General features: G+C 37.8%; 49 protein-coding genes and 1 pseudogene (1 of these 50 only partly in view). 8 read left to right on the top strand and 42 right to left on the bottom strand.

From position 1 onward, the window contains the following. On the bottom strand, positions 1–359 hold the 5' portion of the coding sequence (locus LV83_RS18225; protein ID WP_158530622.1) for an ImmA/IrrE family metallo-endopeptidase. Its footprint begins 139 nt before the window's first position; the window shows 359 of its 498 coding nt (coding positions 1–359); its start codon is at positions 357–359; its stop codon lies beyond the left edge, outside the window. Between LV83_RS18225 and LV83_RS21315 the strand changes: the two genes are divergently transcribed. The 4 genes and pseudogenes from LV83_RS21315 (at position 342) to LV83_RS18210 (ending at position 5486) form a co-directional block, all read left to right on the top strand. Next, the gene (locus tag LV83_RS21315; protein WP_146613754.1) at positions 342–653 is read left to right on the top strand and encodes a hypothetical protein; all 312 of its coding nucleotides are present in this window, start codon (positions 342–344) and stop codon (positions 651–653) included. The genes LV83_RS18225 and LV83_RS21315 overlap by 18 nt on opposite strands. A 144-nt stretch (positions 654–797) precedes the next feature. Then, positions 798–995, top strand: a pseudogene (locus tag LV83_RS21835) (IS256 family transposase); the annotation flags it as partial. Between the two features lie 1281 nt (positions 996–2276). Then, entirely contained in the window at positions 2277–3257 is a 981-nt protein-coding gene (locus tag LV83_RS18215) for a polysaccharide deacetylase family protein (RefSeq protein ID WP_111612999.1), read from the top strand. A gap of 1041 nt (positions 3258–4298) precedes the next feature. Beyond that, the gene (locus tag LV83_RS18210; RefSeq protein ID WP_111612998.1) at positions 4299–5486 is read left to right on the top strand and encodes a glycosyltransferase; all 1188 of its coding nucleotides are present in this window, start codon (positions 4299–4301) and stop codon (positions 5484–5486) included. A 151-nt stretch (positions 5487–5637) separates the two neighbouring features. Here LV83_RS18210 and LV83_RS18205 read toward each other — a convergent pair whose 3' ends face one another. The 25 genes from LV83_RS18205 to LV83_RS18085 form a co-directional block, all read right to left on the bottom strand. After that, complete coding sequence (locus LV83_RS18205; protein ID WP_111612997.1) at positions 5638–6018, bottom strand: four helix bundle protein; 381 nt, start codon at positions 6016–6018, stop codon at positions 5638–5640. 343 nt (positions 6019–6361) lie between these two features. Further along, positions 6362–7594, bottom strand: coding sequence for a hypothetical protein (locus LV83_RS18200; RefSeq protein ID WP_170124585.1), 1233 nt, complete (start codon positions 7592–7594; stop codon positions 6362–6364). A gap of 183 nt (positions 7595–7777) precedes the next feature. Continuing rightward, entirely contained in the window at positions 7778–8851 is a 1074-nt protein-coding gene (locus LV83_RS18195; protein ID WP_111612996.1) for a glycosyltransferase, read from the bottom strand. Beyond that, a complete protein-coding gene (locus tag LV83_RS18190) occupies positions 8848–10476 on the bottom strand; it encodes a glucosamine inositolphosphorylceramide transferase family protein (protein WP_146613752.1) in 1629 nt (542 codons plus the stop codon). Before LV83_RS18190 ends, LV83_RS18195 begins: the two co-directional genes overlap by 4 nt. Positions 10477–10581: 105 nt before the next feature. After that, positions 10582–11694 carry a glycosyltransferase gene (locus LV83_RS18185; protein ID WP_111612994.1) on the bottom strand — a complete coding sequence of 371 codons (1113 nt, stop codon included), beginning with the start codon at positions 11692–11694 and terminating at the stop codon, positions 10582–10584. After that, on the bottom strand, positions 11687–12574 hold the full coding sequence (locus tag LV83_RS18180) for a glycosyltransferase (protein WP_111612993.1): 888 nt from the start codon (positions 12572–12574) through the stop codon (positions 11687–11689). Before LV83_RS18180 ends, LV83_RS18185 begins: the two co-directional genes overlap by 8 nt. Next, positions 12571–13428 (bottom strand): glycosyltransferase family 2 protein, encoded by an 858-nt coding sequence (locus tag LV83_RS18175; protein ID WP_111612992.1) that lies wholly within the window; start codon positions 13426–13428, stop codon positions 12571–12573. Before LV83_RS18175 ends, LV83_RS18180 begins: the two co-directional genes overlap by 4 nt. Further along, positions 13425–14312 carry a glycosyltransferase family 2 protein gene (locus LV83_RS18170; RefSeq protein WP_262510744.1) on the bottom strand — a complete coding sequence of 296 codons (888 nt, stop codon included), beginning with the start codon at positions 14310–14312 and terminating at the stop codon, positions 13425–13427. Before LV83_RS18170 ends, LV83_RS18175 begins: the two co-directional genes overlap by 4 nt. A 20-nt stretch (positions 14313–14332) precedes the next feature. Beyond that, positions 14333–15340, bottom strand: coding sequence for a glycosyltransferase family 2 protein (locus LV83_RS18165; RefSeq protein ID WP_111612990.1), 1008 nt, complete (start codon positions 15338–15340; stop codon positions 14333–14335). Then, a complete protein-coding gene (locus tag LV83_RS18160; RefSeq protein WP_111612989.1) occupies positions 15327–16148 on the bottom strand; it encodes an FkbM family methyltransferase in 822 nt (273 codons plus the stop codon). Before LV83_RS18160 ends, LV83_RS18165 begins: the two co-directional genes overlap by 14 nt. Further along, positions 16145–16921: a glycosyltransferase gene (locus LV83_RS18155; RefSeq protein ID WP_111612988.1), complete on the bottom strand. Its 777-nt coding sequence runs from the start codon at positions 16919–16921 to the stop codon at positions 16145–16147. Before LV83_RS18155 ends, LV83_RS18160 begins: the two co-directional genes overlap by 4 nt. After that, entirely contained in the window at positions 16918–17721 is an 804-nt protein-coding gene (locus LV83_RS18150; RefSeq protein WP_111612987.1) for a class I SAM-dependent methyltransferase, read from the bottom strand. Before LV83_RS18150 ends, LV83_RS18155 begins: the two co-directional genes overlap by 4 nt. 3 nt (positions 17722–17724) lie before the next feature. Beyond that, positions 17725–18975: an ABC transporter ATP-binding protein gene (locus tag LV83_RS21665; RefSeq protein ID WP_245947094.1), complete on the bottom strand. Its 1251-nt coding sequence runs from the start codon at positions 18973–18975 to the stop codon at positions 17725–17727. Continuing rightward, positions 18972–19994, bottom strand: a complete 1023-nt coding sequence (locus LV83_RS18140; protein ID WP_111612986.1) for a hypothetical protein — start codon at positions 19992–19994, stop codon at positions 18972–18974. The genes LV83_RS21665 and LV83_RS18140 overlap by 4 nt, the downstream gene beginning before the upstream one ends. After that, the gene (locus tag LV83_RS18135) at positions 19987–20817 is read right to left on the bottom strand and encodes a beta-1,6-N-acetylglucosaminyltransferase (protein ID WP_111612985.1); all 831 of its coding nucleotides are present in this window, start codon (positions 20815–20817) and stop codon (positions 19987–19989) included. The genes LV83_RS18140 and LV83_RS18135 overlap by 8 nt, the downstream gene beginning before the upstream one ends. Position 20818: 1 nt before the next feature. Next, the gene (locus LV83_RS18130) at positions 20819–21520 is read right to left on the bottom strand and encodes a class I SAM-dependent methyltransferase (RefSeq protein ID WP_111612984.1); all 702 of its coding nucleotides are present in this window, start codon (positions 21518–21520) and stop codon (positions 20819–20821) included. Positions 21521–21559: 39 nt separating this feature from the next. Further along, entirely contained in the window at positions 21560–22864 is a 1305-nt protein-coding gene (locus LV83_RS18125) for a DUF6056 family protein (protein ID WP_111612983.1), read from the bottom strand. A gap of 58 nt (positions 22865–22922) precedes the next feature. Continuing rightward, positions 22923–23636, bottom strand: coding sequence for an FkbM family methyltransferase (locus LV83_RS18120; RefSeq protein WP_146613751.1), 714 nt, complete (start codon positions 23634–23636; stop codon positions 22923–22925). A gap of 109 nt (positions 23637–23745) precedes the next feature. Then, positions 23746–25482, bottom strand: coding sequence for a hypothetical protein (locus LV83_RS18115; protein ID WP_111612981.1), 1737 nt, complete (start codon positions 25480–25482; stop codon positions 23746–23748). A gap of 54 nt (positions 25483–25536) precedes the next feature. After that, positions 25537–26427, bottom strand: coding sequence for an NAD-dependent epimerase/dehydratase family protein (locus LV83_RS18110; protein WP_111612980.1), 891 nt, complete (start codon positions 26425–26427; stop codon positions 25537–25539). Beyond that, a complete protein-coding gene (locus tag LV83_RS18105; protein WP_111612979.1) occupies positions 26424–27425 on the bottom strand; it encodes a glycosyltransferase in 1002 nt (333 codons plus the stop codon). The genes LV83_RS18110 and LV83_RS18105 overlap by 4 nt, the downstream gene beginning before the upstream one ends. A 7-nt stretch (positions 27426–27432) precedes the next feature. Then, complete coding sequence (locus tag LV83_RS18100) at positions 27433–28122, bottom strand: class I SAM-dependent methyltransferase (RefSeq protein WP_158530619.1); 690 nt, start codon at positions 28120–28122, stop codon at positions 27433–27435. 428 nt (positions 28123–28550) lie between these two features. After that, a complete protein-coding gene (rffA, locus tag LV83_RS18095; RefSeq protein ID WP_111612977.1) occupies positions 28551–29717 on the bottom strand; it encodes a dTDP-4-amino-4,6-dideoxygalactose transaminase in 1167 nt (388 codons plus the stop codon). Continuing rightward, positions 29714–30622 carry a glycosyltransferase family 2 protein gene (locus tag LV83_RS18090; RefSeq protein ID WP_111612976.1) on the bottom strand — a complete coding sequence of 303 codons (909 nt, stop codon included), beginning with the start codon at positions 30620–30622 and terminating at the stop codon, positions 29714–29716. Before LV83_RS18090 ends, rffA (LV83_RS18095) begins: the two co-directional genes overlap by 4 nt. Before the next feature lie 109 nt (positions 30623–30731). Further along, positions 30732–31835 carry a DegT/DnrJ/EryC1/StrS family aminotransferase gene (locus LV83_RS18085; protein ID WP_111612975.1) on the bottom strand — a complete coding sequence of 368 codons (1104 nt, stop codon included), beginning with the start codon at positions 31833–31835 and terminating at the stop codon, positions 30732–30734. 701 nt (positions 31836–32536) lie between these two features. On the opposite strand from LV83_RS18085, the gene LV83_RS18080 reads away from it, so the two are divergent. After that, positions 32537–34198 carry an FAD-dependent oxidoreductase gene (locus tag LV83_RS18080; RefSeq protein ID WP_111612974.1) on the top strand — a complete coding sequence of 554 codons (1662 nt, stop codon included), beginning with the start codon at positions 32537–32539 and terminating at the stop codon, positions 34196–34198. Positions 34199–34500: 302 nt separating this feature from the next. Here the strand turns inward: LV83_RS18080 and LV83_RS18075 are convergent, their stop codons facing one another. The 5 genes from LV83_RS18075 to LV83_RS18055 all read right to left on the bottom strand — a co-directional run bounded on the left by LV83_RS18075 (position 34501) and on the right by LV83_RS18055 (position 37868). Next, the gene (locus LV83_RS18075; RefSeq protein WP_111612973.1) at positions 34501–35196 is read right to left on the bottom strand and encodes a hypothetical protein; all 696 of its coding nucleotides are present in this window, start codon (positions 35194–35196) and stop codon (positions 34501–34503) included. A 12-nt stretch (positions 35197–35208) separates the two neighbouring features. After that, positions 35209–35919 carry a thioredoxin family protein gene (locus LV83_RS18070; protein ID WP_111612972.1) on the bottom strand — a complete coding sequence of 237 codons (711 nt, stop codon included), beginning with the start codon at positions 35917–35919 and terminating at the stop codon, positions 35209–35211. 18 nt (positions 35920–35937) lie between these two features. Further along, a complete protein-coding gene (locus LV83_RS18065; protein WP_111612971.1) occupies positions 35938–36204 on the bottom strand; it encodes a hypothetical protein in 267 nt (88 codons plus the stop codon). A gap of 97 nt (positions 36205–36301) precedes the next feature. Next, positions 36302–37039, bottom strand: a complete 738-nt coding sequence (locus LV83_RS18060) for a LytR/AlgR family response regulator transcription factor (protein ID WP_111612970.1) — start codon at positions 37037–37039, stop codon at positions 36302–36304. Position 37040: 1 nt separating this feature from the next. Beyond that, positions 37041–37868, bottom strand: a complete 828-nt coding sequence (locus tag LV83_RS18055; RefSeq protein ID WP_158530618.1) for a sensor histidine kinase — start codon at positions 37866–37868, stop codon at positions 37041–37043. Between the two features lie 981 nt (positions 37869–38849). On the opposite strand from LV83_RS18055, the gene LV83_RS18050 reads away from it, so the two are divergent. Continuing rightward, positions 38850–41381, top strand: a complete 2532-nt coding sequence (locus tag LV83_RS18050; RefSeq protein ID WP_111612968.1) for a coiled-coil domain-containing protein — start codon at positions 38850–38852, stop codon at positions 41379–41381. 553 nt (positions 41382–41934) lie between these two features. Here the strand turns inward: LV83_RS18050 and rffA (LV83_RS21660) are convergent. Beyond that, a complete protein-coding gene (gene rffA / locus LV83_RS21660; protein WP_245947098.1) occupies positions 41935–43254 on the bottom strand; it encodes a dTDP-4-amino-4,6-dideoxygalactose transaminase in 1320 nt (439 codons plus the stop codon). Positions 43255–43484: 230 nt separating this feature from the next. Here rffA (LV83_RS21660) and LV83_RS18035 point away from each other — a divergent pair, with 230 nt between their 5' ends. Then, positions 43485–43853 (top strand): four helix bundle protein, encoded by a 369-nt coding sequence (locus tag LV83_RS18035; RefSeq protein WP_111612966.1) that lies wholly within the window; start codon positions 43485–43487, stop codon positions 43851–43853. A gap of 93 nt (positions 43854–43946) precedes the next feature. Here LV83_RS18035 and LV83_RS18030 read toward each other — a convergent pair whose 3' ends face one another. The 7 genes from LV83_RS18030 to LV83_RS18000 all read right to left on the bottom strand — a co-directional run bounded on the left by LV83_RS18030 (position 43947) and on the right by LV83_RS18000 (position 50240). After that, positions 43947–44864 carry a glycosyltransferase family 2 protein gene (locus LV83_RS18030; RefSeq protein WP_111612965.1) on the bottom strand — a complete coding sequence of 306 codons (918 nt, stop codon included), beginning with the start codon at positions 44862–44864 and terminating at the stop codon, positions 43947–43949. Positions 44865–45043: 179 nt separating this feature from the next. Continuing rightward, on the bottom strand, positions 45044–45844 hold the full coding sequence (locus LV83_RS18025) for an FkbM family methyltransferase (RefSeq protein ID WP_111612964.1): 801 nt from the start codon (positions 45842–45844) through the stop codon (positions 45044–45046). A 735-nt stretch (positions 45845–46579) separates the two neighbouring features. Beyond that, positions 46580–46864, bottom strand: coding sequence for a GIY-YIG nuclease family protein (locus tag LV83_RS18020; RefSeq protein WP_317046700.1), 285 nt, complete (start codon positions 46862–46864; stop codon positions 46580–46582). Positions 46865–47316: 452 nt separating this feature from the next. After that, positions 47317–47703: a GNAT family N-acetyltransferase gene (locus tag LV83_RS21430; protein WP_158530617.1), complete on the bottom strand. Its 387-nt coding sequence runs from the start codon at positions 47701–47703 to the stop codon at positions 47317–47319. 635 nt (positions 47704–48338) lie between these two features. After that, positions 48339–49160, bottom strand: a complete 822-nt coding sequence (locus LV83_RS18010; RefSeq protein WP_111612961.1) for an ABC transporter permease — start codon at positions 49158–49160, stop codon at positions 48339–48341. Between the two features lie 90 nt (positions 49161–49250). Then, positions 49251–49757 (bottom strand): helix-turn-helix domain-containing protein, encoded by a 507-nt coding sequence (locus LV83_RS18005; RefSeq protein WP_111612960.1) that lies wholly within the window; start codon positions 49755–49757, stop codon positions 49251–49253. A 129-nt stretch (positions 49758–49886) separates the two neighbouring features. Beyond that, on the bottom strand, positions 49887–50240 hold the full coding sequence (locus LV83_RS18000) for a four helix bundle protein (protein ID WP_111612959.1): 354 nt from the start codon (positions 50238–50240) through the stop codon (positions 49887–49889). Between the two features lie 1352 nt (positions 50241–51592). Between LV83_RS18000 and LV83_RS17990 the strand changes: the two genes are divergently transcribed. After that, complete coding sequence (locus LV83_RS17990; RefSeq protein WP_111612957.1) at positions 51593–52960, top strand: hypothetical protein; 1368 nt, start codon at positions 51593–51595, stop codon at positions 52958–52960. On the opposite strand, the gene LV83_RS17985 is transcribed toward LV83_RS17990, so the two are convergent. Genes LV83_RS17985 through LV83_RS17975 form a run of 3 tightly spaced genes read right to left on the bottom strand, consistent with a single transcriptional unit; the run spans position 52921 to position 57087 of the window. Continuing rightward, positions 52921–54090, bottom strand: coding sequence for a hypothetical protein (locus tag LV83_RS17985; protein ID WP_111612956.1), 1170 nt, complete (start codon positions 54088–54090; stop codon positions 52921–52923). The two genes, LV83_RS17990 and LV83_RS17985, sit on opposite strands and share 40 nt — an antisense overlap. Position 54091: 1 nt before the next feature. Continuing rightward, positions 54092–55567: a hypothetical protein gene (locus LV83_RS17980; RefSeq protein WP_146613749.1), complete on the bottom strand. Its 1476-nt coding sequence runs from the start codon at positions 55565–55567 to the stop codon at positions 54092–54094. Further along, positions 55555–57087 carry a hypothetical protein gene (locus LV83_RS17975; RefSeq protein WP_111612954.1) on the bottom strand — a complete coding sequence of 511 codons (1533 nt, stop codon included), beginning with the start codon at positions 57085–57087 and terminating at the stop codon, positions 55555–55557. The genes LV83_RS17980 and LV83_RS17975 overlap by 13 nt, the downstream gene beginning before the upstream one ends. Positions 57088–57671: the final 584 nt, after the last annotated feature.

Genomic DNA, 57671 nt, shown 5'->3' with positions numbered 1-57671 from the left:
TTCTTAGAGTAATATTCACCAGCCACTGTATCATCTGGCACCTTTGCTTTACCATGCTTCAACCATTTATAAGGAAAATCATGGCTATACCAATACCACTTAATTCTGCCTTTCAAAGAAAGAACCACCATAATAGGATGATTTCCAATATCAGCAAATCTAATAGCTGTAGCTGTTACACTTGTTTGATACTTTTTTGCTAATTCTTGAACAAGTTCAAATTTAAATTTCCTCTTAAAAACGTCAGCTTTAAAACGGCACTCTGGTAGTAGTAAACAGGATGCAAAATAATCTGCTTCTCTTTCCGCATAATTTTTTGATATAAATCCTGTAAAAGATGAATGACTGCAAAAGAGCACAAAATCGCTCCGCCAATATTTTCCGACACCCCTCCCGACTTCCAAGTAACCATTATAAAATATTCGGATACAGAATTAGAAAAGCATGGCCTAAAGGAAGCACTAAGAAAAATAGTTCTCCATGTACAAGAATTTAGATCAATCACAAATGCCGAAGTCCAGAAACTAAATAACGTCAGCAAAGCAACTGCAACCAGATACTTATCAGAACTTGAAGACGAGTATTTAGAGAAAACGGGAACTACAGGGGTGGGAACTCAATATAGGTTGAAAGGGCTCACTAATGGCTCATAACCTCCTCATTCTTCTGGCTACAGATGGCAAAAACATGCTCAGAGCCTCACATAGCACGGTTTTCTTTCCATTTTAAAGGGCTCATAATGGGCTCAAAAAATAAATTAGAAAGACTGTAATCTAAACTCTGTCTAAGACTAAGACTATATCAAACCGATAAGAAAAAAGATCTATACCAACAATGTCGTAGAAGAGTACCATAGACAGATTAGAAAAATGACCAAGACCAAATGGGCTTTTTCAATCGATAAGGCACTTCTGAAACTAGTTTATCTGGCCACCAGAAGGATCTTCAAAAATCCGCTTAACAATAATAGCCAGACATGCATTATCAGGATTTAACCAAGTGTTTTACAAAGAGTACAATTCAAAACGATGTATCAGCACCAAACAGTTTATTTCTGGAGACAGCTTAGAAATAAAGTAAAGAAGCACTTGTAAATCAAACTTTAACCTATATTTTAGCGTTGAACAATAATGACAAACCTAACGACACTATGAAAAATGATCACATTGCAGGGTAATTACCCAGCACCCATTGGAATAGTAAATGAATAATTTAATAAAAAAGCGCCCGATGGCGCTTTTTTGCATTTTAAGAAGTCGTTGAATAAGGAGATGACAGGAGGGCAAATGGTGTGAGGGTGAATTATTATTCGGCCTTAAAGGAATAAATGAAAGTTGGCAGGCTGCTGTTATCTGTTGATCCGAAAGTAGTTACTTTACCAAAGTTGGTTCAAGGGTAGGTTCAGAACTTTGAATTGATAGTAATGAAGAATGTAGAATATCGAATGTTGAATAATGAAGTTGGGGGCAGTTCACCAGGGATATAGTAGACTTTGGGTGTTGGGAAGGGCGTCTAATAGTAGTACAGGTAGCCTGAAAGGCCAGAATATTCTAGCGATGGGTGGAGCCCATCGCAAAATATGATATCCATGATTTCAAGCCCTGAAAGGGTGAAATAGAAAATATTCTTATAGCCATTTGTGGACCCAAGAACAGTGGGAGCCCTTATAGGAATCGGGAGTTGTAGGTTATTTCGAAAAATATAATGACTAAGGGAAGCTTGGGTGAAATGAAATGTGCCGTTCGTGGAGACACGAACGGCGGCGCGTGCACGATGGAAAGAGGAAGGAGTCGGTTGTCGTTCGATTGAAAATCCTATGGTTTGAGATTCGACATTACATATGTCGAATAGCAGAATAAAGCCTGCCGTAGGTAGGCAAGATGGGTAGCCTAGGGTAAGGAGGAACGACGCAACCCTGGGCAAAAAAACATCCGTATTTAATCAGCGCTGGCCCATGAGCATCATTCGGAGACGAAGGCGAGGTGCCAGCAAGATGGAAATGGATAGTTGGGTAGAATTTAAAATGAAGGAATTGAAAATTTAAAATTGGGGGAAGTTGTCCGGTGGCCGGTGTTGGATGTTAGAGGATTGGAAGAAGGGAAGTTGGAGGTTTGATGTCGAGAAGTTCGAATGTTGAATAATGAAGGATGAATAATGAAGTTAGGCACAGCCTCAATTTCATCAAGAGAATCCTTCCTAGTATATTGGTGGGATCAATTTTCCCAACAAGAAAATCAATCCCTTAACCATTCAATTTTTCATTTTAAAACAAAAGCATGAATTCCGGCATATTCTGCATATCCCTAGACTTCGAACTTCTTTGGGGGATTTTTGATAAGGTTGGGACAAAGTATAACCCAAAATATTTCGAGCATACCCGAAATCTTGTTCCTGATATGCTTCAGGTATTTGCCAAAAATCGGGTACAGGCCACCTGGGCAACGGTGGGGATGTTATTTGCCGAAAATGAGGAGGAATGGCTGGCTTACTCCCCTATTCAAAAGCCGTCCTATAGGGAGCCCAAGCTTTCAGCTTATGAGTTTGCCGATAAGATGGGTTTGAACCCTGCCGTGCATTTTGCGCCAGAATTGATCAAGCAAATCATAGAGACCCCAGGACAGGAACTCGGCTCTCATACTTTTGCACATTATTACACCTTGATGAGAGGTCAAAGCCCGGAGCAATTCAGGCAGGACCTTCAGGCAACTCAAAAAATCTCTCAGGATAAGTTTGGTATTACCTTGAAGTCCTTGGTATTTCCTAGAAATCATATCAACGAATTATACTTGCCTATTTGCCTGGAAGAAGGCTATACTCAAGCCAGAAGTAATCCTAAAAGCTGGTTTTGGCAGGAAACCCAACACGAGGATCTAAGCAAAAAATGGTTTCGATCTGCTGACTGTTTTATTCCCATCGGAAAAAACACTTCATTTTCTAAAGATGAAATGAAAGTCTATCCCAATGAACCCCTTTTAATTCCAGCCTCCAGAATCTTAAGGCCTATTTCCAAAAACAATCAGGTTTTTAACTCAGTCAGGTTAGCACGGGTAAAATCTGAGATGAGTTATGCCGCTAAAAACAAGGAAATCTATCATCTCTGGTGGCATCCACATAATTTTGCCAATGATCCTATACAATCCATGATTGAACTGGAAGAATTACTAGTGCATTTTCAGTTTTTAAAAGCTGAGTATGGGATGGAGAGTATGAATATGGAGGGGATTGGGCAATTGAAAATGAAGGAATTGAGAATTTAAAATGGAAGAATTTAAAATTTAAAATTGGCGGAAAGTTGTCCGGTGACCGATGTTGGAGGTTGTTAGGTGTCCCGATAGGGATCGGGAGTTGCCCCGATAGGAATCGGGAGGTGTTGGTTGGTGTTAAGTTCGAATGATGAATAAAGAAGTTGGGGGCAGTCAGGAGACTGCATTAATGCGGATCCAAGTCGGAGTGAAAACCCCAGCGGGGTGGTAGATTTGTAGCCCAGGGTTTCAACCCTGGGATCAAAAAGTGGAGTTATTCACCAGCGCTGGCCCGCAATCGTCTTTCGGAGATATTGCGTTTTGCCAGCAAGATGGAAACGAATAGTTGGGGGGAATTTAAAATGGAGGAATTGAGAATTTAAAATGGTGGAATTGAAAATTTAAAATGGAGGAATTTAAAATTTAAAATTGGGAGAAAGTTGTCCGGTGACCGATGTTGGAGGTTGTTAGTTGTTGGTTGCCACTATAGGGATCGGGAGGTGTTGGTTGGTGTTAAGTTCGAATGATGATTGAAGAAGTTGGGGGCAGTCAGGAGACTGCATTAATGCGGATCCAAGTCGGAGTGAAAACCCCAGCGGGGTGGTAGATTATATAGCGGCGGGTTTTAACCCGGTGCTTAAGGATATAATTGTTCACCAGCGCTGGCCCGCGATCATCATTCGGAGATATTGCGTTTTGCCAGCAAGATGGAAACGGAGAAAATTAAGAATTTAAAATGGAGGAATTGAGAATTTAAAATGGAGGAATTTAAAATTTAAAATTTGGGGAAGTTGGCCAGTGTTGGTTGCCCCGATAGAATCGGGAGGTGTTGGAAGTTTGGAAGTTGAATTTAGAATGATGAATGATGAATAATGAAGTGGAGGCAGGGCAAGTGAAGGAAAACGGGTAATCCACCAACTCCCTTTGATGACTGATTTATTTCCAAGCAAAATACAAGGCCAAGGGGGAGTTTGATTACGGTGAAATGAGCCATTCGTGGAGACACGAATGGGGGCATGGAGAGAATGGTGAATTTAAAATGCTGAATGTTGAATAATGAATAATGAAGTGGAGGCAGGGCAAGTGAACTATACAGGTAAAAAAATCAAGGTATTACACCTGATCAAGAGTTTGGGCAGAGGGGGAGCTGAGAAATTAATTCCTGAAACGGCTTTGGTTCATGATCAGAATAAATTCAATTTCCATTGTCTTTACTTCTACCATCAGGAAAATAATATCATCGACGAATTAGAGAATGCAGGCATTCAGGTTCACCTGATTCCCTCTGGAAACTTAGGGTTATTTTTTCAGGTGCAAAGAGTTCGGAATTTTATTATTGAACATCAATTCGATATTATCCATGCGCATTTGCCTTGGGCTGGAATTATGGCAAGATCCGTGGGCAATACGCTTAAAATTCCCATAGTCTATACAGAGCATAATACTTGGGAGCGATACAATAAACTTTCTTATTGGGGAAATAGGATCAGTTTTAAACGACAGGATGTGGCTATAGCGGTATCCAATGAGGTGGCCCTTTCTATGCGTCTAAACTCCATTTGGGATCCTTATCAAAGAGGGGGAAGAATGAATCTGAAGGTGATTCAGAACGGGGTGAATACGGAGATGTTTGTAAGGATGTCCGATGTCCGATGTCCGATGCCTGAATTATCAATTCCTAAGGATGCTAAGATTATTGGTATTGTGGCTGTGTTTAGGGATCAGAAGCGGCTTTGGCTTTGGGTAGAAGTGGCGGTAAGGATTCTGGAGGAATGCCCAGAGGCACATTTTTTACTGGTGGGAGATGGAGAATGGAGGGAGCGTATAGAGGAGCAAATTAAAAAATCAGGGAAAGAAGCACATTTCCATTTGGTTGGGGTGCAAAAAGAAGTTATCCCCTATCTATCCATCATGGATATTTATATGAGCAGTTCTGAGTTTGAGGGATTACCTATAGCCATGCTGGAAGCTATGTCCTGCGAAGTACCGGTAGTAGCCACCAGAGCCGGTGGAATCGGGGAAGTGATTCAACATGGAGTGCAGGGCTACCTTACCGAAATAGAAGATTGGGCGAAAATGGCAAGCTATGCTGTGGAACTCATTCGAAATCCTGTGCTTCAAAATCAAATGGCTAAAGCCGCCAGAGACAGGGTGATAAAAGACTTTAGTATGAAGAGGATGGTTGGTGAGTTGGAGGAGGTTTATTTATCCGTTAATCGTTTTAAAAGGGGATTGGGGGAATAGGGATTTGGGATTTGAGAATAGGAAACAGGGATTAGGGATTTGGGGAATGGAGATTAGAGTTTGGGGAATAGGGATTAGGGATTGGGAAATAGGGATTAGGGATTGGGGGATTGGGAAATAGGGGTTAGGGATTGGGGCTGTTCAGAAGTGCTTATTGTTTTGGTGGTAATTTATTTTTTTCAGTAAGGTATCGAATGTATCCATTCAGAATTTTTAGAGCTGTAAAACAGTCTTCCCGAATTGAAAGATACAAATCCATTGAAATGTATTTACAGTCATTTGCTTCTATCAAATGATCAAGAATTTCTCCTAAAGAGCCTCTAGAATTAAAGAAGAATTTTCGACTGTCTAAGAAGTGATAGCGTCCCCAGCCTTCAGCTATATTTGCAGTCGAGGACCTTGCTGCCCTCAATATCTGGGATTTTAATTCATATTTCTCTTTATCTGGAATTAGGTTAAGTACTTCATTCCTAATTCTATTTTTTAAAAAATTAGCAGCTTGCCAGCATTTTAAGTCCTCGAAAGTATCCATGTAAATAGGGATTAGGGATTGGCTTTTAGGGATTAGAGTAGAACACAAAAAGGAGTCAGAATTAGAAGTCAGTCTGAACTATGGATTTATAAGTTACCCTTTTTATGGTTCTCGGTGATATAAAAATATAGTCGTTTAGAATAATATGATGTTGATACATTCGGGTTGACATCTGAACCGCCAAAACAATATGAATGTGCCGCTATTTTTAACCAAGAGCTTTTCTACTCTTATCTCATGCTTTTCAACCTATCAAACCTAAGGTAGTTATCGGGATACCTATTCGCTTATTCCTGATCCCTAATCCCCTTTCCCTTTTCCCTTTTCCCTTTTACTAAACAATTTAAACAGACGATCCCTCCACCAACTCCGCTTCAGCGATTCGTTTTCGCTCCTCCTCTACTATCCTATTAAATATTTCGCCACGCTTTTTGATGCGATTGGTTTTTTGCCAGTCCATAAAGGCAACTACCACAAAGAGCATAAAGTACATGATCTGGGATTTTTGGCGGATGATAATTCCCAAATTAGACATCACAAAGGTCATGGAGATGGAGATAGAGATAAATACCACTGCCGACATCTTTACCATGGCAGGGGCAATCTTGATATAGGTAAGGAAATCCTTACGAACAATCTTACTAAACATGTAGATGTAGAGCGCATTCTCAAATGAAATCGCAATTCCTAATACATTTGGAGAGTCTATAAACAATGGCCTGAACCAAAAGGTAAAGAGTTTCATAGGCATGCTATAGGACCCCATATCGACTCCAGAACCTGATGTCACTAATCTTTCCCTATTTAAAGCAGATTCCTCTTCAAAGCTGTCGACCAAGTTATTTGGATCATAACCTAAATATACAATCAAATCTTCGTAAACATAGATGCTCATTCCTATCGCAAAAAACACAACAAAATACTTCTGATATAATGGCACTTTCTCTTTTCCCAACACAAACCCTACTCCCATACCAATCAAAATAGCAAAGAGAATATGTGGTCTTACCATGTAGCATAAAAAGCTACCAAAGGCTATATGTGGAATCCGCTTTTGAGGCCATGATAATCCATAGACCAGAAAACCAATACCTGCAAAAATCACTGCTCCTTTACCCAAGGATGCAGTCCAGAAGTGCATATTGGGAAGGAACATGAAAATGGTAATGGCATCCCAACCTTCGAATTTGGGATTGAAGCGAAGGTTTTCCTTGAAAAACAGGTAGAAATAAACGAAGCCCCAGAAACCCAACCAGGTGCTTAGGAACATCATCATATCGTAATTGAATCCTAACCAATTCACAAAAGGAAATGCCAACCATTCTATAAAGTCTGTACCCGCCGCAAAAGCATCAAACCAATTCTTCCAAACATATTTAGTATTATTGAAATAGTTTACAGAATCTGATCTATTGACCTGTGCATAAGTCCAATACACTAATCCAAAAAACATATGGTACCAGAAAATCTGGTTGAGCATACCAGCCTTCACCCACTTGTGCTCTTTTTGGAGAGCTCCAAGGATGGGTTGGCTGATGCCAAAAAGAAGGAGGATTAGGACTAGAGCGCCGAGCACTTTGGGAATTTAAAATTGATTAATTTGAAATTAAAATTAAGATATGGAATTCAACTAAAATATGATTGTCATTTCGAAGAAGGCAACGATTCATTTTTTTTATCACATCTCTTAATGCCGACTGAGAAATCTCCTCTTTTATTCTGATTCGTGGAGATTTTTCCCTTTGGTCGAATCCGATAGCTATAGTATGACCTCCAAATAAAATGTCTCGAATTGTTTTGAGATCTTTTCAATGGAATACTTATCACTTACCAATTTAAAAGCCTGGTCTAAGATCGTTGCTTTTTCTGTTTGATCCATTTGTAATACTTCTTGAACTGCAGAAATAAATGCGTTTTGATCTCCAGGTGGGATTAACCATCCGGTTTCCTTAGTCAAAACCTCAGAAATGCCACCAACATCATATGCTATTACAGGAATTCTATTTGCAAAAGCCTCTAAAATTACGGCTGGTATTCCTTCTATTTTACTAGGAAGTAAAAGTATAGAATTGGGTGGTATGGATTGGAAAGGGTCAGCTACATTTCCTTTGAATACCACTGAACTCTGAAGATCAAGTTTATGTATCTTTTGAGTTACTTTTTCCTTCAAAGGTCCATCCCCTAAAAGCCAGAGAGTCAAATTCGGAAAGGATTTGGAGATATTCCCATACATATCGATCAATTCGGAGTGGTTCTTTTCAAAAGTAAATCCACCAATATGAACTAGAATAGGATTTTCAAGTATAGGTTCGTTGGATATTTTATTAGGAATATTAATACCGATTGGAATAACTTTATGTAATTTTTCAAAATTGAAAACCAACCCGAAATCATCTGCAGATTTCTTACTTACTGATGCAATCCCAACTACACTACCATAAAGAAACTCGTTGAATCTTCTTGTCCACGGGTTTTTAATATATAAACTTACTTGTGAGGCATTTCTAAAGATGATAGGGACTTTCCATCCAAAGAGCTTCTTTGAAAAGACAGTGAATTTCAGTGTATCAGCTGCATTTGCCTGAATAATATCTGGGACTTCCTCTTCAACCAGTTTTGCAAAAGCCTTCCAAGCTTTCCAATCAACTAGTCTATTGGCAAGAGGCCTTTTTAAGTGAATTTGCTTACCAGAATAAGGCAGGTGATATTCTCCTTCAAAAATTGAAATCAGGGTTACCTCATGTCCTCGCTTTTGAAGTTCCTCGGAAAGCAAACAGGTAAATAACTCTACTCCCCTAGCCTGAGGCTTTTGTATAACTTGAAAGATTTTCACCTTCTATAAAATGCGTCAGAAAAAATCCACTTATCGGTAATACTAAAAGTATGTGTCCCAAGCCTCTTTTTGGAGTCATCTGGCTCAATAATTTCAACAGTTTTCTCAGCATATTCAGCTGGACTAAGTCTAAGAATTTCCTGGATTTTAATTCTATGACCATACCTTAATCCTGAATCTTGAGCTGGACGGTAGAGTTTATCATTCCTTTTAAAAATTCTGCCAGCAGGACGAGAAGAGCGGACATCGGACACAATTGGATTCAAAACGTGTGGAGTCCAATCAGGATTTAGCAATGTTGGAGAATGGTAGGCATACAATTCCACAAAAGCAGAAGTTCCTTGATGCGGTCTTTGATTGACAAAAAGCCAATACATATTATCAATTTTAAGAATCGTAGGATCGTATGCCTCTCCTTCCATCAGAACTCCAATTTTTTTCCATTGAAGAGGAAAATCAATCGCCTGATAGATAAAAGTTTTTTGGGCTTCTCCCGATTCAGGAATCATATAAAACTCATTATTCTCTTCCCATATAAACGGGTAAGAAAGATGCCAACTTTCTTCTAGTACGGTTTGTGGATCTAAGAGTGAATTGCCGTTCCATTCAGCTGCTACAATTTTTCCCTTATTAGTTTTTCCATCAAACGCCTCAAAAAAGACCCAAGTTTTCTTATTATGTTCTAGAGGAAAGGGGTCTGCCCAAAAGGAGCCTTTTGATAGGCTATTGCTGGGAGGTTGAATCGATTTGAATGCTAATTCAGAGAAATTCATATCATCAGGCTTGATATTTTCCGAAACCAAGATCTCCCAATACGGTTTTTTATTTAATTCATGAAGTTTTCTGAGTGAATTCCTAGTCATTAGCTTGCCCAATAAGCTTAGCATTTCAAAGAATGCAGGCGGGGTTAATAATGGAACCTGAGTTTTAGTAGTAGGTTGAAGTTTTTGCAATTCTAAGTTCCATTTATCCTCACCAAGAATATTGATCTGCCTAATAACCCTAGGAATAATGGCAGATGAAAGCCAAAAAATTTTATTGGCATTTCGTTGAACTGAAAGTGGATCAGTTTGGGAAATTGATTTATATAAAATCTGACCGCTATCCAACTCCTCTGATAGTCTTTGCAAAATTACTCCCGTGGTTTCCTTTTGGCTCATTACCTCCCAAAATGCAGGAGGGCCACCCTTATAGAATTGATTATCTCCATGATGAAAAGACCATACTCCCAAAGTCGAAGCTTTCAAAATCTCTCCTCTAAGAATCCGAAATCCAAAACGTAAAATGATATCTGGTCTATAGGATTTTATTATTGAAATATCCTCTTCCATAAAATAATCTGAATACTTCTTTTGAAGAGGCGAAATAGCTAGGATGGGTATATTCCAACCTTGAATACTAGTCAACTCTTTTTGCGCAAAAGCATCAGGATATTTTAGAAACAACCTTCTATCGAATCCTCTGTACGCTCGATACAAAAAGGGAGATTTCTTTCCACTAGCTTTAGGGTTTTCATTAATTACTGTCAATACTATTTCAACTCTCTTCTCTTGATAAACCTGAGATACGGCTTCCCACACCCAGGCAGAAACATTCAATGAGTCTAACAAAAGGACAACTCTCAATTCTGACAGATTAATTGTTTATAAATTCCGTAAGAAATGTTTTTTGCAATCATTTGAATATAAAATATTGCGATCATTACTACTTTGGACAAATTCTTGAATTTATCATTTTAATAACTGATCATACAGTTCCTCATATTGACATACAATATTTTTGACATCGAATTTTTTAGAAGCAAAATCAAAAGCTTTTGAAGTTCTCTTATCCCAGTCATTCAAAGCCATAGAGATTTTCATTACACTAAGCAAGTCACCCCAATCCCCTACTTTATGAAAAATACCCATGTCTTCGCTCAAGCATTCTCTATTTTCAGGAATATCGGAACATATAACAGGTACCTTAGCCATCATTGCTTCAATTAGCGCTCCAGGAAGTCCTTCATAAAAAGTGGGGAAAATAAACAGGTCCGTGTTTAAAAGTTCACGAGTAACATTTTGCACCGAACCTAAGAGACAGACTGAATCATTCAAATTAAGTTCTTCTATCTTTTTCAAAAGATTTGTTTTTTCTGGTCCGTCGCCTGCAATAGATAAAGTAGATCCAGGAAATTGATTTAGGAATTTTGCAAAAGCTTCCACAAGGCCAAAAAGTCCTTTGGAAGGGATTAGTCGGCCTACTGAAAGTAACCTCGGAGATTTAGATAATTTGGAATTGACAACTTCCAACTTTTGAAATTGAAGAGGATCACGACCTCTATAGATTACTTTAATTTTGCTTTCTGAGATTTTTGTTTCTTTAATGTAATTAGTTTTAATGACTTCTGAATTCGCTACAAAACAATCTACTTTTCTACTACTCGAAATATCCCAAAGTTTCAGAATCAATACTTTCAATTTCATCTTTAATGAAAGCTGACTCAACCTTCTATGGGAATATGAATTGCTAACCAAACTATTGACTTTAGGAAAGCCGATTTCTAAGTACCTCAATGTCATGTCCGAATAAAAAAGTGTGGAATGAATTAATACAGGATTTAGGACTCTTATAATTTTCTCTAATTTTTTAGCATTATTTTTAAATCGATAATTTCTCGGTAAAGGGAAATGTAAGACTTGTATTTCAGCCTTTTGATATTGTTCCAATAATTCTAGTGAATCTGATATCACACAAAAAATAGGTCTATATTTTTTTATTCTTTTAGCTATTTCCAAAAGACTTCGTTCTGCTCCGCCGAATTTTAATCCGTCTATTAAGTAAATAATTACAGGCTTATCCAAGAGGAATTGTTTTACCTTTTATGCCTCTCGCGTAATGGAAAAAAGCTAATGAAATATTTTTGAAATTCTTAAATCCATAACCGAAACCATAACGAAAACCATAAATAGCTTTAATAATCCATTTACCGATTAATCTCTTTTTCATAGAATTTAAAGTCAGTGAGTCTGATATATAAAGCAAGTTTCTTAAACTGTAATATTCACGGCTTAAATTATCTTTCCTTTGATAAACCGGTCGATTGAAATCCAAGCGTCCTGTCAATTTACGTGCTTCCAAAAAAAGATTGCAATCCACTATTAATGTAAAGCCCTTTCTGGCTACTTTCAGACAAAAGTCTAATTCCTCAAATCCGAAAAATAGATCCTTATCAGGAAAAATACCATTCTTTACCACGTCCTTGGAAACTAACATACACATTCCCCCCGCGATTGAATCCACTTCTACCCAATCTTTCTTTTCCAAAAGTCGCGTTTGTACTCTTTGAATCACCCCTTTTTTTCGATCAAAAAATTGGCCAACTGTCCCAAGTACACCACAGAATGGGTGTTCATCTCTAATAGCGAGTAATCTTTCAAAGCAATCGAATCTGAAAGGTGGATCATTGTCATCTCCCCAATAAATCCAGTCTGCTCCGCTTTGGTAACAAAGCTCAAGCCCTTTAGCTGCTGCACCCGCTGGCCCTGAATTATACCCCATCCGATAATATCGGAGGCGTGAATCCATTTGTGTCGCAATGGCATGATCAGTTTCTAAATTCTCTGAGTTGTCAATAATCCAAAGAAAATCTGGAGGATAGCTTTGAGTAAAGACTTTTGCTATCGTATCAATTATGAGTTCAGATCGATTATAAGTCACTATAAAACCTCCTAGCAAAATCATGATTTTATTTCCATAGGGTATATTTTCTTTGATAATGGTGGTATAAGTGAAATGCACAGACGAGCTAAGGTCGTTAATTTGTATGGTTTAATGTATAATGCTTTTAATAGTTGAGTCCTTGCCCTTGGGTAATTTTGAAATCTCAAGTAATTCACTCCTAATATCTGCCGATAAAGGTATTTGACATGCGGGGATAAGGTAGATGAGTGTTTATCCAATATGATCAAAAGTGAATCAATCATATTTTTAAGATTTTTCGAACCTCCGTTAAGGGATTCATAATAAATTAAAACAACTTCTTCAACGTATTCTATTTGACACTCACTTATGAAAATTCGATGAAACAATTCAGTATTTTCTGAAAATTTAAGAGTAGAATCGTAGGCTCCAAGCTCATTGAAGAAAGTTCTTAAAATAGCGAACGACCCAGAAAGGGTAGATTGAGGTTTATTATTTCTAGGGATATAGTCAACTTCCTCATTATCTTTGAGTTTTTTGAATCCACCTAAAATGGCTTTTGCTTCTGCATTTTGTAAAATTCTAGATGCAAAGTTTATTAATGCATCTGAGGTTAACTCATCATCTGCATCCAAAAAAACTAGCCATGTTCCCGAGGAAACTGAAACTCCCTTATTCCGACTAAAAGAGACTCCTTTATTTTCTTGCTTATAAAGAATCACATTTGGAATAGCTTCAAAAGATTTCATAGCAGAAAAAGATTCGTCTATGCTCCCATCATCTATTAGAACCAATTCCCAATCTTCAAAGGTCTGTGCCAAAACAGAATTGATAGCTCTAGCAACAGTTTTTTCGCTATTATAGACTGGGACAATTACAGAAAAAAAAGGTTTCATTTGCGATTTGACAAAATTCTTCCCCAAGCCATTAATGAAAATGAAAAGCTATCTAAAAACCACATTTGCCAAGGATAAGACTTTTTAAAAATAAACTTCATGGAATTAAATATACCGTGATACGCGCCAGTAAAGCTCAAATTTAAAAACAACTTAAAGACTTCAAAGTTAGTCAATTGACCAATTCTAGATTGGTAATCTCTCCCTTTACCAATTAGCCTTTTAACGTGCCATTTGATCTCGTATTTATAAGGAGCAACATAATGAGCAATCCTCCAATCTGGATCAAACCAAATCTCCCCTCCTAACTTCCAAATTCTTTCCTGAACCTCATTTTCTTCTCCATAACCAACTATGTCCCCTCGCATGCCTATATTTTCAGGAAATAGGCCTACTCGCTCTAGCCATTCTTTTTTAAATGCAGAAATCCCTCCAGCCACGAAAGTCCCCCTCAAAAGAGGGCCTCTATCAGATCTCAATACTGGAAACTGAATAACACTAGAAGGAATCCAAGCCACGGGGCCTTGACTATACCAAGGATAAAAAACTCCTCCAATTCCGTCGAAATTAAATTTCGAAATGGAATCATGAAAACGCCACAAAAAATCAGGCGCAGGCTTAGAATCATCATCCAAAAATACTACCCAAGGGGATCTTACTTTATTTATGCCTGTATTTCTGGCAATACTTAATCCAATTCTCTCCTCAAAATAATAATGAATAAATTCAAAACTTTCCCGAAATCTATAAACTTCTTCCTTGGTTCCATCTATTGATCCATTATCAATAACCAGTACCTCGAATGATTCGAGAGTAAAATTATTGGCAACAAGAGATGACAAACATTCCCTAAGAATTAAACATCTATTTTTAGTGCAAATCACTACAGAGAAGCTTAACTCTTTCACTTATTCAATAAATATTTCACATCCTGTTTGATTAGCTTTAGTCTCATGCGAGAATTTTTAATCCCCATTTGATTTAAAAAGGTATTATAAACAATGCTCATCATAAATTTCTTCTGCGGTAATTTCATTAACAGAAAAGTGAAAATCCCTTCCAGGATTTGCCCAGAATTTTCCGCATATTTCTTAGAGAACTTTTGATTCAAATCCGACAGACAATTGATCAGGATGTAAATTTCATTTTTTACCATTTGTTCGGAATTGCAAAAATGGTTGAAAGCAGTGAATTCCTTCTCATTCCAGCCAATTCCTAAATTGATTAAATAACTTTCTCTTATTTGATTCAATCTATCTTTAAGGCTATCGGGTTTGTTCTTACTAACTTGATTTGAATGTATTCGATACTTCATACCTGGTATCACCAAATTTCTTGCTTTCCCAAAACGGATTACTTCTGTCCATAGCTGATAATCTTCGCAACCCAAATAGTCATCCTTGTACCTCAATCCATGATTGTTCACCAATTCAGATCGAAACATAATGGTACTATGAAAAAACACATTATTGAAAACTAACCCGATCGCTATTTCTTGATCAATTAATGGGGGATGTTTCATTTGGCCAGAAGGAATCAATTCCACTGAACTCCCTAAGAATACATACTCTGGAAAGTTTTCTAAAAACCGTACTTGTTCTTCAATTCTATTATGGGCAGAAATATCATCTGCATCTATTCGAGCTATGTATTTCCCTTGAGCTGTTTCAAGTCCAAAATTCAAAGAGGCAACTAAACCGCGATTTTTTTTGAACGAAAAATATCTGATTCGGGGGTCATTAAAGTCTTTAATAACCTTCTCTGATTCATCAGTACAGCCATCATTGATAATCAATAATTCAAAATCTTTGAAAGTTTGATTAAGAATACTATTAATAGCTTCAGATATAAAGCTTGCCCCATTATAGACAGGTAAAACGACACTGACCACTACCAAATTACCTAAATCCAAAAATCAATTCACCATGATACTCAATCTGATAACCCCAGTCCTTCAACTTTCTTTCCAAAAGTTCTCTACCATACTCTGAATGAGGCTCAACAGTGATACATGCTACCTTTTCTAGAAACTCTGGTAATTTCTTATCAAGCTCGAAAACTTGCTCTTCCGCTCCCTCAATATCTATCTTGATAAAATCAGCTTCTGCATATTCTTCCATTGCTAATATCTGTGAGAGACTGATTCCTGACACTTTACCATTTCCATTACCTGGCTTATCGGATACCCGAATTGCCCAGGCTGAATCGTTATTATTGAAATTCAACTCTTCCGACCTCCACCACAGTGCCTTCTCCCAAAGAATCGACCTTAAGGGATCTAAATTAATTTTAGCAACATTACAATTACTTCCTGCGGCCTCCAGCACTAATGCCTTTAAAGCAGGAAAATACTCTTGCATATATCGAGTTGCTACTCCAATATTACCTCCAGCATCGATCATTAGCTGAGGTTCTTTTTTGATTTGCTTGAAGTATTCCACAACAGGCTGTAGCTCATAGGAAAAATAATGTTGGCGAACAACCAATGAATCGCTTGTAAAAGGTCTAAACCACATGCTAGATTTAGGAAAATTTGGAAGCCCCTGTAAATGGATCAGGTTATTTTTCCGTTTCAAAATGGCTTCATGTTTTACTCCCCATTCTAATAGTTCAAGAGAAGATTTGAATGCCTGAAGCTTTGGATAAAGAAACTTGTAAAGAATCAACCAAAAAGCTCCAATAACCCCAAATGCACGAATTACTTGATTAATTTTTTTCATGAAGGAAAAATCAACTGATGGAGATAGCGCTTACTGTGCGCTTTGAATGCTTTAAAGTATCTAAGAAGATATGATCGGTTTCTATAAGTTTTCGGATATCTATAAATATTTCGACCTGCCAAACTCAAGCTTTGCAAGAACTGATTGGCTTTCATGAGCACAAATTCATCTTTCCAACTATGATTCCAAAGGTGGACACAATAGCTATTATTTGTCAAAAACTGAGTGTAATCATCCTCCTTCTGCTCCATAGGCAATGGGTAAAAATATTCGGGCGGGTAGATGATAATTCCCTCTTGTGGATAATCCCAAACAAACATATCAAATACCTCTGGTATAGTGAGTGGTTTAAACACGTCAAAATCGAGAGTACGGTAATAATCAAGCATTTTACCTATCAAAGGGTGTTTGGCTTTGGCACCGATCACTGCTGCGTTCAATCTCCCGTGACTATATTCTCCTACAAAAAAATCTTGTTTTAATAACTCAGAGAAATCCTTTAAAATCAAAATATCAGTATCCAAATAAATACCTCCGTGTTCGTAAAGCACATGAAGCCGTATCACATCAGAAACAAATGCATATTTTCCATTTTCGAGCGCTTGTTTGGCAAATGGATATTGATTTATATTCAAAGAATCCTGAGACCAGAGTTTGATTAAAATATTGGGTAGAGCCTTACTCCAACTATCAATGCAAGATCTTTCAAACTCACCTATTGGATTATTACCAAACCAGCAATGATGGATGATTTGTGGGATATTTGTTTTCAATTTTTAGATCGACAAATAATCCATTCTGAGACGCCTATTCGTTCTTCAGAATAAAGATTGAATAGATATTTTCTAGGAATTCCAGCTTTTTTATGAAAAAGATAGCTCTCTGTTTTTGCCAAGTCGCTTATGCTATAAATAGAGGTAAGGTCATGAGTAAATTGAAACCTATCCTTTAATGTTTTGGAAATTCTTGAATCATAACAATCATGAGTTTCGATTAGGAAATCGCATTCAGAAAGGTCTGCTATGATTGCTTGAGTAAAAAGTTTCAATTCAAAACCCTCACAGTCGGACACAATCAGTGCTTTCTTTCTTACAGGAATTTTTTTTAAATCTGTTTCCTTGCAACTTCCATGTAAATAAACTCTTGAATCAACATTGTTCTCAATTGCCATTTTTTCACAAAGAATTTGTGCTTGAGGATTAATATCAAAAGCATACACCTTTACGTCAGGAATAATGAGTGCTAAACCAATGGCATAATATCCCTCGGCACAACCAACATCAATTATTTCTGAATAATTATTTCTAAGCAATTCTGAAATCTCTTGGTGCAATTCAGCTTCGTATGATCCGACTAATTTGGGCAGAAGAGCACTTCCATTAGTTACGTAGGATGGATATTTTAAACCAGAAAAAGGCCCTGACATCACTTGGTTAGTCGAAATGTAAGTTCGAAGGATCCTCGCCTTTTCCTTTTTAATTGCTAGGCTATGTAAGTAAGAGAGATATCCAAATTTATTCATTAATGGCTTTATTCTATGCCATGCTAAAAAACTCCAAATTCTTTCTTTCATTATTTATTCCGTAACCCTTGATGTTTTGATTAACTGTTTTGCATTAATTAGCCCCACAGCAGGTTTATCAATATTTTTCGAATACACTTCCAAAACTTCAAATGAAAATGCCTGATCACACCACATCCATTCACCGCTTTGATAATCTCCCCCTAATCCAACAGTATAAACTCCAGGCCTTAAGAAATTAGAAGGTATTTCGAATTCAGACAAAAACCTTCCGGCTTCAAACTTTCTATTTGATTGGTCGAAAACACTAAAAATTCGAACTCCATCTTTAAAAAGAGCAATCGTTACTTTGATATTGTCAGCAACATTTGTTTTTGACTTAATTTCAATTTTTAAAACATCGTCTGGTGACACTAAAATAAAAGACTGAAATGGGTCCTTGTCATTTAAATGAACAGATGAGAATATTAATGAATTCTGAGCAGTCCCATTAAAAGTCAAAAAAGAAATACTTGTATATTTTTCAACTTTCTTTTGATAAACATTTAAAACTTTATTAACATCCCCTACTTCAGAAACCTTACCATTTTCAAGTAAAATAGCCCTAGTGCATAAGCTCGAGACAGCTCCCAGATTATGACTTACAAATAATACCGTCCGACCATGTTTACTCACTTCTTCCATCTTACCTAAACATTTAGCCTGAAACTCAAAATCGCCCACAGCTAAGACCTCGTCGATAATTAGGATTTCTGGATCCAGATGAGCTGCCACAGAAAACCCCAATCGAACTTTCATACCAGAGGAATAAAATTTTACTGGAGTATCTATAAACTTCTCTATTCCAGAGAAATCAATTATCTCATCCAGCTTTTTATCGATTTCTTTTCTGGTCATCCCTAGGATAGTCCCATTCATGTAGATATTATCGCGTCCACTAAGCTCTGGATGAAAGCCTGTGCCTACTTCCAAAAGGGAGGCAACACGACCTCTTATTTCAATTTTACCTGAGGTTGGTTCTGTAATCTGAGAAAGAATTTTGAGCAAAGTAGATTTTCCTGCTCCATTCTTTCCTATTATCCCTAACACCTCCCCTTCATTTACCTCAAAATCAATGTCTTTCAAAGCCCAAAAAACAGATTCATTTTCTTCTCCGAAACGACTTAGTTCGCGTAGTTTTTTAAAGTTCTGAAAAGGAGAGAGTATAGCCGAACCGATTTGACTAATCAGGGTTTCAGCTTCTTTCTCCTTTAGTCCTAAACGGTATCTTTTGGATAAATTATTAACCTGAATTACCGAACTCATTCTTGAATTTGTTTAATGATATTCCAAACCAATTGATCAGGACGAAGATATTGGTTGTAATATTTAAAGTTTTCATTCATCATTTCTTGAATAACCGTAGGTTTCGTCAACAATTTATCTACCTGCATTATTAGCTCATCAACACTTGTGAATCCTAGAAAATTCTTACCTGTTTCAAAATCACCAGGTACATGATAATACAATGGTTCTGAAATAATTGCGCGAGACGCTGCGATATATTCACCCATTTTCCATCCAATTGAATTATGTAATCCAGTAGTTGCAATCCCTATTGAAGATTGCCGGAGAAGAGAAAAATAATACTCTCGTCGAGTGTGATCCGAATCCAATATCAAATCAGGACAAATTTGACGCGCGTAGAAAGAATCTGCAACGCCACCCAAGAAAAAATTCGGGAAATACATTTTTAATGCTCTTACACAGTTTACACGAAAATTATTGATTTGGGTACGCATATCAGCATTCAGTAAGTCTTTTGCCTCATCAGGATCCCAAAGCCGAACCTGAAAAAATATTTTAATATTTTTTGGTAAAATTGGCTCTACTTCAAATGTACGGTAATCAAAATACCCAGCTAACAAGCGGTAATAACGGGAACTCCAATATGGATTTTTTAAAAACTGACTGAATTGATAAATCTTTGGAAAAAAGGTAAGTCCCAAAGCATGATTAAAACCAAATGGTCTAACATGTGAATTTGGCTTAAGTGATATGAGGTCAGGGGAAAAGCTTCGTTTAAAAATAAAATCAGCATTAATCTGGGACTTAAAATATCCCAAGTTATCCTCTTTCGATCCTAATATCCAATTGAGGCCATCCAAGCAATCAATACAGAAAGATTTCCCATTTAAGTGACCATAAAGCAAAGGCAAAGAATTAGAACCTGCATCAAATTTGAAATCAACTTTAATTTTTCCTGCTTGACGAAGCAATTCGACACCAACATAAAAGCTAGAAAGCTGCTGATGATGAATATAGTTTATTTGTAAATCAACCATTGAAAATATTAAATTTTCTACCAAATAGGAATTTGGAATCTAGTAACTCAAAATAATCATTTTGATCCAACTCCTTTGGTGATTTAGATTCATCAGTCCACGAAAATAGTCGAAATTCCTCCTGATGGATTAATACATCATAATCAGGAATCTTCCCAATTAATGTAGCCAAAACAATCTCTTCTGGAATCTCAGAAAATTGAAGCCGAAAAGTGAGAAGCTTCTCTTTTTGAAATTGATTCAAAAGCAAACCCACGAAATCTCTATTTAAAGAAAAGTAAAATTCACTTTCAAAGTAATTGACACGGCTATCAAAATATCGAATTAGATATTTCCAAATTAGGCCCAAGTATCCCAAAAGAAAATGTGGATGCGGATTTCTAAGTGTGTATCTAACATCAGCTATAAAAAATTTACATTTTTCTAACCTTTTACTAATCTTATCAGAACTTGAATTGACTAAGTTGATAAAACTTTTATGCTTATTTTCTTCAAAAAACAAATCAATAAAATGATTGGATTTAAGTGGTAAATCCTGCCCCGAAAGATGAATAAAGAAATCAAACTGAATTCTGTGATTAAATGCTACTTCTAATCCCCTCCTCACAACTTCCACACAATTATAGCTTCCCCAATAAGACTTGGTTCGAGGCAATAGGTAAACTGAACTTTGGTATTTCGCTAGTATTTCTTCGAAATCAGCGAAATCAGACCTTAAATCAATATGAATGAAAAAGAAATGATTTTCGGAATTCAATCTCGACAATAGAAAGTCTAGCTGTTTGGGAAATTTATAGGCAAGGATTATAAATGCTATTTTCAACTCATTTCTTCTTTATAAATAAAATATTGTGGCGCATGAAAAAGAACTCAATTTCATTCTCAAATTTAAAATTCACCTCTTTATCGCGAATATAGATTGAATTAATCGAGTCCATTAATCCTTTGAAATATTCAATTGAACTTCCTTCCTTTTGAAATCCACCATTATATTCCTCCCAATAGGAGGTCTGTAGGTCTTCTATCACATAAAACCCACCAGGGGTAAGGAAAGGAAAGAGGTATTCAAAAGTGAAAATCACATGGGAACTGATATGGCTCCCATCATCTATGATAATATCAAAGGTTTCTACTTCGGAAACAACTTGATTTAGAAAACCAGAGTCAATTTGACTGCCTTTAAATGTTTTGATACGATGTTGGTTTAATTGACTTTTATCATAAAGATCAATTCCGAAAATTTGAGAGTTGCTAAAATAGTTCTTCCACAATCGTAAGGATGCACCGCCTAGCTTCGGATCATCATACCCACCAATTCCAATTTCTAAAATTCGATTCTTTTTCTTTCGAAGTGAGCTAAAAAAATGAACATAATATGGGATATAATTATGAACGTGAAATTTGTCAGAGTGAAATACTTGGGCTGCATATTTAAGATCGTTTCTAAAAAGAAAGAGCTTAAAACTAACGATTGATTTTTTTAGAATATGCAAAATAGAAAATGGATTGCTTTTGCGTAGAGACATATATTTAATTCATGATCTCACAAATTCCTTTTAGAATTATCATTTGGACTCGGAAATTTTAACTTTTTTGATTTGAAAGTATTTTTCAAAGTAAATATTTGATTCAAAGTTCGGATCGATATCTGAAAAACGACTGGTCCAATTATCATCCGAAAGTGGAATTGGAGCTAAAATCAATTCTTTATCTGAACCTCTGTTTGATTCTAAAATTTCAAATCGTTCATCCATTTGCGCTTTGACAATTCTTCCGATGGTCCACTGTTTGTAAATCTCCATGCCAAAAAAAAGCAGGAAGACTGTCAAGACAGTATTAGCAAGGCCTTGCATTCGGTGAACCCTAAGATAGTCTAGCAGTATCGCCCAAAACTGTACTCCAGCGATCAATAAGAAAGTTTGAAAGAAAATAACAGTATGCTTACTTGCAGCATTTGGCATAGGGAGAAAAGGAAGTATCGAGCATACTGCACAAATACCGAATAATACTGGCAGGTATAGAGAACTCTTTGGAATAAATGGTTTTAACACTAATGCCATCAGAATTGATCCTGGCAAAAGCCAAAGCGACATTCCAGAATATTCCTTCAGGATAGCAATTCCTCCGGCAATCATCGAACTGATGGAGAAATCTAGCTGTCCATTTGCCCTTGTAAAATTACCGGGTGCAATGATCACAAGTGCTAGGGTGATTAATCCAAACCCTAAATACAACCAAAAATATTTGGATTCAATTTTAAAGGTTTTCAAAAAAAACCCAAGAAAAAGAAAAGCTAATAGCATAATCCCATTATTCGGACCGGAACTAATAGCTATAAAAATCCATAGAAAATTCCAACTAGAGTTCGGGGTTTTGAACAATCTATACAACAAATAGATGGAGAAGAAATTAGCATGACTATATAAAGACCCAGTAGCCCAATATATTGTGCGGCTAAGGTGAGGTCGAAAAACCAAAATCAGCACGAACATCGTAAGAAAAGTAAAAATCAATTTTTGAAATATGGTAATCGTATTCCACTTATCTAAAACCAGAATTTTTAAAAGCAAATATGCCGTGCCGAAAAGAAAAGTCATAGATCCAATTGTAGCCAACCATGCAAATGGATAATCAATAATCCACAAAATCAAGAGCCGATCCGTATACAAAGGTGAAATTGCTCTTCCATCCCAATTCCAATAAAAATTCCATTGAACATGAAATAGCCCGTTATTCAAAATTTCATCTCGTAACCAAAAATCATCCATCCAATAAAAAGAATTGAAGGCTGTGGCAAGAAATAATACCACCCCTATTAGTACCAATAGAGAGATAAAGGATTTGGTGATTATTGAAATATTTAAATTCATTAGTTGTGAGATTAAATAATATCAATTAAATGCAGCAATACTTCAGGAGCTGTTAAAATCATAGTGGTCTATAATAAAAAACAGTATTCAAAGTCTTGGCCCTAACTTGGTAGCCATTTGCCATGAGTAACATATCTAAGGAGTTTGAAACACTTGAACGGAATGAAAAATCTAATATTTCAGCAAGAATCCAAATGGGAGAATATTTATCAAAATCAAAGGATTCCAAAACGGTAAATTCTTGACCCTCCACATCAATAGAAAGAAAATCAATAGTTTGATTTGGCGGTAGGAAATCATCCAAAATAGAATTTAGAGATTTACATTTTAACTGATGAACTCTTTTTAATCGATTTTGAGATTTATTCTGATCTTTGGCTTTCAAAGATTCAGATTCAAATCCATTAAGGGACTTATCTTCAAATTCAAAATAATTTACAAATTGGCCATCCTTCCCAATTGGTACTTCTATATTAATATCCCTCTTTCTAAATTTATTAAATAAAATCATACTTCCAGGCATTGCATCAATATTGATTCCTGACCAACCTCTTTTGTAAAAGAAATAAGTATTGGAAGCTTTTTTTGGATGAAAAGCACCTATATCTAAGTAAAAACCTTTATCCTGCCGATAAAATATTTTTTTAAGGATCATATCTTCACCTTCACTAGAATATGATTTAAAGGATGATCCATCTAAATAATTATAATAGAGGTTTCTCAAATAATTAAACATTGATTCTGAAAGAATATTTCGTAAAATGCTTTTCAATTTATAAGGAATTATAACAGAGATAATTTGTGAAGTCTAATATAAAAAATAAGAAAGCCAATTTAACAACTGAACACCTCTCCTAAATCTCATTTACATAAGTCAATTGTTAATTCAGTAATATAAAACAATTAGCTGAATATATGTAATACTGATCAAATAAAATATCAGAATAACAATCCATTAGTGAACCATTATTAATACTTGAAACAATATAGTCGATATCATTATCCAAAGAAAATTCAATCAAACAATCTAAGTTGGACAAATCAATTTCTCCACAATAATTAAATAAAGGAGAGCTATTACGGTATGAGTTCAACATAGACAATTCACTTTCGGAATCAATTTTTTTACTAACAGGAAAAGCACTTGAAACACTTAAAACATTCAAATATTCCCTTTTAAAATGCAACTTATTCAAATCATAATACATGTAATCTATATAGTCGTAAATTGATCGATCTTTATTAACATCAGGGATAAACAATATATTAGAATTTTTCTTAAGAGACGATTTAAAATTAACATTATCGAGATTAGGTACCGAAACAAACTTAAAGTCATTTAGGTAAAATGGAATAATAAAAACGCAAATAAAAACAAATGAGAATATTAATTTCTTATTAACTATTGACTCAACTATTAGAAACGTAACTTGTATACATAGTAAAGAATGAAATACATTACGAAAAAACTGATTAGAATTAATATTTTGATAAAACAAAACCCACAATATAAGAGAAGTGAGAATGACAACTAAAGAAATTAAGTAATACTGTTGCTTCAATTTATCGTTATCAAAATATTTCCAATTAAAAACAAAAATAGAAGTCCCTATAAATAAGCCAATAAAAATAACCTTAAGCAATATTTTGTAATTATTGAAGTTATAAATGTCAGCAAATTGAGTACCGGTAGAGAGATAAAGGCTATAGAGAAAAAAAAATATTAGAACAAGTAAAGGGTACAAATAAAATTTTAAAGAGTATTTATGAACTAAGAAAAAATACATACAAACAGCAGGCAAAACGACTGGGATAATCAAAGGGTAAAGAAAAACTAAAATTGAAAATATTAAAAATGAAAAATTCCTATCTCTTAATGAAACGAATAAATACAAAAATACTGGTATTATAAAAATATTTTTAATTGAAAGTATTGTATCACCTACGCCCAACATTGGCAAATCAACACCAATTACACTTACTATCTTGTCATATGGAGATGAAATGAATAGGATACAAAAAACAGAAAGTAAGGCAATCACAAAACTATAGGAGGAATATACTTGTCGAAATCCTAGGTAAATGATAAATGAAAAAATAGGACCTAACACAAAAACATAATTAATCAATAAACTCAATGAAGTAAAATATCTTAAAAATGCTATACCCCATAATTCAGTAAAGTGATAAATTTCATTCCTTAATCCACTCTGAAAAAAATTGTAAACTGACTTTGTATTCTCAACACCAACTATATCGTTATAATGAGCAATTCTTGAATAAATGATATAATCTTCATGGTATACACCAAATTTGAAATCATTAAGTATAAAATATAGTCCGAAAAAAATAAGCCATATCACTCCAGCAGCAACAATATCTCCAAATTTAGGCCGAGATAATCTCACTTTATATTGACCTTTAAAGATTGAAACTATTACTAAAATAAGCGGGACCCAATATAAAGTATGGCCACTTGTTTTTATAATGGCGTAACTAGAAACAATAAAAAGGTAAGAAACAACAACATTTTCGAATTTTACTTCATTATTAAATTGAACCGACAAAATCCCAAGTACAATTAAAAAATAAACACAAACTGAAATTACAACTTCCAATTTAATTCAGTGCTTTTAAAAATAAATCTATAAAAGAAAATGAACTTAGTACAATCATTGTCGAGAAAGTGAAATCAACTCTATTCCCAATTCAAGATTGATTGTAGGATTAGTTTTGACTTGATTAGAAAAACTCATGGAAGTAAAATCAATTTTACTCTGAAAACTAAATAACACCTTTTTACCTGTCGACTTGGCAATTAATCTGGTTATTTCCAAAATAGAAGTTGGCTTAGCGGCAACCAAAAATATTATTGACCTATTATTATTTGGCTGCAATAAAACATTTTCAACAATAGGCTTAGCCACATCATCTACCCAAATAAAATCCCTTAAGGTGCTCATTCCACCGAACACAGTAATCTTAGAATTTTGGTATACACAGCTAACCATCCTGCTTATTAATCCAAATCTGCTGCCAAGTTGAATAGGACCATAAACGCTGGATGGCCTATAAATACTATGAGAATTTGGGAATTTAGATGCTAGAAGCTGCTCTTGGGCAATTTTAGCATATCCATATGGTCTCTTAGGATTAGGCTGGGAGAAGTTATCAACCCCCAATTGTCCTTCAAAAAGGGCTCCTGCCGAACTAAGCAAATGAATTTTTAGCTCAATTGAAGCTTTTGATACGAGTTCTTCAAGTGATTCCAGGAAATTATTAAAATGAGTATTTTCCAATAAACATTCCTTCACAGAGGATCCAAATCCTGATTTGCCGGCAGACCATACTAAATCCAAATTTTTGATAGTAGGATTTAAATTACAAGAAATCCAGTTCAAAAAATCAACCTTAAAAAAATTACTATTTTCCCAATTTACCTTTTGTTGATCCTGAATTGTGCAGTTTAACTTTTTAAATCGTGATAAGATAGCATTCCCTATAAGGCCCAAACCAATCACAACAATCAACTTGTTGCTATTTTCTGGTTTTAGTAAGATCATTTGGAATCAATCAATTTAAACCATTTTAGAATGATGCTATCTTCTTTTCTATTAACTTCAAAAAATTTAGGCTTACCATGAGATTGCATCAAGAGTATGGAGATATGTTCTAAAACTAAACCAATTAAAAAAGCATTTACGCCTCCCAAAATAGAAACCAAAATTATAACAGAAGCCCAGCCCTGAGCAGTAATTAATTCTGGATAAAACACCTTAATAAAGATTACAAAAATCACAAAAATTATACCGAAAATAGTCGCAGAAAGTCCAAGAATTGTTCCAATCCTAAGGATTTTAAGTTCTGAACTTTGCACAAGCCGTCTAGCATGTGAAATCAATTTAACTAAAGAATAGCCACTAATTTTTGAATTAATAAATCTATCATCCTTTAGTGGAAAAGAAATTTGACTTATTCGAGTTGTAAACCAACCTAATGCAATATCAAAGTAAGTTTGATCAATCGAAATTGCAGCTGTGGCTCTGGCAATACTCCCTCTCATAAGTCTGAAGCTATTAAACATAACAACTGCTGGATTTCTAGTAATCTTTGAAATTAGAACTTTGAATTTTTTAGATGAATAATCTCTAAATCTAGATTCATGAACGGATTGTTCAGGATTAGCATAAACTACATCTGAGTTAGTAAATACAGCCTCTTTTAATAAAGTTAAGATAAATTTTGGATGGTGCTGTAGGTCTTCATCTAATGTAACAATCCAATCACCGCTTGAATGCAAGATTCCAGCAGTTGTCGCAGGATGTTGTCCGAAATTTTTTGATAAGGTTATCACAACCAACCATGAATAGGTTTTAGATAATTTTTCAAGAACTAAATCACTACCATCTATGGAACCATCATCAACGAAAACACTTTCTAGGATTCGAAAAGGAGCATTTATACCTTCCAACTCCTCCTTTACTTTAGCGATTTCATAAACCAATTTCTCCAAGAATTCAGAACCTCTATATACTGGTGTAACAGTACTCAAATAGATCATGTCGCCATTATTTTAGACTAATAACAAAATACTGTGCTCCCATAAAAAACCTTTTTAAATACTTTTCCAGGGGTCTTAAAAAGGCTAATTGATTCGGGAAAAACAACCTATAGGAATAGTCAATTTTATTGTACCCTGCATTTTGTAATTTTTGCACAAAATCATTTTTAGTGATCAAAACTGCATTTTCATCAAAAGGGCATTGATTAACTGTTCTTCGAGTGAGAGGATTTAGAGGATTATGCTCAAAGACACAAAGGACTCCATCTTTTTTTAAAACTCTTTTCATTTCACGAAGCCAGTGCATATGCTCATCTTCTGGGATATGATGAAAGACACAAGTTGCAAAAATTATGTCTATAGAATTATCGGCTAAATCAAATCCATTCTCAATAAGCAGATAATCTTCCTTCCCTGGATATCTCTTCTCAGAATATTCTAAGCTCTTACTTGAAACGTCCGAACATATCAATTTTGATTCTGGAAAATACTTGCGGAACCAAGGAATTGAATTTCCAATCCCCGATCCAAAATCTAGAATTAAATTCTTTTCCTTTTTATTATTTAAAATAAATTCATGTAAATCCCTAACCTTATACTCTGCAAAAAAATCAATCTCCTCTCCGAAAATTTGGGTGCTTTTCCCCAGATTAGCACTGTAATCTTCTGCATATTTATCAAATTCTGAAACTTGCAAGATGAATTGAATATTTAGTTTTTAAGTAAATTATTTTATCTTATTTCTATAATGAGATAAATCCTGCTCGTTCTCGGTTCTCCTTTGTCAGTTCTCAAGTAGAGCTTCGCCCGCTGAGTCCCAATCCTTTCCTCCCCGGAAGGGGAAATTGTTACTACAAATGCATGACTAGAAGTGGTGATTTGGTAGTAGCTAAAAGAAATTCAAACCTATGCATGCCAGAGTAATAAAACTACTCGGTCGAATTGGATTCACAAATTTTGGTATTAATAGTATTGAGGTAATTGCTAAATGTCATTTCGAAGAGGGAAAAACTGAGAAACCTCAAAAGGGCCCCCCTTCCTATTAGGCTTCTAGGTGACCAAGTCCAAATTTCAGTAGTCGAATCCGATCGCTATCTGAACTCCTTGGCCATCACTGTCCGCTTCCTATTGATCACTGCATAATGACCTACTCACTTCCCTTAATTCATAAAACATAGGCAATCTTAATAAGGAATCCGAATATCGATCGGAATTGGGAAGATTGCGTTCGAATTGAGCTGGGAAGTGGTTACGGGCATAGTCTGATTTATGAAGACTCTGGTAGTGAAAAACCGAAAGCACCTCTTTACTTTTAAGAAAACCGGAATAGTTAGCTCTATCAGATTCATTTTTGAAGATCAAATAAAACATGTGGGCATTCCCCTTGTTCTTAGTACTCTGCCAAGTAATGTTTAAGTCTTTTACTCCTTCTATAAAAAAAAATTGCAAAGTATCGGAGAGTAATTCAGGGTTGGTTTTATTATCCTTAAAAAGTTGAAAATAGGACTCCCAAAGAGACATCCTTCTACTTTGAATGAACTTTAGCTCTTCCAGTTGTGCCCACAAGAATGCAGCTGTCACTTCTGAAGGCAAGAATGAACTTCCAATATCTACCCAGCCATATTTATTTACTTCCCCCCGAAAAAATGCAGCTCTATCAGTCCCTTTTTCCCAAAGGATTTCTGCTCTTTTGATCATAGCAGGATCATTGATCATCAGCATCCCTCCTTCCCCACATTGTATATTTTTGGTTTCATGGAAACTCATGCATCCCAGATGCCCAATACTTCCCAAGGCTTTTTCCTTGTAAAAACTATCTATCCCTTGCGCTGCATCCTCAATAACCCAAAGTTTATGTTGAGCTGCGATACTCATAATAGCATCCATCTCGCATGCAACTCCTGCATAATGAACCACAACAATAGCTTTTGTCTTATGAGTTATTAGCTCCTCAATAAGACTTTCATCCATATTGGGATGATCAGGTTTGCTATCCACAAATACTATTTTGGCCCCACGTAATACAAAAGCATTGGCTGTGGAGACAAAGGTGAAGCTAGGCATGATGACTTCGTCACCTGGCTTAATATCGCAGAGCAAGGCTGCCATCTCCAGCGCGTCTGTACAGGAATTTGTAAGAAGACATTTTTCAATTCCATAGTTCTGCTCAAAGAATGCTTGGCAGCGACGAGTGAATTCACCATTACCAGATATCTTTCCAAGATCTACTGCCTGCTGAATGTAAGAAAGCTCCTTTCCCGTCAAAAAGGGTTGGTTAAATGGAATTTTCAAACTTCCTTTTCAATTATATAAATCGGGCGATTTTTCACTCCTTCGAAGGTTTTACCGATGTACAGTCCTACCATACCCAAAGTGGTCAACAGAAATCCGGTGAGCATCCAAATGGAGATAATAAGGGAGGCGTAGCCTGCCACTATGATATCTCCATCTAAATACCTATACAGGGTATATAGCGCAAATAGAAAACCAGTGAGTGCCACCAAAAATCCTAGTTTAACAGCCAATCGAATAGGTTTGTCAGAATAGGCAAGCATAATATCCAGCGCAAGGTTGAACAACTTTCTTAAACCGTAGGTACTTCCCCTGTCTCCATTTTCAGCATGAATCACAGGAATTGCAGTTTGCCGAAAGCCTACCCATTTAACCATGGTGGGAAAATAACGTATGGATTCCCTCATCCCAATTATTTCATTGACGACTTTTCTATGATACACCCCAAAGTTGGCGATACTTTCGTCCTGATGAGATCCTGTAAGCCAGGCCAGGGTTCTGTAAAAGAGTTTTGAGGAGAGTTTCTTAAAGAAGCCATCTTGCCTGTTTTCTCTTTTGGCTAAGACCACATCAAATCCTTTGTTGGCTTCCTGGTAGAGGTTTGGGATTTCCTCAGGTCTATCTTGAAGATCGCAGTCCATTACTATTATCCACTCTCCTTTTGCAGCATCCAAACCAGCTGTGATTGCGTAGTGCTGTCCGAAATTCCGGGAGAGTTTAATCCCTTTTATCTCGGGATGCTGTCTTGCTAACTCTTCGATTTTATTCCAGGAATTATCCGGGCTGTAGTCATCTACCAGAATAATCTCATATTCCTGAACCGGAATGCAGGCTTTGATCCGTGAGACGAGTAGGTCCAGGATATTTTCTGCGCGGTAGACTGGGGAGATGATGGAGAGATTCACTTGCTCGTTGTCAGTTATTAGTTGCCCCTATAGTGATCGGAAGATGCCCGATGCTTGTCGAGCGATGCGGTGTTTAGTGTCTTATCTCTTCCTTGGTACTTGTAACAGTTTAACTATTAACATTCACGCTAACAGGAGGATTATTTTGAACTCTAAGTAGTAATCGAGTTATCATTCTTTGTTCCTCAGCAGTAAGTGAATGATAGAGTGGCAGGCATAAAACTCTAGCTGCAATCTGATCGGAAACGGGAGTACATCCTGATGTGTAATCGAGGGTATTTAGTCCTGGATAGAAATATCTGCGGGCTCCGATGCCATTATCTGAAAGTAGTTTCATGCTTCTGAGCAAAGCGGCTTCATCCTCAAATAAGATTGGGAAATAAGAGTGGCTGTATGCTTCGATGTTGCTGGTATACAGAAAGCTTCCATTCAGGTCGGTAAGTAGCTCCCGATATAGTTGACACTGTTCTTCTCTCCTAGCGAGTATCTGCGGTAGGTACGGGATGTTCACCAGTCCCATGGCAGCATGGAACTCCGAGTTTTTGGCATTGATCCCTACCCCTTGGAATTTCTCAAAGCCATCATGGCCGAAGTTTCTTAGGTAAGCCATTTTCTTTAGGAGTTCCGGGTCTTTGGTGAAAACTGCTCCGCCTTCTATGGTATGAAAAACCTTGGTTGCATGAAAGCTGCAGGTGCTGATATCTCCATAGTCGAAAATTGACTTGCCCTTTATTTTTACTCCGAAGGCATGGGCTCCATCGTAGATTACCTTGAGCCTGTGTTTCTTTGCTATCTCGGCTATTGCCTCCACATCACAGGGAATGCCATAGACATGGGTAGCTAGGATGGCGGATGTAAGCGGAGTGATTGCTGCTTCAATCTTTGCAGGGTCTATGGTGAGTTGACCTGGTAGTATATCCACATAAACCGGTGTGCATCCTTCCCATACTATGCTGCTGGTAGTTGCCACATAGGAAAAGGGGGTGGTGATTATTTCGCCTTGTAGCTCTAGGGCTTTGATCGCTATCTGTAAGGCAATGGTGCCATTGCTGACAAATAGCAGATGATTTACATGTAGGTATTCCTTTAATCTAAGTTCCAGTTCATTAACTAGAGGGCCGTTGTTGGTAAGCCAGTTGCGCTCCCAAATGCCTTGAAGGTACTTATCGTACTCTGCTTTAGGGGGAAGGAAGGGTTTGGTGACTGGGATCACTTATTAATTTAAAATGAAATGAATTTAAAATTTAAAATGAAAGGAATTTAGAATTAGTTGTCGGTTGTCGGTTGTCGGTTGTCGGTTGTGGGTTGTGGGTTGTCGGTTGTCAGTTGTCGGTTGTGGGTTGTGGGTTGTTGGTTCTTCCAATTGACTTTTGCGGTTCTTCTTTACTTGTTTTGGGGCTCCCGTAAAGTTGTAAGGAGCTGTGAAGAATTTAAAATAAAGGGAATTTAAAATTGAGAATGTAAAATTTAAAATTGAGAATGTAAAATTTAAAATGATAGTGTTCGGAAGGCTCACCAACCGTGGTGATAGTAATTTTAAATTAAAAACATTTTAAATTCTTAATTCTGCCAAAGGCAGGCACAGCTTCGCCCTTTCACTCCCGCCCGAAGAATAGAGATCTCGTTAATTCCTTACAAATAGCTCCCCATTAGGGGCTGGGTGTTGACTGAGTAATAAATTTACTCGGTTGGATTGGATTCGCAAATTTTGGGCTTAGAATGTTTGAAAATGGGGAAAAGGAAGTGGGGATTGGGGATTAGGGAATGGGGATTGGTAACCATTGCTCCTAGTTGAAAATGAGATCCTAAACCTCTACAAAGGCTTAATCCAGCGAAGCGGTAGTTTGCGAAACGTATCTATATAAAAAAATAACTTATCTTTTTCAAACGATTGTAACCTTAGCCCTACATAGTATGCCCAAGATCCGATTGATAATTTGTTTTTTGATTTTACTATTCCAATCCCCTACTCTATTCGCCCAGGAATTTGATTTGGTGATCTATGGAGGTACTTCAGCCGGTGTTGCTGCTGGCATTCAGGCATCCAGAATGGATAAATCCGTGCTTTTGATAGTGCCCGGTTCCAGGCTGGGTGGGCTTACAACGGGTGGTTTGGGGCAGACGGATATAGGTAATAAGCAAGCCATAGGCGGTGTAAGCAGGGAGTTTTATCAGTTGATCAAGGAGTATTATAATCAGCCGCAAAACTGGACTTGGCAAAAAAGAGAGGAATATAAAGATGGGGGGCAAACGACCACTGCGGCAGGAGAAGATGCCATGTGGACCTTTGAACCCTCTGCTGCCCTGCATGTGATAACACAAATGCTGGAAAAGGAAACTATCAGCGTTGTCTATGAGGAAAGGCTTTTAAGGACTGCCGAGGGAGTGAAAAAATCCGGTGGAAGAATTCAATCCATTACCATGGAAAGTGGGAAAACCTATGCGGGCAAGATGTTTATAGATGCGACTTATGAGGGCGATTTGATGGCTAGCGCCGGGGTCAGTTACACCGTGGGAAGGGAAGGCAATAAGCAGTATAAAGAAACGCTGAATGGGGTGCAGGCCAATTATTACAGTCCTACCCTTCAAAACAAGGTATCCCGAAATGCGATCAACCATAATTTTGTACCGGGAGTAGATCCTTACAGGGAAAAGGGGAATCCAGCAAGTGGATTGCTTCCCTATATTTCTGAAGTAGGTCCCGGCATAGATGGAGCCGGAGACAATAAAGTGCAGGCATATTGTTTTAGAATGTGCCTGACTGATCATCCTGAAAACAGGATACCTTTTGCCAAACCTTCGGGGTATGATTCCTTAAACTATGAGTTGCTGATCCGTAATTATGAGATGGGAGAAACTCAGGTTCCCTGGATTAATTCCTCCATGCCCAACAGAAAAACGGACAGCAACAACCGATTGGGTTTTTCTACGGATTTTATAGGCCAAAACTACGACTATCCAGAAGCCAGCTATGAGGAGCGGGAGAAAATAGTAGCAGCACACCGAACCTATCAGCAGGGATTGATGTGGACACTGGCATATCATCCAAGAATGCCAGAAAAGATCCGGAGGGAAGTTTCCCGATGGGGAACCAGCAAAGATGAATTTGAGCGGGAGGATGGTTGGCAAAGCCAATTGTATATACGGGAAGCGAGAAGGATGATCAGTGATTTGGTAATGACCCAGCATCATGCGGAGGGTTTGGAGGTGGTGGAAGACGCTGTGGGTTTGGCGGCTTATGGTATGGATTCACACCATATTCAGCGCTATGTAGACGCGAATGGATTTGTGCAGAATGAGGGAAATGTGGAAGCACATGTTTCGGGTCCCTATCCCATCAGTTACCGGTCTATCATTCCGAAAAAAGTTGAAGCGGAAAATCTCTTAGTTCCGGTTTGCGTGAGTGCGAGCCATATTGCTTTTGGTTCGATCCGTATGGAACCGGTATTTATGGTGTTGGGGCAATCTGCAGCTATTGCTGCTTCTTTAGCAATAGATGAGGCTGTAGCGGTTCAGGATCTTTCTTATCCGAAATTAAAAGCTAGGCTTTTGGAGTTTAAGCAGAGATTGGAGTGAGGGGTGGCGGTTGGCGGTTGTGGGTTTTCGGTTGGCGGTTGTGGGTTTTCGGGTGGCGGTTGTGGGTTGTGGGTTGTGGGTTGTCCCGATAGGGAGTTGTTCGGAGCGGTGAGGAAAATAAAATTTAAAATGAAAGGATCCCGATAGCTATCGGGATAAAATTTAGAATTTAGAATGGAGGAGTTGAGAATTTAAAATTTAAAATGGAGGAATTTAAAATGGGGTTGGAGGTTGGGTGCCCGATGTTTGTCGAGCGATGCGTTGGGGATCGAATGACTAAGTTCTAACGCTGTTCGTAGTGATTAGGTAGTACGCTTAATAAATTGTGAATCAGCAAGCATGGATTTTCCTTTGTATAGGTATAATCCTGCAAAGAAAAAGCAATATTGAATGATATTTACGATATTCCTCATCCCCCAAATTTCCTCCATAATCCCTACAGACAGCATGAGGTCAATAAAAAAGGAGCCGAAGCAATAGAAAAATATTCCAGAAATAATCCAGAACCAGGGATATGTCAGGAGTTGGGAGACGCGCTCGGCCATTTGCAGGAGAGCAAATGCAGACAAAAATGAAATGGAGGCCAAGAACATCCCATCCATCAGGGAGTTTAATGCAGAAGGACGATATGGATCATCCAGGTTGCTGAAAAACAGGGCTCCTTTGATAAAGAATGCTGCAGTGAGCAAAACAAAAAAGCCTATTCTGATACTATCAACTTTCGCGTGCTCCAAAAATCCTGTACATAACCAGACAAAAAACAGTGCTTCGAAAAAAAGGTAGCAGTATTGAAAAATGCTATGAAAAGTATAGAGGTTTTTCAGTTCGTTGGAATAAATCAACCAGCCTAATCCATCCACACAGGCTCCCAGTAGTAGAAATAGAAAGAACAGGCGGATCCGTAGATCCCCTGTTTTGAATTTGAGCGCAGCTAAAGCCAATGGCAGAAAAATAGCACAGGTAGAAATCTCCCTTATTGGCAAAGTGGATATATCCATAGTGAAATAGGATTAAGTTTTAGGAGGCCAGGAGTATTGGAGCACATCATCAAATGATTTTAATTTACCAGTCCTAAAATGAATATTTCTACCGAGCTGATTTACTGGAGCTAATATTACCCGGATTGAATAAGGGGCATCATTTGGGTCATAGCTAAAAAAATATCTCAAGTTTCGGGGATTCTTTTTCTGAAAAAAATCTCTTAGGTAATTAGTCGGACCATCCATACCTACGAAGAAGCTATATGGCGAGTACTGAGGAAATCCATTCGCTTCCATAAAAGTTTTATAGTTCCCGATCCATGTATTAACAATTTCCCGGGTTTGGGTTCTTTGTCTAGCCGCTACTCCATCTTTAAAACGCGGAAGTTCTGTTGGCAAATCGTCTCTATTGTATAGATTCTCTTTTAACAATTTTTTTGGCACTAGCAATTGGTCAGCTATTGGTCTTCTATTTAGTATATCGGTTTCCTCATAGGTTATTCTTAATGGTTCGATTGCAATAAAAAAATCATTTCCAGCAAGGCAATACCAGCACATCAACCCTTTTACTTCATCGTCAAAAACCCAGTGTTCAATTGAATCAGCCCTAAATGTTCCACCAGCATTGTTATTAAGAACTGGGTGGTTTCCAAGACTGTTTTTATTTTTCTCAATATTAGAGATTAGTATTGCCGCCTCCTCGTATGAAATCGGACGGGTTTTGTCAGGATTTTTTTCCATGATTTTATAGTTTATAGTTTATAGCTTAAAATAATATCCATCTGTTTCTTTGCCCGGCTCTCCTACCCGCTTGGTGAGTTTGAACTCAGCGGCACTGGGTGAGGACACGGTAATTGAAAAAACTGATTTGAATCTGGCTTTGACAAACCAATGCAAACAGTAACTCTCCCCAGGTTTTAACTCCATGGAAGCTTGGTACTCACTTGGATGTAAAATCTCTACTCCATCCAGAAACAACTTAATTTGTCCCTCTTCCATAAATGCAGAAACCACCAGTTTTTCCATTGTTTTCTATTTTAGGCTAAGGTTTCAAAAGCATTTTTTATCTGCCAGTGCCGATTAGATATTGGTCATCTTTTCTTAGAAATCGGCAAGACAGCCATTAGTATTTGAGTTTGTTGAGGAAGTCCTCCTTTCTTCTTCTGGAAACGTCCACTACTGATCCATCCATCAACTTGACCTGTCCCCCTTCTCCTTTGAAATATTCTGTGATCAGGGCTAGGTTTACCAAGTGGGAATTGTGTACCCGGCAAAAGCCATAGTCTTCCAGCATGGCTTCCACCTCTTTGAGAGTTTTGGAGATAATGATGTGCTCCTTATTCTTAAAATAGAATGTGGTATAGGTATTATCGGATTCACAGCGAACAATATCTGCGATTTCCACAAAAGTATATCCTGTAAAGGTGGGTAAGGCCAATTTGGTTTTCAATTTGGGAGCAGAAAGGTTCTTCAGCAGTTGCCCAATTCTTAGTCCATCGGCCAAACTCTTTTTTCTATACTTCTCCAAGGCCATGCTGAGCTCCTCATGAGCTATGGGCTTAACCAAGTAGTCTATGGCAGCAATTCTAAAAGCCTTTACTGCAAACTCTTCATATGAGGTGGTGAATATGAGATCAAAAGGGATGTGATCCATAGTCTTAAGCCAGTCAAAAGAGGTGGCTGGAGGAACCATCACATCGCAGAATACCAGGTCAGGTTTTAAGGAAAGACAAAGTTCATCGGCCTGCTCCAAGGTAGTAGCAGTTGCAAGGATTTGTATATCGGATTCCCTAGCAATCAGTTTTTGCAAATTCTCCAGCGCATGGAGGTCATCTTCCACTATGATTATTTTGATTGGCATATTATTCACAGAGATAAGGGAATTTCAGGGTGACCACTTTGCCTCCGTCAGCAGGCTCTCCGAACTGAAATCCAGATTCATAGCCTCTCAAAGCATTGAGCGAGTCAAACCTTTCTTTCATTAACTGTAAGCCCATAGAGCTTTTATTGACCAGATTGGATAAATCATAGGGCATTTTTGCTTCAGAAGCTTGTCCTTGGTTTTCTACTTTGCATTCTAAATAAGTATCATTCAGGATTGCAAAAGACATCTGGATATGCCCATTTTTGCTTACTCCGTGCCAGACTGCATTTTCTAAGAAGGGCTGTATTAGCATGGGAGGTATATAAATTTCGGAGGTAGACAATGATTTTTCACATGTAAAATCAAAGGAGAATGCGCCATTGTTTCGCATCTGCTCCAATTCCAGGTAATTCCTATTAGTTTCCAACTCCTCCTCCAGAGAGACCCAGTTTTTAGAGGTGCTCTCCAGTACATAGCGTACGAGTTGTGAGAATTTAATCAAATAAATGCCAGCAGCTTTGGAGTCATTGGACTGAATGTAATGGTGGATGGAATTGAGGCAGTTGAAAATAAAATGTGGATTGATTTGGGCTTTTAAGGCTTTCAGTTCACCTTCCGCACTTTTTAATTTTAGGATGGTTTCTTTTTCTTTAAACTCCGCTTCTCTTTTTGCTCTATAAATAACAAAAACGATAAAGGAAAAAGCCACTACAATAGGGAGTAAGCCTAGAATTATTGCCTTCTCAAAATGATCTTCTGTTAAAGACGCTTCGACTGGAATGGCTGTCACCAAAAGTAGCGTGTTAATAAAAATAGTCAGATTCAACACAAGGCTTAAAATCAGGAGTTTAAAAGTATTTCAATATATGAAATTTGAATTAAACCCTTAATAATCTGCAGGAAAATATAAAAAAAACACAATTCAGGTAACTGGTGTGTTTGGTTTTGGGGAATCGTACCAGTAGCCAACTATTCTAAGACAAGCAAGATCTGAAGGATTAAGACAATTCATAACCTTCGGCGGAGCCGGGGGTAAAGAAAATACTTGGTTAACAAGCCCCGAAGGGGTGTCACTTTAAAGTTTCGCCCTTTCAGGGCTCGAAATGCTTTCGATTCTTTTACCCTGCTCTTCGTACAGGGTCATGAATAGTCTTGCTCTCCCGCATAGCTATCGGGACGGAGCTAACTATGGAATTATGCAGTTTGAATACTGAATACCAAATTTTGCTTTAATAAATTTCTTTACTGGCAGAATAGGATAATCGGATTCTTGTATATGATTATAGGCAATGATCCCAGTAGATCAAAATGGCCTAGAATTTACAGCGATGCTAAGAACCCAGCCGTGCCTTTAGGTACAGTTCTAAAATCGCGTTATAAACCGGAGGGCTGTACCTAACGGCACAGCTAAAGAGGCTGTTTGATTTTAAAGCTACCCAGAGTCAGTCCCTAAAGGGACGAAATAAATAACTTTGGCATGAATCCATCACAATGGCTTCGACTTCGCTCGGCCTCTGGGTTTGGGGTTAATGATGGGATGGGGAGGAAAATGCGACTGCTCTGCATTTTCCTCCTCCTCCCCAACTTAGAACAGCAACGGTCACCGAGCGAAGTCGAGGTGAACAGTAATAAAATTTGGCTACTGCTGAGAAAGCGGATATACATCTTGATCTAAATCCCATTCCAGATAACAGCAAAAAGATACCGATTGCTAATTGTAGCGTACCGAAATCATATTTGGAGGTTTTTGAGGGTTTGGTAGGTCTTAACTTTTTAGAAAATTTTTCACAAACCAATCCGCTATATCATGAAATCATACCTCTACCTACTGTTATCTATCGTTCTATTTTCCAGTCAAGTAAGGGCTCAAGAAGCCAGAGATTTGGGCTCGGTGGATTTATCCAAAAACAAAGACTATTACCTTTCCGCATTTGAGAAGGGGGGAAAATTTACTTACAAGCTTTTCAATCAGAATGAACCCTCCGTTGAGATTGCTTCTTTCAGTTTGGTAAACAACAATTTTGACAATTTCAAGGAGATGCTTGAATCGGTCCTAAAGGAAAACAATTTAACTGAAGGTATTAGTGAGGCGGAAATGGAGAAGTACTACTTCTATTTCACGACCCAGAATGCATTTCTGATAGAGAATGAGCCTGGCAAAAAAGCGATAGAAATGGTATTTAAGGATGCGCTAGCCGTGTATGCCTATCATCATTCAAACTTCGCCGCCATCACCGTCAAGGATATATATTATATGCTGAAGGAGCTTTTTCCAAAAGAAGAAATTGATGGGTCATTTTTAGATAATCCCTTTGATACTGCTCAGTACAATTTAAAGCTTTGCGACACGTGTAAGGTAATATTTGAAGATACTTTTAAAGCAAATCTTGAAAAAACATCCAGAATAAAAAATAAAAATGAGAGGCTGGAAACACTTTATAAAGCCATTAATAAGCAATACTATGATGCGATTCATAAAGAGATTAAAGAAAAACTGAGAGCATATGAGGAAAGGGTGGAAGGTTCTGTAAATGAATTAGAAACACAAATTAAGGAACTAAGACAAGGGAGACTTTTATTGGAAAGTGATTCCAATCTTTACAAATCAGAGATTGAGTTGTTACAACAAAAAATTAACATTTTAGAAAAAAGTATTTCTGAAAATGAAAAAAAAGTAAAGGAGCCTTTAAACAGATATGACTTTACTTTAGAAGAAGAGGGAATTGAGGCAGAAGGAGTGCAGGCAAATGAAATCTCTAGCCTTCAAGACTATATAAATGAGATAGAAGAAATCTATACTATTTTAAGTAGAAATCAATTGATCTACCTATCCACAGCGTCTCAAGATTTTTTTGATTCAAATGATATATCACCTGAAAACAGGTTAAAAAGAATTAAAACTGAGATCTCAAAATTAAAAAACGTTCAAGCTTCCCTGAACGCGATTAGACTAGAACAAAATCAGATCAGTTCAATTAGAGATTCTGTATCGATAAATAATGATAAACTCATTGCCATTAAGGACAACCTCAATCGAGTTGATACCGAACTTGGATTGCTCACCCAACAATTAAATGAGATAGAAATCGAAAAAAATGAGCAAATCTCTGTACAACTAGATCAGCTCTTCAAAACGAATAAATTTGAATTTAGTCCAAGCTCTGTACAGCTGGAGGTCAATAGGGGTTATTTGGAAAACATCGTTGTAAATGGGTCAGCAGCGATTTATGACTATAGAAAAATAAAGGAGAAAGACCCGAGTAAAGTCATTTCAGAAATTCATCTGAAATTCATCAATGATTTTCCGCTAGGCATATCCTCCAAAAAAGACATAGAGCAGTTGGGCAACTACAAGCTCTATGCGAGGTTTAGAGACGGAACTCATTATGAATTAAAATTGGGGGATTTCATAGATGTGATCACAGAGAAACTGGAGTTGGACAGGAAGGATTACTCTCCAAAGAATGGTTCCTATGAGTTGAGCCTTCCTTCAGAAAATAAAAAAACATTCTTTAAAGCAGATTCCAAGGAAATACTTCAATTGAAGATTTTCTCTGATTTTGTAGGGATACAGGACAACAATCCGAATGGGCTGATTCAATTGGAAATTGACAAGGAAATCCCACTGCTCACCAAGAGATTCCAAAGGCCTTATGCTGTATTTTTTCTAAGACCTTTTGTGCTCAACCAGGCCAATATTGGAGTTTTTAACTATTTCAAACCCCAGTTTATTTATTCCAAAATAGAAAATAACAACAAGTATCTGGAGGTAAGTAGCTTTCCATTGGAGGATGGTTCTGCATCCTACGGAGTATCTACTTTAGACCTTAAGCAGTATGAGGTATTTAGTGTGGGCGCAGATTTCAATCTATTCTTGTATGATATACCTAATACAAAATCCACGTTTTTATTCAACACTGGATTCCGCTTTGGAAGAACAGATCTGGCACTGGATAAGGATGAGCCAGAGGCACATGATTTCCCCCGGGGATTTACCAATACGATTCAGCCATCCCTAGAAGGTCTGCTTCGAATCAATGGGGATGAGCGATTTGGGTTTGAATTTTCCTATGGGATTAACTGGCTGCTCTCTGATGAGTTGTTTTTCACTCAGAAAGCTAAAGTGAGTGGCATAGATGACTTTGGATCTTTTTCACGTTCAAAGGAAAGCAATACGCTTCAAAGAGTAAGCATTCTTGCCTATCTCAATATCAATAAGGAGAGTCAGGGTCGATTGTTTTTCCGCTATAGGTTTAACTCTGAATTTGGGGATTTCAAGAATAATTTTGCCCAACTTCAGATAGGCTATACTACCTATTTAACAAGAGCTAATAAGTAAATTTGGGTTGGGGGTTCTCGGTTGTGGGTTGTCGGTTGTCAGTTGTCAGTTGTTGGTTGTCTGTTGTCGGTTGTCGGTTGTCGGTTGGGGGTTGGGGGTTGTCGGTTGTCAGTTATCGGTTGTCCCGATAGGGAGTTGTTCGGAGCGGTGAGGAAAATAAAATTTAAAATGAAAGGATCCCGATAGCTATCGGGATAAAATTTAGAATTTAGAATTTAAAATGGGGTTGTTGGTTGGCGGTTGGCGGTTGTCGGGTATGGGTTGTCGGGTATGGGTTGTCGGTTATCGGTTTTCAGTTGGCGGTTGTCGGTTGTCGGTTGTCGGGTATGGGTTGTCGGTTATCGGTTTTCAGTTGGCGGATGTGGGTTGGATTGTATTCTTACTGCCTACTGACCCACTGTTTACTCAACTCTGTTTACTGATCGCTGTCTACTGATCACTTGCCTACTGATCACTGCCAACTGAGACTGTCTACTGATCACTGACTACTGAGACTGTCTACTGATCATTGCCTACTGAGACTGACTACTGATCACTGCCTACTGATCACTGCCTACAGATCACTGCCAACTCCATTACTGAGTTCCGGTAATTCATAGAATAGGGGTAATCTCAATAAGCAATCGGAGTAGCGGTCGGAATTGGGTAATTCGCGTAAATATTGGTCTGGGAAATGCTCTTTGGAATAGTCTGATTTATGAAGGCTTTGGTAGTGGAAAACGGCTAGGATTCCTTGTTCTTTTAAGGCAGCTGCATAAGCAGTTCGGGAGGATAGGTTTGGGAAGAGGAGGTAGAAGAGGTGTGCGTTCGCAGATAATTTAAAATGTAAAATTTTTGAATTTAAAATTAAAATATCCTGACTACTGGTTGAAGCTGCATTAGATATTTTAGCAGGCTGAGTACCGGAGAGAGGAGAGTCTAGAGGTTCGAAACCGTTTGTCCTCGAACCTTTAGACTCCCGTCTTTCGGGTGCTCGGACTGACAAACCATTTTCAATTTTAAATTTCAAATTCTTAATTAACTCAATGTAATAAGTATTCAAAACACCAGGTTCAGCAACATCGCTGGTGAAAGCACTAGCGTAGTCTTCCCAGATGGCTTTTCTTCTTGCCTGGATCTTGTCTAAGTTCTCCAGCTGTGCCCAGAGGAAGGCGGCGGTGATTTCGGAAGGCAAAAAGGAGCTTCCTACATCTTTCCAACCGTATTTATCGACTTCGCCTCTGTAGAAAGCTGCTCGATCTGTTCCCTTTTCCCAAAGGATTTCTGCTCTTTTGATCATAGAGGGGTCATTGATCATCAGCATCCCTCCTTCCCCGCATTGTATGTTTTTGGTTTCATGGAAGCTCATGCATCCCAGATGCCCTATACTTCCCAAGGCTTTTCCCTTGTAAAAACTATCGATTGCCTGCGCTGCGTCCTCGATGACATAAAGATTATGTGGAGCTGCAATATCCATGATCTGATCCATCTCACAGGCAACACCACCATAATGTACCACCACAATTGCTTTGGTCTTGGGAGTAATCAGTGCTTCCAATAAGGTTTCATCCAGATTGGGATGATCAGGTTTACTGTCTACAAATACAATTTTGGCACCGCGGAGCACAAATGCATTTGAGGTGGAGACAAAGGTAAAACTGGGTATGATGACTTCGTCGCCTGGCTGTATATCGCAAAGCAAGGCTGCCATCTCCAGCGCATCGGTGCAGGAGTTGGTGAGCAGGCACTTGGGGAACTTGTAGCGTTCTTCGAAAAAGGATTGACACTTTTGGGTGTAGTGGCCGTTTCCGGAGATTTTCCCGCGGTTGATCGCGTCCTGTATGTTGTCTAGTTCCTTACCGGTTTGGTAGGGTTTGTTGAAGGGGGTTTTCAGTTGTTGGTTGTGGGTTGTCGGTTGGCGGTTGTTGGTTGTTGGTTATTGGTTGTTGGTTATTGGTTGTGGGTTGTTTGTCAGGCTGAGCGAAGTCGAAGCCTTTATTTATTGGTTGTGGGTTGGCGGTTGTTGGTTGTGGGTTGGCGGTTGTTGTTTGTGGGTTGTGGGTTGTGGGTTAAATTGTGTGGAGATAGATTGGTTGATTAGTTTAAAACTGTATTTTTATTAATATGAAGTCTTATAAAGATTTAGAAGTTTATCAAAGGGCATTTTCATTGTTTCTCGAAACCCATAGATTCACTATGATTCTCCCAAAGTATGAATTATATGAATTGGGGAGTCAACTAAGGCGGTCTTCAGATTCTGTTGTTTCAAATATTGTAGAAGGTTATGGGCGAAGAAGCTATAAGGCTGATTTCATCAAATTTCTGATTTATTCCCATGCCAGTAACCTGGAGACTATTAATCATTTGGAAAAAATCAAGGTGCTGTATCCTGATCTTGAGATTAAAGCCAATTTTCTGATCATTGAATACGATGTTTTAGGTGCTCAGACATTTAAATTCATTGATTACGTCAAAAAAGAATGGAAAACCTGAACAGGATTCTCTATTGTCAACCATCAACTAGCACCAGATGACACCCCACAACTGACAACTCATAACCCACAACTGACAACCGAACATTCACAACTACCCACTACCGACTATTTTCTCCACAATATAAATAGGGCGATTTTTCACTCCTTCGAAGGTTTTACCGATGTACAGTCCTACCATGCCCGAGGTGATCAGCAGAAATCCGGTGAGCATCCAGATGGAAATAATTAAACTGGCGTAACCTGCCACTATAATCTCGCCATCCAGGTATCTATACAGCGTATATAAAGCGAAAAGGAATCCGCATAAGGCTACCAGAAGGCCAAGTTTGACGGTGAGTCGAATAGGTTTGTCAGAGTAAGCCAGCATGATATCCAAGGCAAGGTTGAACAACTTCCTGAAACCGTAGGTACTTTCCCTATCTCCATTTTCAGCATGTATCACTGGAATGGTTGTTTGCTTAAAACCTACCCATTTGACCATGGTTGGGAAATAGCGAATAGACTCTCTCATGCCTATGACTTCCTTGATGACTTTGCGGTGATAGATACCAAAGTTGGCTATGCTCTCATCCTGCTTGGATCCAGTGAGCCAGGCTAGGGTTCTGTAGAAGACTTTTGAAGAGAGTTTCTTAAAGAAGCCATCTTTCCTGTTTTCTCTTTTGGCTAAGACTACATCAAAGCCTTCTTGGGCTTTTTGGTAGAGGTTTGGGATTTCTTCGGGTCTGTCTTGCAGATCGCAATCCATGACGATTATCCACTCTCCTTTTGCAGCATCCAAGCCAGCTGTGATGGCGTAGTGCTGTCCGAAATTCCGGGAGAGTTTAATTCCTTTGATCTCGGGATGCTTTCTTGCTAATTCCTCAATCTTTATCCAAGAGTTATCCGGGCTGTAGTCATCTACCAGAATAATCTCATATTCCTGAACCGGAATGCAGGCTTTGATCCGTGAGACGAGTTGGTCCAGGATATTTTCTGCGCGGTAGACTGGGGAGATGATGGAGAGGTGCACTGATTAATTTAAAATGATGAATGATGAATTTAAAATGAAGGGAATTTAGAATTTAAAATGAAGGGAATTTAGAATTTAAAATGTCTGTTCAATAATTTGGGTTGAAGGTTGGCGGGTTAAGGCAAAACTTGATTTAGGCTGAATGTTTTTTCTAAAGACCAGATACTTGCTTCTTCACATTAGGAATGATACCAAACATCAGATAATACCACGGTTCGACTTGGCACATTATCCTGATCTAATTTATGTTTCCCCGGCTTTGCAAAGACATCAGTTTTTACCCTATCATTTCTAACCAGAGTAAATTCTATGTATGGTGGGATATCTATACCCTTGATGACTACTGGTTTTTCCAGATTATTCGGATGAATGTGGACGATGGAATGATTGATCAAAAGTTTTTCGAAAGCGCGGTTTAAGTTTCTGAAAAACTGCTTTTCAAACATTCTATCAAAGGAATGAAATTCAATCACGATGATTCGAAAGCGATTTAAGAGTTGCTGACTCATAGAGAAAATCGTTTCATACTCAAAGCCTTCAATATCCATCTGTAGCAGAAGATCGGAAGAATTGTCTTCGGGAAGAGATTCTGTCAGCCATCGATCCATGCTCATATAAATCCCGTGATCAATTGCTCCCAGGTATTTTTTAGAAAAATGAAATAGAGGATGCGAGTGCTTAGGCTGAGTTACAGAATAATCAGCCAAAAACACTGGCATTCCACGTTCTGCAAGCTGTAGTTCAAACCTTGACTCCACATCCACTCCTGGAGAGAAGCAAGCCACTATACCTTCCATATCATCTGGAAGTAGGTATCCACCATCCCCATCAGGCCCCAAACGAATCAGGGGTTTGATACTTTCTTTAGGATGGAGCTTTTTTATAAAATCCTTTACCTGAGATGCAAAGACTCTTGGTTCTAAGGAAACATGAAAGTGGTCTAGTAATGGCTTTACTGCGTGGTAAATTAAATTTCGCATGTTGGTTATGGGTTGCCCCGATTGTCCCGATAGCTACGCGGAGGGGAAAATGGGCTTAGTGGTTAAAATTTAAAATGAAGGGATTGAGAATTTAAAATGAAGGGATTGAGAATTTAAAATGAAGGAATTGAGAATTTAAAATGAAGGGATTTAGAATTTAAAATGATGGATTTAAAATGGTTGCGTGGAGGTGGTAGGTTTTAGTCTTTTCGAAGGGGGTAATGAAAATTAGTGTTGCATATATTCTTAAACCCGACTGAGAAATCTATTGAAGTGTCAATGAGATTTCTCTCTCCGCAAGCTCCGTTCGAAATGACAAGACCGTAGGTTAATTCGAAGGAGGTACAAGGGGGAATATGAAGAGATCTCTCCTCCTTTCAGTCGTCGAGATGACCGAGTCCTCCTTTTGGTCGAAATGACCGGTATCTGACGACGTGAATTCACGGTCATTTCGAAGGAGGAACGACTGAGAAATCTAATTGCTTGGTTAGAGATTTCTCCTCTTCGTACCTCATCGTCGAAATGACGGGAAACGATGGTTAATTCGAAGGAGGTACGAGGGGGAATATGAAGAGATCTCTCCTCCCTTTGGTCGTCGAGATGACCAAGTCCTCCCTTTGGTCGTCGAGATGACCAAGTCCTCCCTTTGGTCGTCGAGATGACCAAGTCCTCCCTTTGGTCGAAATGACGGGAATCGATGGTCATTTCGAGGGAGGTCGAAATGACTAGTCTTCATTACTCACATTCAATATTTATAAAATCCCAGTTTGGGTTTTCTTTTTCAATTAAATTATTCTTCTTTTCTCTCCTCCATTTTTTAAGCTCCTTTTCTCTTGAGATCGCCTCTATAGGAGTCGCATACTCTTCAAAATAGATCAAGTGATGGCATTTGTATTTTGTTGTAAAAGAATTGGAGGCACCTAAACCATTTTTATGCTCATATAATCTTCTTTGTAGATCATTAGTCACACCTATGTAAAGTGTTGATTTTGTCTTATTAGTGAGGATATATACGAACACTATTTTTATTACTATATCGTGTTAAATGAGATTTCTCCCTTTGGTCGAAATGACCGGTATCTGACGACGTGAATTCACAGTCATTTCGAAGGAGGAAGGACTGAGAAATCTATTGAAGTGTCAATGAGATTTCTCTCTCCGCAAGCTCCGTTCGAAATGACAAGACCGTAGGTCATTTCGAGGGAGGTACAAGGGGGAATATGAAGAGATCTCTCCTCCTTTCAGTCGTCGAGATGACCAAGTCCTCCCTTTGGTCGTCGAGATGACCGAGTCCTCCTTTCAGTCGTCGAGATGACCAAGTCCTCCCTTTGGTCGTCGAGATGACCGAGTCCTCCTTTCAGTCGTCGAGATGACCAAGTCCTCCCTTTGGTCGTCGAGATGACCGAGTCCTCCTTTCAGTCGTCGAAATGACGGGAAACGATGGTCAATTCGCGGGAGGTACTACTTACAAATCAGCTTTTCCACCAATGATATACATGCCCTCGTTGTGCTGAGGTGTAGCCTAGAGATTGGTAGAGTTTGCAGGCCGGAAGATTAGTTTCTTGGGTTGGGATAAGCATTTCTTTTGCTCCTGCTTGATAGCATTTATATTCGGCAGCTTTGACTAGTTTTTTCCCCCAGCCTTGGCCTTGATACTTTTCAGCAACTGCGATCAAGCCAATTTTTCCTACTTCATGCTCTACAGAACAGGTTACCATTCCTGCCATATTGGGAGCGATTAGAATTTCTTGATTTTCAAATGCCTTATTTATCCAGAGTTTGTAGAGTTTTTCGAATTCATGGTTTTGCAGTCGGGAATCAGTTTTGAATCTGGAGTAGGTTCCGCTTAAATAAGCCAATTCGACTAGTTCCTCTTTCAGTTCAGCGCTTTGGTAGTTCTGGATTTCTTCAATTCTTCCGGCTGGTTCTAAGAACTTCTTAAAAGTGATTTTGGTATCTACCAGTTGAATAGCTGGATTAGAGAACGTTTGTTCTTTTTCCGAAAAGAGGTAGATGAGCTGATATGCCGGTGCCGCTTTAAAAAACTCCTGTTCATTCCAAGACTCATTTACAGTTGTTTTGCCAACTGGGTAGTTGAAGAGTCTACTATCGAAAGGGAGAGAGGAGATCAGGGATTAGGGAATTTAAAATGGAGGAATTTAAAATTTAAAATGTAGAATTTAAAATGTAAAATGTAGAATTTAAAATGGAGGAATTTAAAATGGAGAATTTAAAATTAAGGAATTGAGAATTGAGAATTTAAAATGGAAATGGGGTCATTTCGACGATGAGGTACGAAGAGGAGGAATCTCAAATCTCAACCCAATTTAACTAGGTGAGATTTCTCTCTCCGCAAGCTCCGTTCGAAATGATGCTAGAATGGAAATTTTAGTTTCCTGACAACTGATCAAGATACATCAGCAAAGATTCTTTCTATCCTCCGTCCCAATTACTTGTCAAATTGTATCTGCTCGGGACCGCCTCATGAATAGCGCTAGGCTACATCTGCAAAGATCCGCTCCATTCGGCGGAAATACATCATGCCGAAGATAAAGAGGAAGATACCCACCAAGGTTCCGGGCCAGATCCATTCCCAGGGCATAGGTCTGTTGAGGAAGGCAGCACGGAATCCTTCGATCACTCCTACCATGGGATTAAGGATATAGAATTTCTGGTATTGCTCAGGCACAGCCGTAGTACTATACACTACCGGTGCTGCATAAAGCAAGAGCTGGACTACAAAAGTTAAGGCATGCTTGACATCTCTGTATTTCACTGCCATGGCAGAAAGCATCATTCCCATTCCAAGACTACACATCAGGAGTTGGATGATCAACAGAGGCAGAACCAGCAATCCCCAGCCTGGAGTAATTTGATAATAGATCAACATTCCCACCACCACAACGAAGGCAATCAGGAAATCCAGCAGTTTGGACAGTATGGAACTAAGGGGTAAAACCATTCTAGGGAAATAGACCTTAGTAATCATATTGGCATTTTGAATCAGGGAATTGGCGGATTCTGTCAGGGTGCCGGAAAAGTAATTCCATGGCCAAAGGGCGAGGTAGGAAAATAAAGTATAGGGAATACCGTCTGAATCAACTTTGGCCAAGTTGCCAAAAACTATAGTAAAAACCAGGGTGGTGAAAAGCGGCTGTATGATGGCCCAAGCTACTCCCAGAACTGACTGAGCGTATCGAGCTTTAATTCCTCTCAGTGTAAGAAAATACAGGAGGTCCTTATATCGCCAGAGTTCTTTGAAGTCTATAAGTTGCCATCCTGAGGTAGGTTGGATGATTTTGATGTTGTCTTTCAAACGTAAAATTTAAAATGAGAAGAATTTAAAATGTAAAATGTAAAATTTAGAATGTAAAATGTAGAATGAAGGGGATTTAAAATTAAAAATTCACTTCCCGTAAACTAGGATCCCTTGAATATCACCGGGATCTGAGGTGAGGATAGATACATCTACTTTTCGTTGGACTTTTTCGTAGGTTTTTTCTTTGATGAATTCCAGGTACTCTTTGTCCAGATCATTGCCAATGAGGATCATTTGAATAGTTCCTGAATCTATGCCTTTCGCATAGTCTCCCACGATATAGGCCTTCTCTACCATCCCCATTCTTTTGACTATACGTTCCATCAGGTCATCCAGACCGAGGAATTTGGAAACCATTCCTTTGATTTCGCCGAAGAAGGGATGCTGGGTATTTGCCTTATACATTTTGGTTTTGCCCTCGTCTTCAGAGACTAGCAAACCAGCTTCAGTGAGTCGGTTGAGCTCCACCCTTACGGAATTGGTAGACTCGTCAAATTCTTTGGCCAGAGAGCGCAGGTATCCTGAATTGGCATGGGAAAAGAACTTGAGGAGAAGTTTAATTCGGGTTTTGGAGGTGACGAGGGATTCGAGCACTTAATAATTTAAAATTAAGGGAATTTAAAATGGAAGAATTTAAAATGTAAAATTTAAAATGTAGAATGTAAAATGTAGAATGTAAAATTTAAAATGGAGGAATTGATAATTTGAAATGATGGTAGTCTGCTATTTTAGATTTTCTCTTGATTTCTTTATGATTGAATTAAGGAGAAGTATTATTTCTTCTATTTCTGATTTCAAATATGGAAAAGAAGGATGATCACTAAGGAATTCATTTTTATCTAAAAGTTTTAGCCAGTACCTGGTTTCTCTGGCTTCTTTATTTGAGATTGTAAGTTTGGCAACAAAATCAAGCTTCGAATGGGCAGCTTGTGCTTCTTCTACGTTTGCGCCGATTGAGGTTCCTGATTTCACTAGCTGTTCGGCAAGCTTGTAATGCCCTTTCTCTTTTAAATGCAGGTAAACAATAATTATCTCCTGAGCAAACTTGAAAGTTTTGTCAACAATAATGTTTGCCATATTGAAAAATTTAAAATGAAGGGAATTGAGAATTTAAAATCTTAGTCTTCCAAGTATCTAATCAAATAAATTATGGCTACTGGCATCATTTCGGGTATTCAAAATTTTAAATTAGGATATTTATCAATTTTAAATTCAAAAAGCGGCGCTCGGTCACTCCCACTTTTGGAAACTAGCTGACTGAGTAGTTTTTTTACTCAGTTAAACAAATTTAAGTGCTTTTGGGAGTTTTGCAAATGGATGATTAAGGGAGAATAAGTGTAGGTTGGAGTTTGGAAATATATTCTCAATCTTTAATGCATGGCGATGGTATTTGTAAAAAAACAATATGACTATCCCCAATCTTACCCGTATAGTAATGTATTCAGTATAAAACTTTATGATTATCGGCAATGATGCCAGTCACCTTAGATTCTTTGCTTGGTTGGCTGGAAGCCCCTGCCCGAACTGCAGGCGGGGATGACCAAAGACCGAAGTGGCCTCAAAGCTAGGGTATACCATCTATTAAGTCGCTTTTATCTATTTACTGGTAACAAAGCGGATATACATATAAAACTTAGTAAAACGCAAATTTTTTCTCTAATTATGAAACTGAAGTTACACGTGGCTCCGAAGGTGCCAAACCATTCATAACCCTGTACGCAAGTGCAGGGAAGTTGATAAAGTAGTAAACCGCAGCCCTGAAAGGGCGAAACTTCAAAGTTTCGCCCTTTCAGGGCTGCAAAGGATATTAGTTTTATACCCCCGGCTTTGCCGAGGGTTATGAATCGTTTCAATCCTTCGGATCTTTTTCGAATTGTGAATTAAATTTATGATACATAGAAAGGTTATAAATTTGGCAACTGGTGAAAAAGCGGATATACATAAAAAAACAGTATGATTATCGGCAATGATGCCAGTTACCTTAGATTCTTTGCTTGGTTGGCTGGAAGACCCTGCCCGAACTACAGGCGGGTATGACCAAAGACCGAAGTGGCCTCAAAGCTAGGGTATACCAACTATTTAGTCGCTTTTATCTATTTACTGGTAACAAAGCGGATATACATATAAAACTTAGTAAAACGCAAATTTTTTCTCTAATTATGAAACTGAAGTTACACGTGGCGCCGAAGGTGCCAAACCATTCATAACCCTGTACGCAAGTGCAGGGAAGTTGATAAAGTAGTAAACCGCAGCCCTGAAAGGATATTAGTTTTATACCCCCGGCTTTGCCGAGGGTTATGAATCGTTTCAATCCTTCGGATCTTTTTCGAATTGTGAATTAAATTTATGATACATAGAAAGGTTATAAATTTGGCAACTGGTGAAAAAGCGGATATACATAAAAAAACAGTTAAGAGAGTAGGACTTTAATGGACTTTATAAAAAATAGAAAAGCTCTTTTCTTACTTTTTGGTGTATCAGGCCTTCTTTTCATCTATGCATACTTTTTCCACTTTCTGGATTTTGATTATTCACCCTACTATGGGGATGAAAATTTTTACTTTAAAAACTCAGAGAGTTTTGAACAAACGTTAAGTTTAAAAGCGCCTTTCACCTATAATGGGTATGGCTCCAGGATTGGCAATATTGATGCTCATGGACCTTCTTACCCAATAATTTATGGAGGGATATCCTTACTCGTTGGTTGGAGCAACTTGTCTATCATCTTCATAAATGTTGGTCTGTTAGTCATGGCTCTGCTGACCTTAGTCCTGGACAAAAAATCAAACCGGGAACAAAAACTACTGCAAGCAGTGGTGGTATTAGGGTCACCTTTTGTACTTTTCTACAGTATCAGTTTTCTGCCTGAACTTATCCATGTAGCTGGTGCAATACTCTTGTTTGTATTCGTTAATCGATATTTGCGTGTATCAGGCAAGGCAAATTTACTCCTAGTTATGATCTTAGCATTGGGGCTGGGTTTTATTAGAAGCACCTGGTTTTTCGCATTTTTTGGATTGGCTTTTATCATAAAACCCCCTAACTCAAATTGGAAATGGGTTAGTTTGTTATTGGGGTTGTCCCTACCCTTTCTAGTGCAATTCTATCTTCATGAGCAAGTTCCCAATACATTTTCAGGGGTAGTTAGCTTGACGCAATCAGGAGAATGGGGTGAGGCCTGGGCAAGCTTATACTTCAACATCAAGCGCAATATCTACTTTGCCCTTCATTTCACAGAAGGTAAATTCTATACGCTACAGAAAATATGGATTGGACTTACACTGATTTGTTCTGCCATTTTTCTTCAGAGGAATAAGCTATTAGTTTTTGGGATAATCACCTTAGTAACAGTCATGATGTTCAATATAGTTGTATATAAAAACTATGCTTGGACTGAATTAAGAATGTATATTCCTTTATGTATTCTTTTAAATCTTTCATTACTATCGTGCAATCGCAAGCTGACTTATGGCTTGATAGGTATAAATCTATTATCCTTCATTCTTATTTTGCCGCTACAACAAAAACTAATTCACCTAAGGACAAACCAGAACCTGAATGACATTCCAGAGCAAACTATACTAGAGTTAAAAGAACTATCAAAACCAACTCTTCTTTTAGACACATTGCTACTTCAAAATTATTCCCTGCATCAACTCCCTATTCTGACTAGCAGAGGAGAGGCAATATTTTATATTCTCCCCTATTATGAGATTGAAAAAAAGGCATATAGTCATGAATTGAATGTTTATCCTGATCAGATAAGGGTTTCAAAAGCAAAAATCCTTACCCAATAGAAAAGCCCGAAAAAACCCTGAATGAAGTAAGCGGCAATAATCAATCGGGTCCTACTTGTGAATTTTCTATCATTAGCTTGATAATCTTTTAGCACAAGGGACACTATACTCATATAATTTAAAAGTAGAGCGATAGGGATTTGCCAATAAAAGTTAGCATGGTATTGACGAATCCCTGTTTCGGAGAAGAGAAAATAAATTAAAAAGGCGATAATTAAAAGCAGCAATGTAAAGGTGAAGAAGGAATCTTGAAAGGCCGATCTAGGCCATACAATCAAAAAACAAAGCAAGAGTGAGATGCTGCTTATCATATCCCAGACAGGCTGGTGGGAATAGTGAAGCCAGATCTTAAATGGGGCAATGACAATGGTTGATATTTCACCTGGCTCATACAATTTCTCCCTCATGGGATCCCATGTGAAAATTAACTGTTTTTCCAGCATTAACAGGACAAATAACAGTAGAACTAGACCTGCGGATTTCCAAAATATTTTGGACAAAGCTTTGTCACGAGAAAGAATGTAAAGAGGCAGGGCAGGGATATAGCAAAACAAGAAACTAGGCTTGATGAGCAATAGGATCAATCCTAGGCCAGCGAGTATATAGAGTTGAGAATTCCTTGGATTTTCGATCCAGTTTAAGGTTTTCAAGCACAGAATTATGGCAAATGGAAATGAGGCTATTATAGTGGAATTGTGCCAGATCGTGGGTGTGAATTTACCTAAGTACCAAAGTCCCTCATCTACACCGGGTAGATAAATTGGCCCCAAGAAGAGAATAGACAAGGAAACAAGAAAGGTAGTCCGTTTGCTAAGTGGGATTTGGTTTTGCAGCCAGGAAAAAATCAAGCGATATTTCCACCACATAAAAAGCGTAATAACAAGTATGGAACTAAGTACAAATGAATACTTAATTCTAAGTATTAAATCAATCAGAAAGATGAGCCCATAATATCCAGGAGGAATGGGGAAATACCCTGCTTCTAAATAATCAATTAAAATTAAATTGTGAATTTTTATATCATTTAGGTAAGTGATGTTCTTTATCATGAAGGTGATCGTGCCCCCATAAAGCCCCACAATTAGAACATCATAGATCCAGGTTTTAGAAGATGATCCTATCTCTTTCATTTTATGGAATTAGTAGTATTTGTTCACAACTACTTGGCTGAGGAATCATACTTTTGAAGTATGATTTATTATTGGCATAGGTGGCTGAATCTACCAAATAAGCTCTGGTAGAGACCGAATCCATACTGTGAAGAAGCGTAGGCCAGCCTAATACCTGAAAAGGAAGGGGATTTTCAAAAACCAACTCATGGTACTCCTCTCCTGCTGCTACTAATACAACCTGATCAATTCCACTTGCTTTCAATTTATCAATTTGTGCTTCTAGGTTCTCAGTGGAAGGAAAATTCTCTGAGCTTTGAGTAAAGGAGTAAAAATGATAGCAAATACCCAGTACTAACAAAGTAACTCCTGATTTTACAAGAATACCAGGCAAGGAAGCCGTGGAAGATTGATCTAAAGCAATCAAGAAAAAAAGCAAAAATACAATTGAATAGATCTGAACCTTCAGTAGGTAGAACGGCGATAACATTACCATCAAGCAGGATAACAGGACAAATACAAGTACAATAGCTTTGTTTTTCCAAGCAAAGGTAAAAGCAAGGAAAAGCAGCATGATAGAAATTAAATAGTTTTCATGCTCTATATAAGTATACAATGCTGTGGATACTGCTGACAAAGAAAATTGTCTTGACCTTTCCGAATTTAGAAAGGTTTTCCATTCATTGAGTTTGTCTTCCAAATCAGGATTTTTGTGAAAATCGATTAGGCCGTTTGAATAATGATAAAGTTCCGAGTGACTTTCTTTCAAATCCTCCTTATTCAATTGCAATACCGGATGATCAAAAACCGAAGACCTGAGTTCGTTTGATGTTTTGAACTGTTGATCCGAGCTAATCAAGTTTAGGGAATAAGTGATCAATAAAAGTACAAAAGGGATGAACAGAGCTTTGTAAAGGCGACGCTCTCTAATTACAAGAAGATTTAACGCTGCTATTCCAAAAAAAATCAAGATGGGAACTTCCACTCGTATTAAAATCCCCACTAAAAGCATAATATCAGAGAAATATAATTTATACCATTTTGTATCACTTGCCCTAAAAGCATCAAATCTCAGTGATAATCCCGCAGTGATAGCAAAAGCTGCTACAATAGTAAACTGTAGAAAAAACAAAAAGTGAATTAATAAGCCGAAAAGGAAGAGGGTCCAAATAAGCTTTGTCCAGAATGTGCTTCTACTCTGAGCAATCTGAATTAAGAAGGCTAAATAAGCTAGGTAAATCACCAAAAACCAGGTCAAAGGGTACCATGGCACAGAAGGGAAGAAGGTGTAGAGTTTGGAAAAGGTCCAACTGAGAATAGGGTGAATAAAAACAGCGTAGGATTCGGGAGTTCCTGTATAGGCACCGGAAACGAGCCACATCATGATTTCATCATCATTGACCTGAAATCTCCAGGGAAGAAACCAGATAACAATCATCGCTGCTGCAGCTATCAAGGAGCATACTAGGACGAATGACTTGGGCTTTATTTTCTCCATAGAACCGATAACTTTTCTCCGTTTGGTTGAATGAATTCTTTCTGCTTCTCCCATTCTGAGGGATCAAAAGGAAAATCGTATAGACCATTAAATAGAATTAAATCTATTTCTGAGCCGGAATTTAAAAATAGTTTAGCTTGGGAAGGCTTCCAATATCCAGGGGAATAAAGGGAGTTTTTGCCTAAGAGGTAAAGTAAACCCGGGTTACTATAAAGGGAAATTATTTCAGAAGGATTTGAAGCTTCAATTTCTGAATTGACTAGTTTCAAAAGCTCAATTTGACTTGGAGAAAGCCAAATCTCCTTGCCGGGTTTGTATTCCCATTTTTTTGTTGCCTCCCAAAGATAGGCGCCTTCAAAGGGTGTTAGCCAGATTCCAAAAGCAACTAAAGTCAGCGAAATAACTGAGGCGAGAGCATAGCATCTTTCTCGGAATTCCTGGCTCCTGCCTTTTATCAATAGTACGTAGGCAAGTAGCCAGAATACCCAGTAATGAATTCCAAGCCTCATCCAGTACACATTACTTCCAAAATGCAGTAAGAAAGGAAGGAAAATTAAAACAGAAATAAATAGGTACTCCTTCTTAGCTAATTCTCCTCTACTCAAATCAGCAATTTCCCAGGAAATAGCTGCTATGCTGATCAAAAGGAAAATATGGCTCCATTCTGAGGTAATGAAAGTGAGGTAGAATACAGATGCCAAGGTCGCAAAAGCAAGCGGAATCAATATCCCATAAACAAAAGTATTAGTTTTTCTGAATTTTGAGGCAAGGAAAAAAGTGAATCCAGTCAGCAAAATCCAAAATCCCCCAACAACAGTATACTTGATCAGAAGTGTGATTGTATAATCTTGGCGCTGATGGATAAAACCAAATTCACCGAATAATCGAGCAAGAGCAGTTTCCTCAAATAGAATATAGAAAAGGCCTTCAAAAACTAAGAAAGGAAGTATTAGATAAGTTAGAGGGATAAGTCCTAACATTTTTAATCTTAAAAAATAGAGAAAAGTCAGTATGCCTAAGAGAATACCAGCAGTGACTTTTACATATATGAGCATGGCAAAAATCAATCCCAGCATAAGCCAATCCATGGCCTTTACATTTTGCTTGGAGACTAAGGCCAACCAAAAACACACAAGAACCACAGAGATGGAATTATAGGACAGTGTTGGGGGCAAGAAACCATATCCTGCAAACAATGCAGCCAAACTAAGTATAACTATTTGTGGTGAGAGGAGCTGTTCTGGGTAAAGATTCTTCCAAAAAATACCTAGAGCAAAGGCAGCCATTACATAAGAAATCAGGCGAATTATTCTGAGTCCTATAATCCCGAACTCCAAGCCCGTAAATCGATAAATGAGCTTGAAAAAAAGATCATAGTTAAATACACCTCCTATGTTTGGTTGATTTGGGTCCGCTAAAAATGCATAAAGCCCTTCATCGGAAAAATCAAAGCCACGATTGATCCCTAAAAGAATCAGTGAAAGTGATAAAACAGTGAAGGTAGTTAGAATTTTAGTCAAAGGGAGGTTGGCGGTTGGCGGTTGTCAGTTGTCGGTTGGCGGTTGTCAGTTGTTGGGTGTCAGTTGTTGGGTGTTGGGTGTTGGTTGTCAGTTGTCAGGTGTTGGTTGTTGGGTTTTGGGTTTTGGGAATTTAAAATGAAGAATTTAAAATGGAGAATTTAAAATTTAGGGAATGGGGAATTACGGGATATTTTAAAATATTTCAATTAGGTGAAAGTAGAATATCCATAACAAAACATTTAAAAATACAATTTTGTGGAAAACTTTAACCCTATTAAACCAAAAAATACCCTGTATAGGGTATTTTTTTGTAAGGTCGCCTATATACCTTTATGTCAGGGTGATTAAGCAACTTTTCCAGCACAACTTTTTCTAAGAAAATACTAAAGGGATTCTTTTATCTTATTTTTTAATCCCTTTTATCTTTTTTGCCCCCAGCCCCTAAAGGGGAAAAGAATCAAGACGTTAGATCCAAGACATAAGACGCTAGAATCAAGAGGTTAAAATCAAGATTTAGTGTTAGATCCATTGACCGTTCGTGAGACACGAACGGTGGCGGAGAGGATCAAGACTTAAGACGTTAG

The organism is Algoriphagus yeomjeoni (assembly GCF_003259505.1).
Taxonomy (GTDB): domain Bacteria; phylum Bacteroidota; class Bacteroidia; order Cytophagales; family Cyclobacteriaceae; genus Algoriphagus; species Algoriphagus yeomjeoni.
This window is presented reverse-complemented; position numbering and strand designations above follow the sequence as displayed.

Excerpts from the sequence above, each read along its gene's own strand:
- LV83_RS21315 (WP_146613754.1), top strand. The coding sequence starts at position 342 with ATGACTGCAAAAGAGCACAAAATCGCTCCGCCAATATTTTCCGACACC.
- LV83_RS18215 (WP_111612999.1), top strand. The coding sequence starts at position 2,277 with ATGAATTCCGGCATATTCTGCATATCCCTAGACTTCGAACTTCTTTGG.
- LV83_RS18210 (WP_111612998.1), top strand. The coding sequence starts at position 4,299 with ATGAATAATGAAGTGGAGGCAGGGCAAGTGAACTATACAGGTAAAAAA.
- LV83_RS18205 (WP_111612997.1), bottom strand. The coding sequence starts at position 6,018 with ATGGATACTTTCGAGGACTTAAAATGCTGGCAAGCTGCTAATTTTTTA.
- LV83_RS18180 (WP_111612993.1), bottom strand. The coding sequence starts at position 12,574 with ATGATTTTGCTAGGAGGTTTTATAGTGACTTATAATCGATCTGAACTC.
- LV83_RS18175 (WP_111612992.1), bottom strand. The coding sequence starts at position 13,428 with ATGAAACCTTTTTTTTCTGTAATTGTCCCAGTCTATAATAGCGAAAAA.
- LV83_RS18160 (WP_111612989.1), bottom strand. The coding sequence starts at position 16,148 with ATGAAAAAAATTAATCAAGTAATTCGTGCATTTGGGGTTATTGGAGCT.
- LV83_RS18150 (WP_111612987.1), bottom strand. The coding sequence starts at position 17,721 with ATGAAAGAAAGAATTTGGAGTTTTTTAGCATGGCATAGAATAAAGCCA.
- LV83_RS21665 (WP_245947094.1), bottom strand. The coding sequence starts at position 18,975 with ATGAGTTCGGTAATTCAGGTTAATAATTTATCCAAAAGATACCGTTTA.
- LV83_RS18140 (WP_111612986.1), bottom strand. The coding sequence starts at position 19,994 with ATGGTTGATTTACAAATAAACTATATTCATCATCAGCAGCTTTCTAGC.
- LV83_RS18130 (WP_111612984.1), bottom strand. The coding sequence starts at position 21,520 with ATGTCTCTACGCAAAAGCAATCCATTTTCTATTTTGCATATTCTAAAA.
- LV83_RS18125 (WP_111612983.1), bottom strand. The coding sequence starts at position 22,864 with ATGAATTTAAATATTTCAATAATCACCAAATCCTTTATCTCTCTATTG.
- LV83_RS18110 (WP_111612980.1), bottom strand. The coding sequence starts at position 26,427 with ATGATCTTACTAAAACCAGAAAATAGCAACAAGTTGATTGTTGTGATT.
- LV83_RS18105 (WP_111612979.1), bottom strand. The coding sequence starts at position 27,425 with ATGATCTATTTGAGTACTGTTACACCAGTATATAGAGGTTCTGAATTC.
- LV83_RS18080 (WP_111612974.1), top strand. The coding sequence starts at position 32,537 with ATGCCCAAGATCCGATTGATAATTTGTTTTTTGATTTTACTATTCCAA.
- LV83_RS18075 (WP_111612973.1), bottom strand. The coding sequence starts at position 35,196 with ATGGATATATCCACTTTGCCAATAAGGGAGATTTCTACCTGTGCTATT.
- LV83_RS18070 (WP_111612972.1), bottom strand. The coding sequence starts at position 35,919 with ATGGAAAAAAATCCTGACAAAACCCGTCCGATTTCATACGAGGAGGCG.
- LV83_RS18065 (WP_111612971.1), bottom strand. The coding sequence starts at position 36,204 with ATGGAAAAACTGGTGGTTTCTGCATTTATGGAAGAGGGACAAATTAAG.
- LV83_RS18060 (WP_111612970.1), bottom strand. The coding sequence starts at position 37,039 with ATGCCAATCAAAATAATCATAGTGGAAGATGACCTCCATGCGCTGGAG.
- LV83_RS18050 (WP_111612968.1), top strand. The coding sequence starts at position 38,850 with ATGAAATCATACCTCTACCTACTGTTATCTATCGTTCTATTTTCCAGT.
- LV83_RS18035 (WP_111612966.1), top strand. The coding sequence starts at position 43,485 with ATGAAGTCTTATAAAGATTTAGAAGTTTATCAAAGGGCATTTTCATTG.
- LV83_RS18025 (WP_111612964.1), bottom strand. The coding sequence starts at position 45,844 with ATGCGAAATTTAATTTACCACGCAGTAAAGCCATTACTAGACCACTTT.
- LV83_RS18000 (WP_111612959.1), bottom strand. The coding sequence starts at position 50,240 with ATGGCAAACATTATTGTTGACAAAACTTTCAAGTTTGCTCAGGAGATA.
- LV83_RS17990 (WP_111612957.1), top strand. The coding sequence starts at position 51,593 with ATGGACTTTATAAAAAATAGAAAAGCTCTTTTCTTACTTTTTGGTGTA.
- LV83_RS17985 (WP_111612956.1), bottom strand. The coding sequence starts at position 54,090 with ATGAAAGAGATAGGATCATCTTCTAAAACCTGGATCTATGATGTTCTA.
- LV83_RS17980 (WP_146613749.1), bottom strand. The coding sequence starts at position 55,567 with ATGGAGAAAATAAAGCCCAAGTCATTCGTCCTAGTATGCTCCTTGATA.